This window comes from Lentzea sp. NPDC059081, from assembly GCF_042738015.1.
In the GTDB taxonomy this organism is placed as follows: domain Bacteria; phylum Actinomycetota; class Actinomycetes; order Mycobacteriales; family Pseudonocardiaceae; genus Lentzea.
Window position 1 is genome coordinate 1 of the sequence record NZ_JBHYGW010000041.1, and the last position, 55,882, is coordinate 55,882.

At 70.9% G+C, this 55,882-nt stretch carries 51 protein-coding genes and 1 rRNA gene; 41 read left to right on the forward strand and 11 right to left on the reverse strand.

Features of this window, described 5'->3' with window-relative positions:
* From rrf to ACFWV3_RS42325, 13 genes are all read left to right on the forward strand, one after another.
* Positions 1-93 (forward strand): 5S ribosomal RNA (gene rrf, locus ACFWV3_RS42265); the annotation flags it as partial.
* Positions 94-188: 95 nt separating this feature from the next.
* Positions 189-2,570 carry a hypothetical protein gene (locus tag ACFWV3_RS42270; RefSeq protein WP_382419594.1) on the forward strand — a complete coding sequence of 794 codons (2,382 nt, stop codon included), beginning with the start codon at positions 189-191 and terminating at the stop codon, positions 2,568-2,570.
* Positions 2,567-3,361 carry an HAD-IIA family hydrolase gene (locus ACFWV3_RS42275; RefSeq protein ID WP_382419595.1) on the forward strand — a complete coding sequence of 265 codons (795 nt, stop codon included), beginning with the start codon at positions 2,567-2,569 and terminating at the stop codon, positions 3,359-3,361. The genes ACFWV3_RS42270 and ACFWV3_RS42275 overlap by 4 nt, the downstream gene beginning before the upstream one ends.
* Before the next feature lie 4 nt (positions 3,362-3,365).
* On the forward strand, positions 3,366-3,533 hold the full coding sequence (locus ACFWV3_RS42280) for a hypothetical protein (protein WP_176946829.1): 168 nt from the start codon (positions 3,366-3,368) through the stop codon (positions 3,531-3,533).
* Positions 3,534-3,539: 6 nt separating this feature from the next.
* Complete coding sequence (locus tag ACFWV3_RS42285) at positions 3,540-4,337, forward strand: TlyA family RNA methyltransferase (RefSeq protein WP_382419596.1); 798 nt, start codon at positions 3,540-3,542, stop codon at positions 4,335-4,337.
* Entirely contained in the window at positions 4,334-5,227 is an 894-nt protein-coding gene (locus ACFWV3_RS42290) for an NAD kinase (RefSeq protein ID WP_382419597.1), read from the forward strand. Before ACFWV3_RS42285 ends, ACFWV3_RS42290 begins: the two co-directional genes overlap by 4 nt.
* A gap of 92 nt (positions 5,228-5,319) precedes the next feature.
* Positions 5,320-7,089, forward strand: a complete 1,770-nt coding sequence (gene recN / locus ACFWV3_RS42295; RefSeq protein WP_382419598.1) for a DNA repair protein RecN — start codon at positions 5,320-5,322, stop codon at positions 7,087-7,089.
* Positions 7,090-7,282: 193 nt separating this feature from the next.
* Positions 7,283-7,873 carry a hypothetical protein gene (locus tag ACFWV3_RS42300; RefSeq protein WP_382419599.1) on the forward strand — a complete coding sequence of 197 codons (591 nt, stop codon included), beginning with the start codon at positions 7,283-7,285 and terminating at the stop codon, positions 7,871-7,873.
* Positions 7,866-8,441, forward strand: coding sequence for a hypothetical protein (locus tag ACFWV3_RS42305; RefSeq protein ID WP_382419600.1), 576 nt, complete (start codon positions 7,866-7,868; stop codon positions 8,439-8,441). The genes ACFWV3_RS42300 and ACFWV3_RS42305 overlap by 8 nt, the downstream gene beginning before the upstream one ends.
* On the forward strand, positions 8,438-8,869 hold the full coding sequence (locus ACFWV3_RS42310; RefSeq protein ID WP_382419601.1) for a hypothetical protein: 432 nt from the start codon (positions 8,438-8,440) through the stop codon (positions 8,867-8,869). Before ACFWV3_RS42305 ends, ACFWV3_RS42310 begins: the two co-directional genes overlap by 4 nt.
* Positions 8,866-9,303: a hypothetical protein gene (locus ACFWV3_RS42315; RefSeq protein ID WP_382419602.1), complete on the forward strand. Its 438-nt coding sequence runs from the start codon at positions 8,866-8,868 to the stop codon at positions 9,301-9,303. The genes ACFWV3_RS42310 and ACFWV3_RS42315 overlap by 4 nt, the downstream gene beginning before the upstream one ends.
* Before the next feature lie 61 nt (positions 9,304-9,364).
* The gene (steA, locus tag ACFWV3_RS42320) at positions 9,365-10,549 is read left to right on the forward strand and encodes a putative cytokinetic ring protein SteA (RefSeq protein WP_382419603.1); all 1,185 of its coding nucleotides are present in this window, start codon (positions 9,365-9,367) and stop codon (positions 10,547-10,549) included.
* Positions 10,546-11,484, forward strand: a complete 939-nt coding sequence (locus ACFWV3_RS42325; protein WP_382419604.1) for a copper transporter — start codon at positions 10,546-10,548, stop codon at positions 11,482-11,484. The genes steA and ACFWV3_RS42325 overlap by 4 nt, the downstream gene beginning before the upstream one ends.
* Here the strand turns inward: ACFWV3_RS42325 and ACFWV3_RS42330 are convergent.
* Positions 11,481-12,164, reverse strand: coding sequence for a hypothetical protein (locus ACFWV3_RS42330; protein ID WP_382419605.1), 684 nt, complete (start codon positions 12,162-12,164; stop codon positions 11,481-11,483). The two genes, ACFWV3_RS42325 and ACFWV3_RS42330, sit on opposite strands and share 4 nt — an antisense overlap.
* 177 nt (positions 12,165-12,341) lie before the next feature.
* On the opposite strand from ACFWV3_RS42330, the gene ACFWV3_RS42335 reads away from it, so the two are divergent.
* Genes ACFWV3_RS42335 through ACFWV3_RS42345 form a run of 3 tightly spaced genes read left to right on the forward strand, consistent with a single transcriptional unit; the run spans position 12,342 to position 15,049 of the window.
* Entirely contained in the window at positions 12,342-14,027 is a 1,686-nt protein-coding gene (locus ACFWV3_RS42335; RefSeq protein WP_382419606.1) for a CTP synthase, read from the forward strand.
* Entirely contained in the window at positions 14,024-14,644 is a 621-nt protein-coding gene (locus ACFWV3_RS42340) for an NUDIX domain-containing protein (protein WP_382419607.1), read from the forward strand. The genes ACFWV3_RS42335 and ACFWV3_RS42340 overlap by 4 nt, the downstream gene beginning before the upstream one ends.
* A 9-nt stretch (positions 14,645-14,653) precedes the next feature.
* On the forward strand, positions 14,654-15,049 hold the full coding sequence (locus tag ACFWV3_RS42345; protein ID WP_382419608.1) for a DUF2752 domain-containing protein: 396 nt from the start codon (positions 14,654-14,656) through the stop codon (positions 15,047-15,049).
* Here the strand turns inward: ACFWV3_RS42345 and ACFWV3_RS42350 are convergent.
* Positions 15,046-15,654: an NINE protein gene (locus ACFWV3_RS42350; protein ID WP_382419610.1), complete on the reverse strand. Its 609-nt coding sequence runs from the start codon at positions 15,652-15,654 to the stop codon at positions 15,046-15,048. The genes ACFWV3_RS42345 and ACFWV3_RS42350 overlap by 4 nt on opposite strands.
* 53 nt (positions 15,655-15,707) lie before the next feature.
* On the opposite strand from ACFWV3_RS42350, the gene ald reads away from it, so the two are divergent.
* From ald to ACFWV3_RS42425, 15 genes are all read left to right on the forward strand, one after another.
* On the forward strand, positions 15,708-16,778 hold the full coding sequence (gene ald / locus ACFWV3_RS42355) for an alanine dehydrogenase (protein ID WP_382419612.1): 1,071 nt from the start codon (positions 15,708-15,710) through the stop codon (positions 16,776-16,778).
* An 8-nt stretch (positions 16,779-16,786) separates the two neighbouring features.
* Positions 16,787-17,662, forward strand: a complete 876-nt coding sequence (gene xerD, locus ACFWV3_RS42360; protein WP_382419651.1) for a site-specific tyrosine recombinase XerD — start codon at positions 16,787-16,789, stop codon at positions 17,660-17,662.
* A gap of 24 nt (positions 17,663-17,686) precedes the next feature.
* Entirely contained in the window at positions 17,687-18,016 is a 330-nt protein-coding gene (locus ACFWV3_RS42365) for an ArsR/SmtB family transcription factor (protein WP_382419614.1), read from the forward strand.
* A 101-nt stretch (positions 18,017-18,117) separates the two neighbouring features.
* Entirely contained in the window at positions 18,118-19,041 is a 924-nt protein-coding gene (locus ACFWV3_RS42370) for a ParA family protein (RefSeq protein WP_382419616.1), read from the forward strand.
* Positions 19,038-19,349 (forward strand): hypothetical protein, encoded by a 312-nt coding sequence (locus tag ACFWV3_RS42375; RefSeq protein ID WP_382419618.1) that lies wholly within the window; start codon positions 19,038-19,040, stop codon positions 19,347-19,349. The genes ACFWV3_RS42370 and ACFWV3_RS42375 overlap by 4 nt, the downstream gene beginning before the upstream one ends.
* Positions 19,346-20,188, forward strand: coding sequence for a segregation and condensation protein A (locus ACFWV3_RS42380; RefSeq protein WP_382419620.1), 843 nt, complete (start codon positions 19,346-19,348; stop codon positions 20,186-20,188). Before ACFWV3_RS42375 ends, ACFWV3_RS42380 begins: the two co-directional genes overlap by 4 nt.
* Positions 20,185-21,429 carry an SMC-Scp complex subunit ScpB gene (gene scpB, locus ACFWV3_RS42385; protein ID WP_382419622.1) on the forward strand — a complete coding sequence of 415 codons (1,245 nt, stop codon included), beginning with the start codon at positions 20,185-20,187 and terminating at the stop codon, positions 21,427-21,429. Before ACFWV3_RS42380 ends, scpB begins: the two co-directional genes overlap by 4 nt.
* On the forward strand, positions 21,422-22,156 hold the full coding sequence (locus tag ACFWV3_RS42390; RefSeq protein WP_382419624.1) for a pseudouridine synthase: 735 nt from the start codon (positions 21,422-21,424) through the stop codon (positions 22,154-22,156). Before scpB ends, ACFWV3_RS42390 begins: the two co-directional genes overlap by 8 nt.
* A gap of 168 nt (positions 22,157-22,324) precedes the next feature.
* Entirely contained in the window at positions 22,325-25,048 is a 2,724-nt protein-coding gene (locus tag ACFWV3_RS42395) for a hypothetical protein (protein ID WP_382419626.1), read from the forward strand.
* A gap of 169 nt (positions 25,049-25,217) precedes the next feature.
* Positions 25,218-27,929: an XRE family transcriptional regulator gene (locus ACFWV3_RS42400; RefSeq protein ID WP_382419628.1), complete on the forward strand. Its 2,712-nt coding sequence runs from the start codon at positions 25,218-25,220 to the stop codon at positions 27,927-27,929.
* A 152-nt stretch (positions 27,930-28,081) separates the two neighbouring features.
* Positions 28,082-30,817, forward strand: a complete 2,736-nt coding sequence (locus ACFWV3_RS42405) for a helix-turn-helix domain-containing protein (protein ID WP_382419629.1) — start codon at positions 28,082-28,084, stop codon at positions 30,815-30,817.
* A gap of 81 nt (positions 30,818-30,898) precedes the next feature.
* On the forward strand, positions 30,899-31,642 hold the full coding sequence (locus tag ACFWV3_RS42410; protein WP_382419630.1) for an ABC transporter permease: 744 nt from the start codon (positions 30,899-30,901) through the stop codon (positions 31,640-31,642).
* Positions 31,639-32,406, forward strand: coding sequence for an ABC transporter permease (locus ACFWV3_RS42415; protein ID WP_382419631.1), 768 nt, complete (start codon positions 31,639-31,641; stop codon positions 32,404-32,406). The genes ACFWV3_RS42410 and ACFWV3_RS42415 overlap by 4 nt, the downstream gene beginning before the upstream one ends.
* Positions 32,390-33,187 carry an ABC transporter ATP-binding protein gene (locus tag ACFWV3_RS42420; RefSeq protein WP_382419632.1) on the forward strand — a complete coding sequence of 266 codons (798 nt, stop codon included), beginning with the start codon at positions 32,390-32,392 and terminating at the stop codon, positions 33,185-33,187. The genes ACFWV3_RS42415 and ACFWV3_RS42420 overlap by 17 nt, the downstream gene beginning before the upstream one ends.
* Before the next feature lie 19 nt (positions 33,188-33,206).
* A complete protein-coding gene (locus ACFWV3_RS42425) occupies positions 33,207-33,617 on the forward strand; it encodes a DUF5956 family protein (protein WP_382419633.1) in 411 nt (136 codons plus the stop codon).
* A gap of 212 nt (positions 33,618-33,829) precedes the next feature.
* Here ACFWV3_RS42425 and ACFWV3_RS42430 read toward each other — a convergent pair whose 3' ends face one another.
* Together ACFWV3_RS42430 and ACFWV3_RS42435 are read right to left on the reverse strand one after the other, a co-directional pair.
* Positions 33,830-34,600, reverse strand: a complete 771-nt coding sequence (locus ACFWV3_RS42430; protein WP_382419634.1) for an IniB N-terminal domain-containing protein — start codon at positions 34,598-34,600, stop codon at positions 33,830-33,832.
* A 158-nt stretch (positions 34,601-34,758) separates the two neighbouring features.
* Entirely contained in the window at positions 34,759-35,916 is a 1,158-nt protein-coding gene (locus ACFWV3_RS42435; RefSeq protein WP_382419652.1) for a 4-hydroxybenzoate 3-monooxygenase, read from the reverse strand.
* Positions 35,917-36,109: 193 nt separating this feature from the next.
* Between ACFWV3_RS42435 and ACFWV3_RS42440 the strand changes: the two genes are divergently transcribed.
* The 5 genes from ACFWV3_RS42440 to ACFWV3_RS42460 all read left to right on the forward strand — a co-directional run bounded on the left by ACFWV3_RS42440 (position 36,110) and on the right by ACFWV3_RS42460 (position 42,022).
* Positions 36,110-37,135: an ABC transporter substrate-binding protein gene (locus ACFWV3_RS42440; RefSeq protein ID WP_382419635.1), complete on the forward strand. Its 1,026-nt coding sequence runs from the start codon at positions 36,110-36,112 to the stop codon at positions 37,133-37,135.
* A 221-nt stretch (positions 37,136-37,356) separates the two neighbouring features.
* Positions 37,357-40,152, forward strand: coding sequence for a nitrate- and nitrite sensing domain-containing protein (locus ACFWV3_RS42445; protein ID WP_382419636.1), 2,796 nt, complete (start codon positions 37,357-37,359; stop codon positions 40,150-40,152).
* Positions 40,149-40,571 (forward strand): roadblock/LC7 domain-containing protein, encoded by a 423-nt coding sequence (locus ACFWV3_RS42450; RefSeq protein ID WP_090051261.1) that lies wholly within the window; start codon positions 40,149-40,151, stop codon positions 40,569-40,571. The genes ACFWV3_RS42445 and ACFWV3_RS42450 overlap by 4 nt, the downstream gene beginning before the upstream one ends.
* Positions 40,572-40,597: 26 nt before the next feature.
* Complete coding sequence (locus ACFWV3_RS42455; RefSeq protein WP_382419637.1) at positions 40,598-41,188, forward strand: ATP/GTP-binding protein; 591 nt, start codon at positions 40,598-40,600, stop codon at positions 41,186-41,188.
* Positions 41,189-41,509: 321 nt separating this feature from the next.
* Positions 41,510-42,022, forward strand: coding sequence for a snapalysin family zinc-dependent metalloprotease (locus ACFWV3_RS42460; protein ID WP_382419638.1), 513 nt, complete (start codon positions 41,510-41,512; stop codon positions 42,020-42,022).
* Positions 42,023-42,065: 43 nt separating this feature from the next.
* Here the strand turns inward: ACFWV3_RS42460 and ACFWV3_RS42465 are convergent, their stop codons facing one another.
* The 5 genes from ACFWV3_RS42465 to ACFWV3_RS42485 form a co-directional block, all read right to left on the reverse strand.
* Positions 42,066-43,898, reverse strand: coding sequence for a diguanylate cyclase domain-containing protein (locus ACFWV3_RS42465; RefSeq protein WP_382419639.1), 1,833 nt, complete (start codon positions 43,896-43,898; stop codon positions 42,066-42,068).
* Positions 43,898-44,698 carry an SAM-dependent methyltransferase gene (locus tag ACFWV3_RS42470; protein WP_382419640.1) on the reverse strand — a complete coding sequence of 267 codons (801 nt, stop codon included), beginning with the start codon at positions 44,696-44,698 and terminating at the stop codon, positions 43,898-43,900. The genes ACFWV3_RS42465 and ACFWV3_RS42470 overlap by 1 nt, the downstream gene beginning before the upstream one ends.
* Before the next feature lie 101 nt (positions 44,699-44,799).
* The gene (locus ACFWV3_RS42475) at positions 44,800-45,243 is read right to left on the reverse strand and encodes a hypothetical protein (protein WP_382419641.1); all 444 of its coding nucleotides are present in this window, start codon (positions 45,241-45,243) and stop codon (positions 44,800-44,802) included.
* Entirely contained in the window at positions 45,221-45,838 is a 618-nt protein-coding gene (locus ACFWV3_RS42480) for an RNA polymerase sigma factor (protein ID WP_382419642.1), read from the reverse strand. The genes ACFWV3_RS42475 and ACFWV3_RS42480 overlap by 23 nt, the downstream gene beginning before the upstream one ends.
* 54 nt (positions 45,839-45,892) lie before the next feature.
* The gene (locus ACFWV3_RS42485; RefSeq protein ID WP_382419643.1) at positions 45,893-46,789 is read right to left on the reverse strand and encodes a S8 family serine peptidase; all 897 of its coding nucleotides are present in this window, start codon (positions 46,787-46,789) and stop codon (positions 45,893-45,895) included.
* On the opposite strand from ACFWV3_RS42485, the gene ACFWV3_RS42490 reads away from it, so the two are divergent.
* Both ACFWV3_RS42490 and ACFWV3_RS42495 read left to right on the forward strand, forming a co-directional pair.
* Positions 46,751-47,173 (forward strand): hypothetical protein, encoded by a 423-nt coding sequence (locus tag ACFWV3_RS42490; RefSeq protein ID WP_382419644.1) that lies wholly within the window; start codon positions 46,751-46,753, stop codon positions 47,171-47,173. The genes ACFWV3_RS42485 and ACFWV3_RS42490 overlap by 39 nt on opposite strands.
* Positions 47,170-49,758: a CHAT domain-containing protein gene (locus ACFWV3_RS42495; protein ID WP_382419645.1), complete on the forward strand. Its 2,589-nt coding sequence runs from the start codon at positions 47,170-47,172 to the stop codon at positions 49,756-49,758. Before ACFWV3_RS42490 ends, ACFWV3_RS42495 begins: the two co-directional genes overlap by 4 nt.
* 447 nt (positions 49,759-50,205) lie before the next feature.
* Here ACFWV3_RS42495 and ACFWV3_RS42500 read toward each other — a convergent pair whose 3' ends face one another.
* Positions 50,206-50,565 carry a hypothetical protein gene (locus ACFWV3_RS42500; protein WP_382419646.1) on the reverse strand — a complete coding sequence of 120 codons (360 nt, stop codon included), beginning with the start codon at positions 50,563-50,565 and terminating at the stop codon, positions 50,206-50,208.
* A 126-nt stretch (positions 50,566-50,691) separates the two neighbouring features.
* Between ACFWV3_RS42500 and ACFWV3_RS42505 the strand changes: the two genes are divergently transcribed.
* Positions 50,692-53,469: a BTAD domain-containing putative transcriptional regulator gene (locus ACFWV3_RS42505; RefSeq protein ID WP_382419647.1), complete on the forward strand. Its 2,778-nt coding sequence runs from the start codon at positions 50,692-50,694 to the stop codon at positions 53,467-53,469.
* 43 nt (positions 53,470-53,512) lie between these two features.
* Positions 53,513-55,066: an FAD-binding oxidoreductase gene (locus ACFWV3_RS42510; protein WP_382419648.1), complete on the forward strand. Its 1,554-nt coding sequence runs from the start codon at positions 53,513-53,515 to the stop codon at positions 55,064-55,066.
* On the opposite strand, the gene ACFWV3_RS42515 is transcribed toward ACFWV3_RS42510, so the two are convergent.
* Complete coding sequence (locus tag ACFWV3_RS42515) at positions 55,029-55,280, reverse strand: YggT family protein (protein WP_382419649.1); 252 nt, start codon at positions 55,278-55,280, stop codon at positions 55,029-55,031. The two genes, ACFWV3_RS42510 and ACFWV3_RS42515, sit on opposite strands and share 38 nt — an antisense overlap.
* Before the next feature lie 107 nt (positions 55,281-55,387).
* On the opposite strand from ACFWV3_RS42515, the gene ACFWV3_RS42520 reads away from it, so the two are divergent.
* On the forward strand, positions 55,388-55,717 hold the full coding sequence (locus ACFWV3_RS42520) for a TfoX/Sxy family protein (RefSeq protein ID WP_382419650.1): 330 nt from the start codon (positions 55,388-55,390) through the stop codon (positions 55,715-55,717).
* Positions 55,718-55,882 lie beyond the last annotated feature (165 nt).

A 55,882-nucleotide genomic window follows, 5' to 3' on the forward strand; every position in this document is an offset into this window, starting at 1 on the left:
ACACCCGGTCCCATTCCGAACCCGGTAGTTAAGCCCTTCTGCGCCGATGGTACTGCACTGGTTACGGTGTGGGAGAGTAGGTCGCCGCCGAACTTTACTTCCCTGAAGGGGCTTGTGATCGCGGGGCACAACTACAGTGCTTCGCTCACAGGCCCCTTTCAGCGTGTCCACAGTAGTAGGAGGAATTGGTGTCCAGGTTCGGGGATCGTCCCGGCGACCGTCAGCGTGGCCAGGGAGACCGACCGCGCCGTTCCGAGGGTGGCCGTCCCGCAGGCGATCGGAAGTTCAGCAGCAACTCTCAGCGTGGTGAAGGCTCCGGCGACCGCACCAACAGCGGTGACCGTCGAGACAACCGCGCCGGCTCCGGTGACCGTGGTGGCTACCGCGGTCAGGGTTCCAGCGACCGCGGTGGCTACCGCAAGGACGACTCCGGCGATCGCGGTGGTTACCGCGGCGACCGTTCGAGCGACCGCGGTGGCTACCGGAAGAGCGACTCGGACCGCGGTGGGTACCGCGGCCAGGGCTCTGGTGACCGTCCTGGTTACCGCAAGGACGACTCGAACGACCGCGGTGGCTACCGCAGGAACGAGTCGAGTGATCGTGGTGGATACCGCGGTGACCGTTCCGACGACCGCGGCGGATACCGCAAGAGCGACTCGGGCGACCGTGGCGGCTATCGCAAGGAGAGCTCCGGCGACCGTGGTGGCTACCGCGGCCAGGGCTCTGGCGACCGCGACCGCGGTGGTTACCGTCGGGACGACTCGAACGACCGCGGTGGACGTCCGGGCGGGTTCCGCCGGGACGACTCCGGTGACCGCGGTGGGTACCGCGGTGGCCGGTCGGACGACCGCGGCGGGTACCGCAAGAGCGACTCCGGAGATCGTGGCGGGTTCCGCGGCGAGCGTTCCGGTGACCGCGGCGGGTACCGCCGCGACGACTCCGGTGACCGCGGTGGCTACCGGGGTTCGAACGACCGTGGTTCCAGCAACGACAGGGGCGGCTTCCGCTCCGACCGCGGTGGCGACCGTGACCGCGGCGGGTTCCGCCGCGACGACTCGGGTGATCGCGGTGGGTACCGCGGTGGCCGTTCCGACGACCGCGGCGGCTACCGCCGGGACGACTCGAACGACCGCGGCGGACGTCCGGGCGGCTTCCGCCGGGACGACTCCGGTGATCGCGGCGGGTACCGCAAGAGCGACTCGGGCGACCGTGGCGGCTACCGCGGCCAGGGCTCGGGTGACCGCGACCGCGGTGGGTACCGCGGTGAGCGCTCCGGCGAGCGTTCCGGTGATCGCGGTGGGTACCGCCGTGAGGACTCGGGTGACCGCGGTGGGTACCGGGGGTCCAGCGACCGGAGCTCGCACGACAGGGGCTCGAACGACCGGGGTGGTTACCGGAAGACCGACTCTGACCGCGGTGGCTACCGTCGCGACTCGCGTCCCGGTGACCGCGACAACGCGCGCACCAACGACCGTCGGGACGAGCGCAGCCGCGAGCGGGCCGCGCGCTTCCAGGAGCGTAAGGCCGACCAGGACACCCCTGCGGAGGCGACCTCCCCGGTGACCCCGGAGGCCACCTCGGACGGCGAGCGCGCCGGCTACCGCCTCGGTGACGGGGCAGCGGCCAGCCGTGCCGCCGCCAGCCGCGAGCAGACCCCCGAGGACGCCACGGCAGACGTTCGGGAAGACGACGTCGTGAAGGCGTCCGATGACGTGGACACCGAGAACGAGGTCAGCGAGACCGACGCTGACGCCGGCGACTCCGCGGACGAGTCCGCCGACGACGAGCCCCAGGCCGACCAGCGCGACGACGCTCCCGCCCCGCGCGGCGGGCGTCCCGAGCTGCCGGAGGAGGCCGACCTCTCCCTGCTCGACCCGGAGATCAAGGCCGAGCTGCGCAGCCTGCCCAAGGGGCTCGCGGAGATCGTCGGACGGCACCTGGCCGCGGCCGGGCTGCTGATCGACGAGGAGCCGGAGCTCGCGCTCGAGCACGCCCGGTACGCGCGCAGCAAGGCGGCGCGGGTCGGTGTCGTGCGCGAGGCGGCGGGTCTCACCGCCTACTTCGCGGACGAGTGGGCCGAGGCCCTCAGCGAGCTGCGCGCCGCGCGCCGGATGATGCCCGGCCCGGGCCACCTGGCGATCATGGCCGACTGCGAGCGGGCGCTCGGGCGGCCCGAGCGGGCGATCGACCTCGCGAAGGACCCGTCGGCCAAGGAGCTCAGCCAGGAGGACGAGATCGAGCTGCGGATCGTCGCGGCCGGCGCTCGTCGCGACATGGGCCAGCTCGACGCGGCCGTCGTCGCGCTGCAGGGGCCGGACCTCGACCCCGGCCAGCGCACCCCCTACTCCGCGCGGCTCTTCTACGCTTACGCCGACAACCTGGCGGCGGCCGGTCGCACCGAGGAAGCGGTCAAGTGGTTCCTCAACGCCGCCGAGGCCGACGACGAGGGGGAGACGGACGCCGCCGAGCGCGCGTTCGAGCTGACCCACGAGGACAGCGCCCCGGAAGCGGCCACCCCGGAGAAGGCCAGCCAGGACAAGGCCGGCGCAGAGGAGACCGGAGAGCAGTGAGCGAGACGTTGGTCGACCGGTACGACGCCCTGCTGATCGATCTCGACGGCACCGTCTACCGCGGCAAAGAGGTCGTGCCGGGCGCGGTGGAAGCCGTCGCCAAGGCGAAAGAGCACGGCGTCGGGATCCGCTACGTCACCAACAACGCCTCTCGTTCACCGCAGGCGGTCGCCGACCACCTCCTCGAGCTCGGGTTCGACACGAGCGTCGAGGAGGTGAGCACCTCCTCGCAGGCGGGTGCGGCGATGCTCGCCGAGCGTCTGCCCGCTCGATCCACTGTGCTCGTGCTCGGCACCAAGGCCCTCGAGGCCGAGGTGCTGAAGCGCGGACTCGTCCCGACCGACACCGCCGAGGGCGCGGTGGCGGTCCTGCAGGGGCTGTCGATGGACCTCGGCTGGCGCGAGCTGGCCGAGGCCGCGGTGGCCATCCGCTCCGGTGCGCTGTGGGTGGCGTGCAACGTCGACGCCACCCTGCCCACCGAACGCGGGCTGCTGCCCGGCAACGGTTCCCTGGTCGCGGCGCTGAAGACCGCCACCGGCCAGGAGCCGCTCGTCGCCGGCAAGCCCGCCACCCCGCTGCTGCAGCAGGCGGCGAAGGACCTCGGCGCGCACCGGCCGCTGGTGATCGGCGACCGCCTGGACACGGACATCCTGGGCGCGGTGAACGCCGGGATGGACTCGCTGCTCGTCCTCACGGGTGTGTCGACGGAGGAAGAGGCGCAAGCGCTTCCGGATGAGCAGAAGCCCACGTATGTCGGCGCGGACCTGTCAGTACTCCATCGGCTACCGTAGGTCCGTGAACTACCCCTTGCCCGGACCGCCGCCCAACCCGGCCGACGCCATCGACGGCGCGCTGGAGAGGCTCGACGGGCTCGAGAACGTTCCCCTCGCCGAGCACGTGGCGCGGTTCGACGCCGTGCACGCGACGCTCACCGATGCGCTGTCGAGCATCGACAAGGTGTGATGCACAGTGCCTCGCAGGGTGCGGCTCGACGCCGAACTCGTGCGCAGGGGGCTCGCCAGGTCCCGTGAGCACGCCAGCCAGCTCGTCGCGGACGGTCGCGTGAAGGTCCGCGGCACCGTCGCGACGAAACCCGCGACCGCCGTGGAGACCTCCGACGCGGTCGTCGTCAAGGACATCGACAACGACCCGAACTGGGCCTCCAGGGGCGCGCACAAGCTCATCGGCGCGCTCGACGGCTTCCGGATCGACCCGACCGGCAGGCGCTGTCTCGACGCCGGCGCGTCCACCGGCGGTTTCACCGACGTGCTGCTGCGCAAGGGCGCCCGGCAGGTCGTAGCGGCCGACGTCGGCAGGGGTCTGCTCGACTGGAAGCTGCAGACCGACGACCGGGTCGTGGTCAAGGACAAGACCAACGTCCGCACCCTCACGCCCGAGGACATCGGCGGCACCGTTGAACTCGTGGTGGCCGATCTTTCGTTTATCTCGTTGAGGCTTGTGCTTCCCGCACTGGCCGCGTGCCTCGACGAGGAGGGCGATCTGCTGCCGATGGTCAAGCCGCAGTTCGAGGTGGGCAAGGAACGGCTCGGCTCGGGTGGCGTCGTGCGCGACCCCGAGCTGCGGGCCGCCGCCGTCCTCGAGGTGACCGGGGCGGCCGCCGAGCTCGGCCTGGCCGTGCACGGGGTCGTCGCGAGCCCGCTGCCAGGGCCGTCCGGCAACGTCGAGTACTTCCTCTGGCTCCGCAAGGGCGACCCGGTCGACCCCGCGGAGATGGTGCGCACCGCCGTCGAAGAAGGGCCCCAATGAGGGAAGTCCTGCTGGTCGTCCACACCGGCCACCAGAGCAACATCGATCTCGCCCGTCAGGTGGCCGGCCGTCTCGCGGTCGGGGGCGTCACGACGAGAGTGCTCGACGACGAGGCGCGTGACCTCGGCCCGTCGTGCTGCACCAAGGTCGTGCCCGCCGACGACCACGCCGCCGAGGGCACCGAGCTGGTGCTCGTCCTCGGCGGTGACGGCACGCTGCTGCGCGGCGCCGAGCTGGCGCGCCCGGCGCGGGTGCCGGTGCTGGGGGTGAACCTCGGGCGCGTCGGGTTCCTCGCGGAGGCCGACTCGGACGCGTTGCACGAGGCCGTCGGGCACGTGCTGGAACGCGACTACTTCGTGGAAGAGCGCATGACGCTCGACCTCATCGCGAAGGTCAACGGCGAGGTCGTCGTGAAGACCTGGGCGCTCAACGAGATCAGCGTCGAGAAGCTGATCCGCGAACGCATCCTCGAGGTCGTCGTCGAGGTCGACGGACGGCCCGTTTCGGCGTTCGGCTGCGACGGCGTGCTCTGTGCGACGCCGACGGGTTCGACCGCATACGCGTTCTCGGCCGGAGGGCCGGTCGTGTGGCCGGATGTGCAGGCGATCCTCGTGGTGCCGAGCAACGCGCACGCGCTGTTCGCACGGCCGTTGGTCGTGTCGCCGAAGTCGCACGTGGCGTTCGAGATCGAGGCGACGGGGCACCCCGCGGCGTTGTCCGCGGACGGCCGGCGCACGTTCGAGCTGCCCGCGGGCGCGCGGATCGAGATCGTGGAGGGCGAGGTGCCGCTCAAGGTCGTGCGGCTGCGCCAGGCTCCGTTCACGGACCGGCTGGTCGAGAAGTTCGATCTTCCGGTGAAGGGATGGCGGGGACCATCGGCAGCAGGCTGACCGCGCCGCTCGGTGCGTCGGCACTGTCTCGTTACGGTGCCCGCGAAGAAATGTCGGACTCGACAAGTAAGGTTCGCCCTGTGCTGGCCGAGATGCGCATCAATGGCCTTGGCGTGATCGACGAGGCCACCCTGGAACTAGATCCCGGATTCACCGTGGTCACCGGTGAGACGGGCGCGGGCAAGACCATGGTCGTGACCGGGTTGCACCTGCTCGGCGGTGGCCGGGCGGAGGCGTCCCGCGTGCGCACCGGAGCGGACAAGGCGGTGGTCGAGGGCCGCTTCCAGGCTCCGGCGGGCAGCCCTGCCGCGAAGGTGGCCGAGGAGGTCGGCGGCGAGGCGGACGAGGACGGGTCGCTGATCGCGATCCGCACCGTCGGCGCCGACGGCCGCTCCCGCGCGCACGTCGGCGGTCGCTCCGTGCCGGTCGGCGTGCTGTCCGAGCTGGCGGAGCAGCTGATCGCCGTGCACGGGCAGAACGACCAGCTGCGCCTCATGCGCCCGACCGAGCAGCGCGGCGTGCTGGACCGCTTCGCCGGCGACGACGTGGCGGAGCCGTTGCGCTCCTACCAGTCCGTGCGCGAGGAGTGGCTGCGCGTCTCGACGGAGCTGAAGGAGCGCACCGAGCGCTCCCGCGAGCTCGCCCGCGAGGCCGACCTGCTGCGGCACGGCCTGACCGAGATCGACGCGGTCGACCCCAAGCCGGGCGAGGAGGCCGAGCTGCACGACGAGGCCCGCCGCCTCGCCGACGCCGACCAGCTCCGCGAGGCCGCCCAGGGCGCGCAGTTCGCGGTGTCCGGCTCCCTCGAAGGCGACCCGGACAACCCCGGCGCGCTCGGCCTGATCTCCGAGGCCGCCCGCCGGCTGTCCGCGTCCGAGGACCCGAAGCTGCGCGAGATGGAACCGCGCCTGGTCGAGGCCGCCACGCTGCTGGCCGACGTCGGCGCCGAGATCTCGGGCTACCTGGACCACCTCGAAGCCGACCCCGGCCGCCTGGAGCAGGTGCTGCAGCGCCAGGCCGAGCTGAAGGCGCTGACCCGCAAGTACGCGGCGGACGTCGACGGCGTGATCGCGTGGGCGGCCGACGCCCGGTCGCGGCTGGACGGCCTCGACACGTCGGAGGAGGCCCTGACCGGCCTGGCCCAGCGCCGCGACGCGCTGGCCGTGGAGCTGGCGGGCCTGGCCGAACGGGTCACCGCCGCCCGCGTCGAGGCGGCGCTGGAACTGGGCAAGGCCGTCACCGAGGAGCTCGACGGCCTCGCGATGCCGCACGCCTCGGTCGAGCTGGCCGTGCGTCCCCGCCACGCCGAGTCGGGCGACCCGCAGGCGCTGCCCGTCGGCCGTTCGATCCTGCACGCGGGCGCGTCCGGTGTCGACGACGTGGAGCTGCGCCTGATCTCGCACCCCGGTGCCCCGGCCCTGCCGGTGCACAAGGGCGCGTCCGGCGGCGAGCTCTCGCGCGTGATGCTGGCCCTGGAGGTCGTGCTCTCGCACTCCGACCCGGTGCCGACCCTGGTCTTCGACGAGGTCGACGCCGGTGTCGGTGGCCGCGCGGCCGTCGAGGTCGGCCGCCGGCTCGCCCGGCTGGCCCGCTCGCACCAGGTGATCGTGGTGACGCACCTGCCGCAGGTCGCGGCGTTCGCGGACCGGCACCTGGTGGTCGACAAGTCGGCGGACGGCACCTTCACGCGGTCCGCGGTGCGCAAGCTCGACGAGACGCAGCGCGTGGTCGAGCTGGCCCGCATGCTCGCGGGCATGGACTCGACCGACACCGGCCGGGCGCACGCCGAGGAGCTGCTGGCGGCGGCGAAGGCGGACAAGTCGGCGGCGCCGGTGGTGCGGCGGCGCAAGAAGAAGGCCTGACGCGGCGACGGCTCGGGTGCTGCCCGAGCGGTCGCACGACGTGGTGGCGTGGCACCTTGTCCGGTGCCGCGCCACTCTCCGTTTCACAGTGCCCCTGACCCGCTCTTGGCCGTGTTGTTCGGCATGATGGGTTCGTGACCGATCACCGGTCAGCGGACGCACACGGTGGTGCGGTGGAAGGTGGACCGGATCTGTGACCACGCGCCGGGTGTTCGGGGCGGTGCTGGTGTTCGTCGCGGCCGGGCTCGCGGTGGCGGCCACGTTCCTGCCGGCCTATTCCGTCCAGGTGTCGCCCCGCAACCGCGTGTTCCGGTTCGAGGGCACGCTCTGGGCGGTCGAGCGGGACGACTTCGGCAACGCACTGGTGCTCGCGCCCCTGGAGCTCGGCACGGCGGTCGTCGTGGCCGCGCTGGCCATGGCGCTGTCGGCGGTGGTGGCGTTCCGGGTGCCCGCGGTGCGGGTGGGCTCGTTGCTCGGGGCCGGCCTGCTCGCGGGGGTGGCCTGGTCCGCGGTCAGCGGTGTGCAGACGATCGTGCGGAGACTGCAGAACATCGACGCGCCGGTGCCCTTCGAGGTCGAGCAGGGGCCTGGGATCACCCTGCTGGTCGTGGCCGCTGGGGTGGCGGTCGTGTCGGCGGTGCTGCACCAGGAGCTGCCGCGCGGCGGGTCCGAGCAGGAGACGGCGGCGGACGGTGTGGTGATCCACCAGATCGACGACGAGCCGGACGACACCGAGACGCCGCCGTACGGGTTCCCGGTGGTCGTGGAGCCCAAGAATGACTGACCGGCGGACGGTCGCGGCCGGGGTGCTGGTGCTCGCGGCGGTGACCGTGGTCGTCGGCAGCTTCCGGACCACCTACGAGATGATCTTCCACGGCTACGGGCCCGACCGGTCGGTGGCCACGACGTTGTGGGTCGTCCAGTCCGACACGCCGGTCACCGGTCAGGACGACGAGGTCGCCTACTACGCGGCCGGGACGCCGGTCGTGCTCAGCGCCGCGCTGCTCGTCCTCGCGGCCGTGCTCCTGTTCCGCGACAAGGGACGCGCACTGGCGCTGACCGGTGCCGGAGCGCTGGCCGGGATCGTGGTCTACTACGTCACCCAGGTCCTGCACGAGCGGACGATCAGGGAGTCGTGGCCGGGCGGCGGCGAGTCGTTCGAGTACACCTTCCGGGCCGGCACCTACCTGCTGGTCGCGGGAGCGGTCGCCGGGCTCGTGGGCGCCGTGCTCGCGCAACAGCGGAAGCCACGAGAACACCTCGAAGAAGAAGCAGCGGTCGTCGTGCACCAGCTCGACGCCGACGACGACACACCTCCCTTCGGCATCGAGCGACAGCAGGAGCCGCAGTGATCGGAAGACCTACGGCGGTCGCGCTCATCGCGGCCGGGGTGGTGCTGACCGCGACGGCCATGGTGCTGCCGTGGTACTCCACGGTGTACGCGGGCGGGGTCGAGGTCGTGGTCAGGGCATGGGGGACGGAGGTCCTCAACAAGCCCGGCGACTGGCCGGCCGGTGACCTGTCGCCCTGGTACGGCATGCCGATCGCGGTGACGGCGGCGCTGCTCGTCGCGGGCGTCTGGGTCAGCAGGGCCGCGCTGGCCGGTGCCGCCGCCCAGACCGGTGCCGTCGGCATCACCGCGGCGCTGCTGGTCTCCGAACGCGGCCACGCCGTCGAGCAGCAGGGCGACTTCGCGCTCGGCTTCGGGCTGGTGTTCCTGGTCGTCGGCACGCTGGTCGCGCTCGCCGGTGCCGTCGCCGTCCAGCGGGAGGCGGCGTGAGGATCCTCGGCATCGTGCTCCTCGCGGTGGCCGCCGCGGCTGCCGTGGCCGCGACGTTCCTGCCGTTCTCGGAGCTGCTCATCCGCCTGGCCCCCGGCCAGCCGCAGACCGCCTACGTCACCACCGGCTGGAGCACGCACTTCGGCGGGACGAAGGACGCGCACGGCCCGTTGTTCGCCGTCCCGGTCGTCGCCGCGGCCGTGACGATCCTGCTCGGCATCAGGTGGCGGAAGGTCGCCTATGCCGGGGCGGCGGCACTCGCGGGCGTCACGGGAATGCTCTTCGTCTACCTGCTGAACGCGATCAGCTTCCACCGGGAGGGCAACATCGCGATCGACCCGGCCCTGGAAGCGGGGTTCGGCACCGGGATCTGGGTCCTGCTCGCCGCGGTGGTCCTCGCGTTCGCCGCCGTGGTGGTTCACCCCGACGACTGACCCCGGAAAACGCCCGGCGTGCCTCACCTGCCGCGTGCGCACCGTGGGTCACTATCGGCCCATGAAGCTTTCCGGGCTGCTGAGCCGCACCAACCACGAACTCCCCGGTGTCACGGGCGTCGCGCGGGTTGATCGGCGCGCGAGCGACCTGGTGCGGCGGATCAGTCCCGGCGACGTCGCCGTGTTCGACCTCGTCGACCTCGACCGGCGCACCGCGGAGGCGCTCGTCGCGGCCGAGGTCGTCGGCGTCGTGAACGCGTCGCCGTCCATCTCGGGGCGCTTTCCCAACCTCGGCCCGGAACTGCTGGTCGAGGCGGGCATCCCGCTGATCGACAACGTCGGCGCGGTCGCGTTGCGGGAGATCAAGGAAGGCACCAAGGTCCGGCTGCTCGACGGTGCCGTCTACGCGGGCGAACGCGAGCTCGCGCGGGGTGTCGAGCAGAACGCCGAGAGCATCGCCGACGCGATGATCGAGGCGAAGGCCGGCATGTCGGCGCAGCTGGAAGCGTTCTCCGCCAACACCATCGAGTTCCTGCGCCGCGAACGCGCGCTCGTGCTCGACGGCGTCGGCGTGCCCGAGGTGTACGTGCCGATGCGCGACCGGCAGGTGCTCGTCGTCGCGGGCGGCCCGTCGCACGCCGAGGAGCTGCGCAAGCTCCGCAAGTACATCCGCGAGTACCGGCCGGTGCTGATCGGCGTCGACACCGGCGCGGACACGCTGATCGACGCCGGGCTCAAGCCGGACATCATCGTCGGCGACCCCGACGGCATCGGCACCGCGTCACTGCGCGCGGCCACCGAGGTGGTCGTGCCCGCGCAGACCGACGGCCACGCGCCCGGCCTGCAGCGGATCCAGGATCTCGGCATCGGCGCGGTGACGTTCCCCGCGTCCGGCAACGCGGAGGACCTCGCGTTGCTGCTCGCCGAAGCCCACGGCGCGTCCCTGGTCGTCACGGTGGGACTGCGCGCCACGCTGCGCGAGTTCCTCGACCGCGGGCACTCCGGTTCGAACCCCTCCACCTTCCTCACCCGGCTGAAGCTCGGCAGCAAGCTCGTCGACGGGGAGGCCGTCGCGACGTTGCACCGCAGCCGGGTCTCGCTGGGCGTGATCGTCCTGCTGGTGGCCGCCGCGATCGCCGCCATGGCCGCGGCGCTGGCGGTGTCCGGCGTCGGTCACGTCTACGTCGACATCGTGGTCGACGGCTGGCACTCCGTCGTCAACTGGTTCAAGGGGATCTTGTCGTGATCACGCTGCGGTACCACATAGTCTCGATCACCGCGGTCTTCCTCGCGCTCGCGGTGGGGGTCGTGCTGGGGTCGACCGCGATCAGCGGCCGGCTGCTGTCGGGCCTGAGCGACGAGAAGAACACGTTGGCACAGCAGGTGAACGACCTGCAGAACGACCGCAACGCGTTGAACGCCAAGCTGTCCGAGGCGGACAAGTTCGCCGCGTCCGTCGGCCCGCTCGCCGTGAAGGACCGGCTGACCGACCGCACGGTCGTGATCGTCACGACCGCCGACGCCCGCCCGTCCGACCGGGACGCGCTGAGCGGCCTGCTGAAGTCCGCGGGTGCCACCCTCACCGGTGAGATCCAGCTGACCGACGCGTTCGCCGACCCGTCCCGCGGCGACCAGCTGCGCGACCTCGTCGCACGGCTGCAGCCCGCCGGGTCGCAGCTGCCCACGGCCGTCGACCCCGGCACCCGCGCCGGTGGCCTGTTCGGGACGTTGCTGCTGCTCAACCCGTCGAACAACGAGCCGCAGGCCACGCCCGACGAGGCGGCGGCCGCGCTCGCCGGCCTGTCCAACGCCGGGTTCGTGAAGGCGACGTCCGGCATGAAGCCCGCGCAGCTCGCGATCGTGCTGACCGGCGGTGCCGCGACCGGTGACTCGGCGGCCGACCGCGCGTCGACCGTCTCCCGCTTCGCGACGCAGCTCGACCGGTCCGGCGCCGGGGTCGTGCTCGCCGGGGGGAACGGGTCCGCGAACGGCACGGGGGCGATCGGCGTCGTCCGCGCGGACACCAACGCGACGTCCATCCTGTCCACGGTGGACAACGCCGACTCCCCGGCAGGCCAGGTCGTCGTGGTGATGGCGTTGCGGGAGCAGCTGGAAGGCCGGTCCGGCCGGTACGGGGTCGCGGGCAACGCCGAGGCGTCCTCGCCGGGCACCGCGGGCTAGTACTCCGTCGTCCAGTCGCCGGGCACCTGCGCGAGCAGCTGCTCCAGCGCCTCCGGCGTGCGGGCGCGGGCCCACAGCCACTCGTCGGCGTCCTCGCGGACGATCAGGTCGTCGCCGACGAACCACCGGGTGCCGGGGCTGTGCAGCGTCAGGGTGGCGTACCGCTGCTCCAGCAGGGAGGTGTCCTCCTCGGACATCTCCCTGTCGGCCGTCTCGGACCCGTCGAGGAACAGCGCCTCGGACAGCACCATCTCGACGCACGCCTGCGAGAACCGGGGCAGCCAGGACTCCCAGTGCTCCTCGCGCTTGTCCACGAGGTCGAGCTTCATCAGGACCTCCGGGTCCTCGCCGTCCAGCGAGGTCCCCCAGGCGGCGACGGACTGGTTCTCGTCGCGGAAGACCAGCACGCCGTCGTCGACGCGCAGCTCCTCCGGCACGAGCAGGCGGTCCTGGTTGCTGGTGAGGTCCGGGCGCTTGCCGAACAACGACAGCGCCTCCTTCACCGCCTCCGGGATCCGGACGCCGAGCCGGTCCTCGGTCTCGGCGAGCTCGCGGCGCGTCCAGCCGTCCTGCGGCTCCAGCGGGTCGGCCCACGACGCCGCGAACCCCTCGATGAACCGCCACGCCGCGGAGCGGTCGTGCATGGCTCGTGCCGCGTCCCCTGCCACGTCGAAGGTCACCCGACAACGATTCCTGATCTCGCGCTGTGCCGGGGGAGGTTCGGAAAACCCCTCGCTGCGCCGATCGGGTGATGTGATGTGCCGGGTCGTGGTGCGCTGAGTGACCGGCGGCGTGTTAGCGTTATGGCCCGTGGATAGGGGGATCTCACCCCCACGATTTTCACGGGAGCCCCGTTGGTGCAGCAGGCACGTACGACCAAGCACGTCTTCGTCACGGGAGGCGTCGCCTCCTCCCTGGGCAAGGGGCTCACCGCCTCCAGCCTGGGCCAGTTGCTCACCTCGCGCGGCCTGCGGGTAACGATGCAGAAGCTCGACCCGTATCTGAACGTGGACCCCGGCACGATGAACCCGTTCCAGCACGGCGAGGTCTTCGTGACCGACGACGGCGCGGAGACGGACCTCGACATCGGCCACTACGAGCGGTTCCTCGCGCGGGACCTGAGCGGCGACGCGAACGTCACGACCGGCCAGGTGTACTCCGAGGTGATCGCCAAGGAGCGGCGCGGCGAGTACCTGGGCGACACGGTCCAGGTCATCCCGCACATCACCGACGAGATCAAGCGCCGCATCCGCGCGATGGCCGAGCCGGACGCCGACGGCGTGAAGCCGGACGTCGTCATCACCGAGGTCGGCGGCACGGTCGGCGACATCGAGTCGCTGCCGTTCCTGGAGGCCTGCCGGCAGGTCCGCCACGACGTCGGCCGCGACAACGTCTTCTTCCTGCACGTCAGCCTGGTGCCGTACCTGGCGCCGTCCGGCGAGCTGAAGACCAAGCCGACTCAGCACTCCGTGGCGGCGCTGCGCAACATCGGCATCCAGCCCGACGCCATCGTGTGCCGGGCCGACCGGGAGATCCCGGACTCGCTCAAGCGCAAGATCGGCCTGATGTGCGACGTCGACACCGACGCCGTCGTCGCGGCCGTGGACGCGCCGTCGATCTACGACATCCCGAAGGTGCTGCACGCCGAGGGCCTCGACGCCTACGTCGTGCGCCGCCTCGACCTGCCGTTCCGCGACGTCGACTGGACGGTGTGGGGCGACCTGCTCGAGCGCGTGCACAACCCGTCCGAGACGGTGAAGATCGCGCTCGTCGGCAAGTACGTCGACCTGCCGGACGCCTACCTGTCGGTGACGGAGGCGCTGCGGGCGGGCGGGTTCGCGCACCACGCCAAGGTCGAGATCAAGTGGGTGCCGTCCGACGAGTGCCAGACGCCCGAGGGCGCGGCGCGCGCGTTGTCCGGCATGGACGCGGTGCTGATCCCCGGCGGGTTCGGCGTGCGCGGCATCGAGGGCAAGATCGGCGCGCTGAAGTACACCCGCACGCGCGGGGTGCCGACGCTGGGCCTGTGCCTCGGCCTGCAGTGCATGGTCATCGAGGCGGCGCGCAACCTCGCGGGCATCGAGGACGCCGGCTCGAGCGAGTTCGAGGAGGGCGGCTCGCCGGTCATCTCGACGATGGCCGACCAGCAGGACGTCGTCGCCGGTCAGCGCGACATGGGCGGCACCATGCGGCTGGGCGCGTACATCGCGAAGCTCACGCCGGGTTCGGTCGTCGCGAACGCGTACGGCTCGACCGAGGTGTCCGAGCGCCACCGCCACCGCTACGAGGTCAACAACGCCTACCGCGCGAAGCTCACCGACGCCGGCCTGGTGTTCTCCGGTGTCTCGCCGGACGGCCGCCTGGTCGAGTTCGTCGAGCTGCCGGCCGACGTGCACCCGTTCTACGCGGCCACCCAGGCGCACCCCGAGCTCAAGTCGCGTCCCACGAAGCCGCACCCGCTGTTCGCGGCGTTCGTGAAGGCCGCGATCGACTACCGGGTGGCCGACCGCCTCCCTTTGGCGACGGCGGGAGCGTCGAAGTGACGGCGCGGCACGACTTCCGCACGGTCTCCAGCGAGGACGTGCACGTCGGCAAGATCCTGGCGTTGCGCGTCGACGAGGTCGAGATGCCGGGCGGCGGCACGGCCAAGCGCGAGATCGTCGAGCACACCGGCGCGGTCGCGGTCGTCGCGGTCGACGACGAGGGCCAGGTCACGCTGGTCCACCAGTACCGGCACGCGCTCGGCAGGCACCTGTGGGAGCTGCCCGCGGGCCTGCTCGACCACCAGGGCGAGGAGCCGGTCGTCGGTGCTCGTCGCGAGCTGGCCGAGGAGGTCGGGCTCGACGCCCGGCAGTGGCACGTGCTGGTCGACGTGGCCGCGTCGCCTGGGTTCACCGACGAGGTCGTGCGCGTGTTCCTGGCGCGCGAGCTGTCCGAGGTCGACCGCGAGGTGCAGGGCGAGGAGGAGGCGGACCTGGAGATCCACCGCTTCCCGCTCGCCGAGGCCGTGCGGATGGTGCTGGCGGGCGACATCGTCAACGCGTCGTCGGTCGCCGGACTGCTCGCGGCCCGCGAGGTGCTCGACGGACGGGCGGAGCCGCGCCCGGCCGACGCGCCTTTCCGCGACAAGCCGACCCGGTTCGTCGCGCGCACGAAGTAGGTTGGGCTCATGCAGACGGTGAAGGGCGCCTTCGGACGGGTGAAGGCGCCCTTCGGCGTTCTCGCGCTGGGCGGGGCGGGCGCGGTGCTGCTGCTGTTCGTCGACCCGAACCAGCCCGGCAACCTGCTGCCGAAGTGCCCGTTCAACTGGCTCACGGGCCTGAACTGCCCCGGCTGCGGTGCCACGCGGATGGTGCACGCGTTGCTGCACGGCGACGTCGTCAGCGCGTTCCACTACAACGCGGTGCTGCTCGCGTTGGGCGTTCCTCTGGCCGTGTGGCTGTTCGCACGGTGGACGCGCTCCAAGTGGACCGGGGAGCGGCGATCCGTGCCGAAGTCGGTCGGTGTCGCCGTTCTCGTCATCGCGGCCGTGTGGGGCGTCGGCAGGAACTTGGCGGGTATCTAGTCCCGCAGCTTGCGGCCCTGGGCGTCCGTGCCGCCGTTGACCAGGATGATGATCCCGTCGATCAACGACCAGATGCCGCAGCCGCCGCAGGTCAGCAGCTGGGCGACGGCCATGCCGGTGTGGCCGGTGTAGAACCGGCCGATGCCCAGGTTGCCCAGGAACAGCTGCAGCACGCCCGCGGCGATCTTCGACTTGTCCGACAGCGGCACGCCGGTGATCGGGTCGAAGCCGAACGGGGCGCCGGGGGTGCCGTAGCCGGGCGGCATCATGCCGGGCGGCGGTGGGACCGCGTACTGCTGCTGCGGCCCGGTCGGCGGCGGGTAGTAGGGCTGCGTGGGCTGCGGCGGGAAACCCGGCGGCGGCGGGGGCACGGCGGCGAACGGCACCGACGGCGGCGCGAGGAACGGCGGATGCGGCTGCGGCAGGTCGCGGAACAGCTCGGCGAGCTCGTGGTACGACTGCGCGCCCGACGCCCGGTTCACGCGCTCCTGGTACTCGCCGATGTCGAGCCGCGCCATCGCGAAGTGGTCGTTGAGAGCGGTGATCGCTTCTTCGCGCTGCTGGTTGCCGATGCGCTGCTGCTCCGGCCCGAATGCTTCTGACACGACTCAGCACGGTATCCGATGCAGCAGATCGACATCGGGAATACGCTGCGACGATGCTGGTCGGTGTCCCAAAGGAGATCAAGAACCACGAGTACCGCGTGGCCATGACGCCCGCCGGAGTGGTCGAGCTGGTGCGCCGCGGGCACCGGGTCGTGGTCGAACGGGACGCCGGCGCCGGCTCGTCGTTCCCCGACCACGAGTACACGGCGGCGGGTGCGCGCATCGCGTCGTCGGCCGACGAGGTGTGGGCTCTCGCGGACCTGGTGCTCAAGGTCAAGGAACCGATCGAGCCCGAGTACCACCGGATGCGCCGAGACCAGGTGCTGTTCACCTACCTGCACCTCGCGGCGAGCGCCGAGTGCACCAAGGCGATCGTGGCGTCCGGCATCACCGCCATCGCGTACGAGACCGTGCAACTGCAGGACGGGTCGTTGCCGTTGCTGGCGCCGATGAGCGAGATCGCCGGGCGGATGGCGGCTCAGGTGGGCGCGCATTGCCTGGAACGCGCGCAGGGCGGGCGAGGGGTGTTGCTCGGCGGTGCGCCGGGCGTGGCCGCGGGCAAGGTCGCGGTGATCGGCGCGGGCGTGGCGGGGATGAACGCCGCGACGATGGCGGTCGGCATGCAGGCCGAGGTGGTCGTGCTCGACACGAACGTCAACCGGTTGCGGCAGATCGACTTCACCTACCGCGGGCACCTGCAGACGATCGCGTCGAACGTCTACGAGGTCGAGAAGGCCTGCCGCTGGGCGGATCTCGTCGTCGGCGCGGTGCTGGTGCCGGGAGCCAGGGCGCCGAAGCTCGTGAGCAACGAGCTGGTGTCCCGGATGCGTTCCGGCAGCGTGCTCGTGGACATCGCGATCGATCAAGGCGGCTGCTTCGAGGACTCCCGGCCGACGACACACGACGCGCCGACCTACCGCGTGCACGATTCCGTGTTCTACTGCGTCGCGAACATGCCGGGCGCGGTGCCGAACACGTCGACGTACGCGCTGACGAACGTCACGTTGCCGTACGTCATCGCGTTGGCGGACAAGGGTTTCGACCTCGCCGTGGCATCGGATCCGGCGCTCGCCAAGGGCGTCAACGTGACCGGCGGTGAGATCGTGTTGGAAGGGCTGGCGTGATTGAAGACCTGGTGGCGACCTACCTCGACCACCTCGCCGTGGAACGCGGCACCGCACGCAACACGCTCGACTCCTACACCCGCGATCTGCGCCGCTACACCGAACACCTCGAAGCCGTCGGTGTGACGGATCTCGGCGCGGTGACCGAGATGCACGTGAGCGAGTTCCTGGCCGCGTTGCGGGAAAGCGGGCTTGCGGCGTCGTCGGCCGCACGGACGTTGGTTGCCGTGCGCGGGTTGCACCGCTTCGCGCACCGTGAAGGCGTTGTGCCACATGACGTCGCACGGGCCGTACACCCCCCTTCGCCACCGAAGAGGCTGCCCAAAGCCTTGCCCATCAACGATGTGCTGACCCTGCTCGACAATGCGGGAAACCTCAGGGACAAGGCGCTGCTGGAGCTGCTGTACTCGACGGGAGCGCGGATCTCCGAGGTGGTGGGGCTGGACGTCGACGATATCGACGCGACCGAGCGGACGGTGTTGCTGGACGGGAAGGGAGGAAAGCAACGACTGGTACCGGTGGGCAGACCGGCGTTGGCGGCGGTCGACGCGTACCTGGTTCGCGCGCGTCCGGCGTTGGCGGCGAAGGGTCGTGGCACGCCCGCGTTGTTCCTCAACGCGCGCGGCGGACGGCTCTCACGGCAGAGCGCGTGGACCGTTCTGAAGACCGCCGCGGAGGAGGCCGGCATCACCGCCGCGGTGTCCCCGCACACGTTGCGGCATTCGTTCGCCACCCATCTGTTGGAAGGGGGTGCTGACGTTCGGGTGGTCCAGGAACTTCTCGGGCACGCATCGGTTACGACCACTCAGGTGTACACGCTGGTGACCGTTACGACTTTGAGGGAGGTCTACGCAACTGCGCACCCTCGGGCCTCTGGAACATGAGGTTTCCACGGGTACGGTGGGCGGGTGCCGAACTTGGACGAGCCGTCCCCACAGGCAATTGATCTAGCCGCGGTGCTGCACGCGCTGAGCGACCCGACGAGGCTCGCGGTCGTGCGCCAGATCCAGACGAGCGGCGAACGCCTCTGCGGGGCCTTCGAGGTGGAAGTGGCGAAGTCGACCCTCTCGCAGCACCTGCGCGTGTTGCGCGAAGCCGGCCTCACCCGGACACGGTGCAGGGGGAACCAGCGCTGGGTGTCGCTGCGTCGCGATGACCTGGATCTTCTCTTCCCCGGCCTGCTCGACGTGGTTCTCTCGGCGGTGGACAGGCGCACACGAACGGATGTCGCTGTCTGACCAAGTCTTGACAAACACCGGCGAGGCGCGTTGCCGCTCGCACGGGTGCGGCCTACGCTGCGCCCGGAGAGACGACCACGACCAGTGAGGGAACGCCAGCCATGTCGACACCGGAGCACGCTTTCGCGCCCCGTGCCGACCTGAACCTGGCCCCGCACGCCGCGCCGGTGGACGACGTCGCCCACGAGCCGGTCGACGGCATCGGACCGACGGGTCGCGCGCGCAAGCTCATCCCCGATCCGCCGCAGTTGCTGCACCACGGCCCGGCGAAGATCCTCGCGGTGTGCAACCAGAAGGGCGGCGTCGGCAAGACGACGACGACCATCAACCTGGGCGCGGCGCTGGCCGAGTACGGCAGACGGGTGCTGCTCGTCGACTTCGACCCGCAGGGCGCGCTGTCCGTGGGCCTCGGCGTGCACCCGCACCAGCTGGAAACCACGATCTACAACGTCATCATGGAGGGCGACACCGCCGTCCCGGACGTCATCCGCAAGACCATGGTCGACGACATGGACCTGCTGCCGAGCAACATCGACCTGTCGGCGGCCGAGATCCAGCTCGTCTCCGAGGTGGGCCGCGAGCACACGCTCGTGCGCACCCTCCGTCCCGTCATCGACCACTACGACTACGTGCTGGTCGACTGCCAGCCCTCGCTCGGCCTGCTCACGGTGAACGCCCTCGCGGCCGCGGACGGTGTGCTGATCCCGCTGGAGTGCGAGTTCTTCTCGCTGCGCGGGGTGGCGCTGCTCATCGACACCATCGAGAAGGTCAAGGAACGCTTGAACCCCAAGCTCAACATCACCGGCATCCTCGCCACGATGTACGACCCGCGCACGCTGCACTCGCGCGAGGTCATGGCGCGCGTCGTGGAGGCGTTCGGCGACATCGTGTTCGACTCGGTCATCAACCGCACGGTGCGCTTCCCGGAGACCACCGTGGCCGGTGAGCCGATCACCCGCTGGGCCCCCCGATCCTCGGGCGCCAACGCGTACCGCGCGCTGGCCCGCGAGGTGATCGCCCGGTGACCCGTCGCCCCACGTTGCCGGGCGCGGCTGAGTTGTTCCGCTCGACTGCTGCTCCTGTTGCCGAGCCCGTCGACGCGCCCGTGCAGCGGCGTGGTTCCGGCCGGACCAAGCACACCACGAAGATCACGGTGTACGTGTCCGACGAGGAACTGCTGGCGCTGGAGCAGGCGCGCCTGACGTTGCGCGCGTCGTACTCGCTGGGCGTCGACCGCGGGCGCGTGGTGCGCGAGGCGATCGCGATCGTGCTCGACGACCTGGAGGCGCTCGGCGAGGAGTCGTTGCTGGTACGCAGGTTGCGCGAGCAGTGACCGAGGACGCTCCCGCCGAGGTCGCTGATCCTGCTGCAGCTCCGGACGGCAAGTTCAAGGTCAAGCTCACGAACTTCGAGGGCCCGTTCGACCTGCTGCTGCAGCTGATCTCGCAGCACACGCTCGACGTGACCGAGGTGGCGCTGCACCAGGTCACCGACGACTTCATCGCGCACATCCGCGGCATGGGCGACTCGTGGGACCTCGACGAGACCACCGAGTTCCTGGTGATCGCGGCGACCCTGCTGGACCTGAAGGCCGCACGGCTGCTGCCGACCGGTGACGTCGAGGACGAGGACGACCTGGCCCTGCTGGAGGCGCGCGACCTCTTGTTCGCGCGGCTGTTGCAGTACCGGGCGTACAAGCAGGTCGCGGCCCTGTTCGCGGAGCTGGAACAGGGCGCGTTCCGGCGCTACCCGCGGTCGGTGTCGCTGGAACCGCGCTTCGAGGGCCTGCTGCCCGAGGTGATGCTCGGCGTGACGCCGGGCAAGTTCGCCCTGATCGCGGCCGCGGCGTTCCGGCCGAAGCAGAAGCGGACCCTGTCGGTCGCGCACATCCACCAGCACCGCGTGTCGATCCGCGAGACGGCCGACGTGCTGCGCGCGTTGCTGGTCGAACGCGGCACGGCGTCGTTCGCGGAGCTCGTCGCCGACTGCACCGAGACGATGGAGATCGTGGCGCGGTTCCTGGCGCTGCTGGAGCTGTACCGGGAGAAGTCGCTGGCCTTCGAGCAGGAGGACCCGCTCGGGCCGCTGCAGGTGACGTGGGTCGGCGGGACGTTGGAACAGGCGCAGGCGCAGGTGCACGCCGGTGACGAGGATGAGGACTACGGCGGATGAGCGAGCCACTGGTGGGGCCGGACGCGGCGGAGGTCGAGAAGCCGGGGCCGGCGTTCGACGGGGGCGGCGCTGGGGCCGAGGGTGATGCGGCTGGGGGTGGTGCCGCCGCGGAGCCGGATGCCGCGCTGGAAGACGCCGCTTTTGCCGCAGTTGAGCTGGAGCAGCCTGCGGGCGAGGCGGCCGGGGCGGTCGGAGATCCGGTGGAGACCGGGGACGACGCCGCGCTCGCGGACGCTGCTCCCGCCGCTGTCGTGCTCGACGAGTCGGAGGCTGCCGCCGGTGCCGGTGCGACTGACTCTGCCGCCGCCGGTGCGGCTGGCGGCGCGGTCCCGCCCCCGGTGTCCAGTCTATCGGGCGGGACCGACGAAAACGGCACGTCAGACGCCGAGCCTGTGGACAACTCCGCCGCAGGGGCCGAGACCGCAGGGGCCGAGACCAGCTCGCCGGCCGTGCCGAAGCGCACGGCCAAGCGGAAGCCCAAGCCCGCTGCCGCGCCCGCCGAACCCGACGCCGCCGAACCCGCCGCCGAACCCGCCGCCGACGCCGCACCTGCCGTCGAGTCCGAGCCCGCCCCCGAAACCGACCCGGCCGACCTCGCCGACACCCAGGTCGCGGACACCCAGGACGCCGCCACCCTCGAAGCTCAGCTGCTCGCCGCCGCCCCCGAGGAGGCCATCGAGGACAGCGGGCTGCCCGACCTCACCGACGACGCGACGTTCGAGGCCGCGCTCGAGTCGGTGCTGCTCGTCGTCGACAGCCCGATCGCCGAGGACCAGCTCAGCAGTGCCCTTGAGCAGCCGGTTAAGAGAATCAAGGCGGGACTCCGTACACTTTCCACCCGGTACACCGAGTCCGGCAGTGGCATCGACCTGCGCAGGGCGGGGGACGGCTGGCGGTTCTACACGCGGGACCGGTTCGCCCCGTTCGTGGAGAAGCTGCTGCTCGACGGCCAGCGCGCGAAACTCACCCGTGCTGCCCTGGAGACGCTCGCGGTGATCGCCTACCGGCAGCCCGTCACGAGGGCGCGGATCGCGGCGGTGCGCGGCGTCAACGTGGACGGGGTGATCCGGACCCTGGTCGCTCGGGGGCTCATCGAGGAGACGGGCACCGACAGCGACACGGGTGGGATCCTGTACCGCACGACCGAACTGTTCCTGGAGCGGTTGGGGCTGTCGTCGTTGGGCGACCTGCCGCCGATCGCCCCGCTCCTGCCCGAAGTGGATGCGATCGACGATGTCTGAGAACGAGGGCGTGCGCCTGCAGAAGGTGCTCGCGCAGGCGGGGATCGCCTCGCGCCGTGCTTCGGAGGAGCTTATCGACCAGGGGCGGGTGCAGGTCGACGGCGAGGTGGTGCGCGAGCAGGGGCGGCGGATCGACCCCGAGACCGCGGTCGTGCACGTCGACGGCGTGCGGGTGCAGATCCGCGAGGACGTCGTCACGATCGCGCTCAACAAGCCCTACGGGATGCTCTCCACGATGGAGGACGACCTGGGTCGCCCGTGCGTCGGCGACCTGGTGCGCAACCGCGCCGAGCGGCTGTTCCACGTCGGGCGGCTCGACGCCGAGACCGAGGGACTGCTGCTGCTCACCAACGACGGCGAGCTCGCGCACCGGCTGATGCACCCGAGCTACAACGTCAAGAAGACCTACCTCGCCGAGGTGCCCGGCCCCGTCGAGAAGGGCCTCGGCAAGAAGCTCAAGGCGGGCATCGAGCTCGACGACGGCCCGGTCAAGGTCGACTCCTTCAAGCTCATCAGCGCGGTGCCCGGCAAGGCGCTCGTCGAGGTCGTGCTGCACGAGGGCCGCAAGCACATCGTGCGCCGCCTGCTCGAGCACGTCGGCTACCCGGTGCAGTCGCTGGTGCGCGTCGCGGTCGGTGACGTGTCGCTCGGCAACCAGCGGCCCGGCTCGATGCGCGTCCTGAACCGCCAGGAGGTCGGCGGCCTGTACAAGCTCGTCGGTCTCTGACGACACTCGAACCCGCGCGTCCCTCCGGCCCCCAGAGCCGGAGGGACGCCCTGCGGTGAAGCCCCCTTCACCTTGCGACGGCAACGCTATGGCGACGACGTTGTAAGGGGTCGAGACATGCACGTCGAACAACAAGGTGAAGACAACCGGTCCCGGGGTGAGACCGTCATGCCACGCACCGAACGCCCGCTGGACAGCACGGACACCGAACTGGGCGCTTTCGCCACCGGGCTCCGCGAGCTGCGTGACCGAGCGGGCACACCGTCCTACCGCGTGCTGGCTTCACGCGCGCATTACTCCGCCGCGACGCTCTCGGACGCCGCGGGCGGCAAGAAGCTCCCGAGTCTCGCGGTCACGCTCGCCTACGTCACGGCGTGCGGCGGCGATCCGGACGAGTGGGAGCAGCGCTGGCGCGACATCGCGGCGCCGCCCCATCCGGCGGGCGAGGCCCCGTACGTGGGGCTGGAGGCGTTCCGGGAGGAGGACGCGGACCGGTTCTTCGGCCGCGAGCGGCTCACCGCGAGACTGCGCGAGCTCGTCGGCGAACGGGCGTTCGTCGGCGTGTTCGGTGCGAGCGGCTCCGGCAAGTCGTCGTTGCTGCGCGCCGGGCTGCTGCCGCACCTCGACCGGGCGCTGGTCCTCACGCCGGGCGTGCGCCCGCAGGACGAGTGCGCGGTCCGGCTCGCCCAGGCCACCGGCGACTCGCCGGTCGTGCTGCACTCCGAGCTCACCGACCCGGCCGCGCTGGGTCTGTTCGCGCGCAGGCACGAGCTGGCCCTCGTCGTCGACCAGTTCGAGGAGGTCTTCACGCTCTGCGGCGCGGAGCAACGCGACTGGTTCGTGCGGGCTCTCGTCCAGGCGCCACGCGTGGTGATCGGCGTCCGGGCGGACTTCTACGGTCACGTCGGCCGCCACCCCGAGCTCGTCGAGGCCCTCGACGGCGCCCAGCTCCTCGTCGGTCCCCTGACCACCGACGAGCTGCGCCGCGCCATCGTCGAACCGGCCAGGCGCGTCGGCGCGACGGTCGAGTCGGCGCTGGTCACCCGCCTGGTGGCCGACGTCGCGGGGCAGGCGGCCGCGCTCCCGCTCGTTCAGCACGTGCTCGTCGAGACGTGGCACCGCCGCCGCGGCATGACGTTGTCCCTGACCGGCTACGAGGAGGCGGGCGGGGTCGAGCACGCCATCGCCCACACGGCCGAAACCGTCCACGACCAGCTCACGGACGAGCAACGGCAGACGGCCCGGCGCATCTTCCTGCGCCTGATCGCCCTCGGCGAGGGCACCGAGGACACCAAGCGCCGCGCCCTCCGCGACGACCTCGACGCCGAGGTCCTGGACCGCCTCGCGAACGCCCGCCTGGTCACGCTCACCGAACAGCACGCGGAGCTCACCCACGAGGCGCTGATCCGTTCCTGGCCGCGCCTGCGCGACTGGATCGCCGAGGACCGCGAGGCCCTGCGCGCCCACCACCGCCTCACCGAGGCCGCGGCGCAGTGGGACGGCGACCGCGACCTCCTCTACCAGGGCGCCCGCCTCGCCCAGGCCGCCGAGCTGGACCCGGCCTCGCTCACCGGCCCCGAACGGGAGTTCCTCGCCGCGAGCCAGGCCGCCGGGCGCCGCCGCGTCCGCCAGGTCCGATCGGTGGTGGCCGTGCTGTCGGTGCTGGTGGTGCTGCTCGCCGGCACGGTCGTCTTCGCCGCGGTCAAGGCCGGGGAAGCCGCGCGGGGCAGGGACGCCGCGATCGCCGGTGCCGCCGCCGCTCAAGCACGGATCCTGATGCACCAGCAGTCGGCGATGGCGAAGCCGGTCGCCCTCGCCGCCTACCGAGTCGCGCCCGGCGACGCCACCCGCGACCTCCTGCTGAGCACCGACGCGGGCGCCAGGAGAACGGTGCTGTGGTTCCGGCCGGACGCGGCGGTCGGCTTCACCGAGGTCAACGGCCGCACCGCCCTGCACGGTGGCAGCTCCTCGGCTCCGGGGTTCCGGCTCTTCGACGTGGAGACGGAGTCGCCAGGGCCCATCGGGATGCTGCCCGCCAAGCCGTCCGCGCTGAGCGCGGACGGCCGCCGTGCCGTTGTTTCGGCCGGCGACGGGGTCGAGCTGGTCGACCTCTCCGACCTCGCCCGGCCACGCCTGCTCGCGAAGGCACCCCTGGCGCTGAGGAACAGCATCTTCACCAGCGGCACGGGAGACGTCCTGGCGGGGGTCCGCGACGACGGAGCGGGGGAGGGCAGGCCGGTGGTGCTGCGGTACGACGGCACCGAGCGGCTGAGCGAGGTTCCGCGGCGGGACGTCGGCCCGGCGGCACAGCTGCGGCTGTCGAGGGACGGCTCGACGCTGGCGGTGCTCCGCACGGGCACCAGCACCCTGGAGATCGCGAGCACCACCGACGGCGAACTGCGGCACGTGAGCGAGTTCAACCTGCACAACAGCTTCACCACGCCGCTCGGGTTCAGCCCGGACGGACGGCTCCTCGTGCTCGCCGACTCCCTCAACGCCCAGGTCGAGGTGTGGGACGTCGTCGACAGGGCGCACCCGGCGCGGCGGTTCGTGCTGCGTGCGCCGGCGGCGGAGATCAGCCAGGTCCAGTTCACGCCGGACAGCCGCCGGCTCGCGGTCGGCGCGGAGAGGTCGGTGCGCGTCTGGGACCTGGCGGGCGAGGACGCCGGCCACCCGATCGCGACCTTCGAGAACTTCTCCTTCCGCATCTCGGCGCTCGGTCACCAGGGGCGTGCGGACGACTTCCTCGGGTTGGACGGGAGCACGGTGTTCCGGATGCGCACGGACGTCGGGAAGGTGATCGCCGAGATCTGCGCCGGGCCGGACGCCGTGCTGTCCGATCAGGACTGGGCGAAGTACTTCCCCGGTCTGGACCGCGTCCCGGTGTGCTGAGGCGGAGGAGGGCCGTGGGCGGCGAACGCGCCACCCACGGCCGTCACCGGCGCCGGTTCGGGGCGTGAGCACCGGGTCTTCCCCGTTGAGATGGGTCCCACGTTAGGGCGAACGGGTTGTTCACGGTGAGTGGTTGGCCGCTGAACAAAGTTCTCTGAACAATGACGGGGTGCCGAGACGGGAACGCCCTCTCGACGAGGGCGAGAGCGGTCTCCTGCGGTTCGCGGCGGACCTGCGCCGGCTGCGGGAGCGCGCCGGCAGCCCCACCTACCGGGAGCTCAGCCGGCGGGCGCACTACTCGGCCGCCGCGCTCTCGGAGGCGGCCGGTGGGCGGAAGCTGCCCAGCCTCGCGGTGACCAGGGCCTACGCGAAGGCGTGTGACGGTGACCCGGAGGAGTGGACTCGGCGGTGGCGGGCGGTCGCGGGGAGTGAACCCCACTCGGCGAACGGCAGTCCGTACGTCGGGCTCGCGATGTTCCAGCCCGCCGACGCGCCGAAGTTCTTCGGGCGGGAACGGCTGACGGCTGAGCTGCTGGCCACGAAGAACCGCTTCACCGGCGTGTTCGGGCCGTCGGGCGTGGGGAAGTCGTCGCTGCTCAGGGCCGGGCTGATCGCGCGCACGAAGGAACCGGTCCTGCTGTTCACGCCCGGCGCCGACCCGCTGGAGGAGTGCGCGGTCGCCCTCGCCCGCCTCACCGGTGGCGACGCCGTCGAGCTGGCCGCGGAGCTCGCTGACCCACGCCGGCTCGGCCGGCACCACGCGCACCTCGTGGTCGTGGACCAGTTCGAGGAGCTGTTCACGCTGTGCCGCGACGAAGAGCTGCGCACGTGGCTCATCACGGCGCTGACCGGGTGCACCAAGGTCGTCATCGGCGTGCGCGCCGACTACTACGGCCACTGCGCGCGGTACCCGGACCTCGTCGAGGCACTCGAAGGCGCGCAGCTCCTCGTCGGTCCGATGACGCCGGACGAGCTGCGCCTCGCCATCACCGAACCCGCGCTCGCCGTCGGGGCCGAGGTCGAGACCGCGCTGCTGGCCAGGCTGATGGCCGACGCGGTGGGGCAGGCCGCGGTGCTGCCGCTGCTGTCGCACGCGCTCGCCGAGACCTGGCAGCACCGCCGCGGCACGACGCTGACCGTCGCGGGCTACGAGGAGGTGGGCGGGCTCGACCACGCCGTCGCCCGCACCGCGCAGGAGGTCTACGACGGGCTGTCCACGGCTCAGCAGGAGCAGGCCAAGCGGATCCTGCTCCGGCTCGTGACGGCGGAGGGCACGAAGCGGCGGGCGCGCACGCACGAGCTCGAGGCCGACCAGGAGGTGCTGTCCGCGCTGGCCGCCGCCCGGCTCGTCGTCATCGGCCGCGACGGCGTCGAGCTCGCGCACGAGGCGCTGATCCGCGGCTGGCCGACGTTGCAGGGCTGGGTCGAGGAGGAAGGCGCGAACATCAGGGCCCAGCGCGAGCTCACGCACGCCGTGCGGACCTGGGAGTCGCTCGACCGGGACGCGGACGCGCTGTACCGGGGCCGCCGGCTCGCCACCGTTCCCGGGGGGCTCGCGCTGAACTCGAGCGAACGGGCGTTCCTCGCCGCCAGCCGGGCAGCCGAGGAGGAGCTCTCGGCCGGCGCCCGAAGACGCACCCGCCGCCAGCGCCAGCTGCTCGCCGTCCTGGCCGCACTCGTGGTCGTCGCCGCCAGCACCACCGTCTTCGCGCTGCGGGCCGGCCGGACCGCCGATGAACAACGCACCAACGCCGCCGTGCTGAGAGCCGTGGGGGAGGCCGCCGCCCTGCGCTCCACGAACCCCGCCCTCGCCCAGCAGGTCGCGCTCGCCGCCTACCGGCTCGTGCCGTTGCCGCAGGCGCGCAACGGCCTGCGCCAGGAAGACGTGCCGTCGCAGGTGCTGCGCGAAGCCCAGTCCGAGGTCACGGCGCTGGTCGTCGGCCCGACGCAGCAGCAGGTCGTCACCGGCCACCGCGACGGCACGGTCGTGGTCACCGCCCTCGACGACCTGCCGTCCCCGCGCACCTTCCACGAGGCCACCCGGCACACCGGTCCCGTCACGGCCCTCGCGATGGACTCGACCGGCACGCTGGTCGCTTCCACCGGTGACGACGGCGCCGTCCACGTCGTCGACGTGTCCCTCGGCAAGCCGCGCGAACTGGCCGTGCCCCCGGTCCGCGCCACCGCGATCGCCTGGCAGGGCGGCACCCTCGTGACGACCGACGACGACGGCGCGCTGAGCTTCTGGACCGACCTGCGCCGCGACCGGCCGCGCCTCGTCACGACGACTCAGCTGGGCCTCGGCCCCCTGGCAGGCCTCGCCTTCCGCCCCGACGGCCACGTGCTCGCCGCCGTCACGACCGGCCACGCGGTCCACCTCGTCGACGTGACCGACCCCGGCGACGCCGCGCTGCTGTCCCTGACGACGGAGTTCGCGGGCAGCGCCCAGTTCGCCGGCGGTGCCCTGCTCATGACCACGGCGGGCACCGCGGTCCACCTCTGGGACACCACCGACCCGCGCGCCCCCGTGCCGCGCGCCGAGATCCCGTCCGGGGGTGCCGAGATCACCTCGGCCCTGCTCGGCGCGGACCGCGTCGCCGTGGCCACCGACGACGGCCTCGTGCGGCTCTGGCGGCTGGGGCAGGGCGAGCCGGCCGAACAGGCCCTGCTGCGCGGGCACGCCGGACCGGTCGCGGCGGTCGGGCTCACGCCGAAGGGCGACGAGGTCGTGACGGGCGGCGTGGACCGGGCGGTGCGGCTGTGGGACGTCGACCCGCGCGACCCGGCGGTGCGGATCTGCGAGCAGGCCGTCCCCCGGATCACCCGCGCCGAGTGGGAGCGGTACTTCGGTGACCTCGCCTTCACCCCGCCCTGTTCTTGAGGAGGAGCACAGTTCCTGAGGAACCCCGTCCTGGGCACGGCCGTGACGGAGCGAGGTTGGCCGGTCACGAAGCACATACCGGGTTGGTGACCGGTTAGCGGGCCGTTAGACGGCGGGCGAACCTCTGGTGGACAATCCGGCCGGGAGGCGGCATGCCACGAGGGGAACGACCGCTGGGTCCTGAGGACACCGCGTTGCTGCGGTTCGCCGGTGACCTGCGTCGACTGCGTGACCAGGCGGGCAAACCGAGCTACCGCGAGCTGGCCAGGCGCGCGAACTACTCGCCGACCGCGTTGTCCGACGCGGCCGGCGGCCGGAAGCTGCCGTCGCTGGCGCTGACGCTCGCGTTCGTCAAGGCGTGCGAGGCCGACCCCGCGCCGTGGACCAAGCGCTGGCGCGAGCTCGCGGCCGAGCACCTGCAGCCGTCGCACGCGGACGCCCCGTACCCCGGCACCGCGCCGTTCACCGGGGACGACGCGAAGCACTACTTCGGCCGCGAGCACCTCGTCGACCAGGTCGTCGAGTCGGCCAGGACGAAGCCCCTGACTCTCGTCCTCGGTGCCTCCGGGTCGGGCAGGACGTCGCTCCTGCTGGCCGGCGTGCGGCCCGCGCTCGACGACGCCGTGGTGATCACCGTCGAGCACGACGACGACCCGCTCGCCGACCTGGCCGCGGCACTCGCCGGCGTGCTCGGGGACACGACGGCCGACCGGCTCGCGAGCGAGATCCGGCAGGACCCCGACCACCTCCGGCTGCGCATCCGCCAGCACCGCCCCGGCCTCGTCCTGCTCGTCGACGACGCCGAGAAAGCCCTCGGGTCGGACGCCTTCCTCACCGCCGTCACCCGCTGCCCGCACGTCGTCCTCGCGGTCAGGGCGGACCGGCGGCAGCGCTGCCTCGACCTGGGCCTGGGCGGCGCCGAGATCACCGTCGACCCGATGAGCGCCGACCAGCTGCGCCGGGCGATCTCCGAACCCGCCGCCAAGATCGGCGCCACCGTCGAGACCGCGGTGATCGCCCAGCTGGTCGCCGACGCCGCGAACCAGCACGCGCTGCCGCTGGTGCAGCAGGCGCTCGTCGAGACGTGGCGCCGCAAGCGCGGCATGACCCTGTCGCTGGCCGGGTTCGAGGAGACCGGCGGCATCGGGCACGTCGCCGTGCGCGCCGCGGAGGCGTTCTTCGACGCGCTCGGCGAGGCCGACCGCCGTGCCGCCAAGAGCGTCCTGCTCCGGCTCGTCTCCGTGCAGCGCACCGGACTCGCGCGACGCAGGACCCGCAGGCTCGACGTCGAGCCCGCCGTGCTCGGCCTGCTCGCCAAGGCCAGGCTCGTGACGCTCACCGAGGACGGTGTGGGACTCGTCCACGACGCGTTGCTGCGCTGGCCGCGGCTCGCCGGGTGGATCGACGAGGAGCGCGAGAACCTCAGGACCCACGAGCAGCTCGTCACCGCGATGGAGCTGTGGGAGGCGAGCGACCGCGACCCGCTCGCCCTCTACCGCGGCACGCGCCTGCGCAAGGCGAGGGAGCTCGGCGACTTCCTGACGGTGCAGGAGCGCCGGTTCGTCGACATCAGCGTCCGGCGCGAGACCCGCCGCTCGACGGCGTTGATCGCGGTGATGGCCGTGCTGATCGCGCTGGTGCCCGGCACCCTGGTCTACGCGCTGTCCAACGAGCGCAAGCTCACCGAGGCCCACGACCGGGAGCTGGGCGGGAAAGCGATTTCCGAGTCCGAGGCGCTGATGGAGCAGCGGCGCCCGTACGCCGACCGCTACGCGCTGGTCGGCTACAAGGTCAGCCCGTCGCCCGAGGCGGAGAAGGTGCTGCGGCTGGCCAACGCCGTCACCCGCGGCATCCCGTTCACCGGCACGCCGAAGGACGACGCGGACGTGCTCGTCGCGCCGCGCGGCGAGATGGCGGCGGTGACCGACGAGGACGGCACCGACCGGATGTGGAGCCTCGACGAGGACCGCGCGACGCCGGGCAAGAAGTTCGCCGACCGGCATCGGGTCGTGAAGCTCGCCGAACGCCGTGCCATCACGAGGGACGACACGGGCCGCGAACACCTGTGGGCCGTCAACGACGCCAACGACATCACCTACCTCACGGCGTTGCCGGACCGGTTCCGGACGCTCGACCTGAGCGCGGACGGCTCGCGCGTCGTCGGCAAGGTCGGGGACGCCGTCGAGGTCGGGCTGCCGACGCCGGACGAGACCGAGCACGCGGAACTGTTCGACCTCGGCGACCCGCGCTCGCCCCGCAAGCTGCCGATGCCGGTGCGCAACCCCGAGACCCTCGCGCTGAGCAAGGACGGCCGCGAGCTCGCGACCGCCGTCCGGGACGCGGCCACCGGCACCACGACGATCGAGTTCTGGCGGACCGGCGGCACGGTGGAAAGCGCCGGGCCCCCGTTGACGCAGCACGTCTACGTCCGCGGCATCACCTACAGCGGCGACGACCGGTGGCTCGCGGTGGAGCACTCGCCGGAGTCGGTCATCGAGGTGTGGCAACGCGTGCCCAGCGGCACGCCCGTGCTGCGCGCACGGCTCGACAGCGCGTTGCGTTACGGAGCACGTGTTTCGTTCTCCGACGACGACCGAATCGCCGTCGTGCGCGACAACATCTTCGAGGTGCAGCGGCTCTACACGTCGGACCGCGCGCCGGACCGGCTCGTCTACGTCGTCGGGCACGGCAACTCGACGCGCGCGATGTACCGGCCGCAGTACGGCGACTTCCTCGTCCGCAGCGGCGGTCAGGACCCGGAGCTGCTGCCGTACGACCTGGACAGCGGGCACATCATCAAGAAGATGTGTGAAAAAGACGGCGCGCGGCTCACGGACTCCGAATGGGTGAAGAGCTTCGGCGAAGTGGAGCGCGTGGAGGTCTGCTGAACCGCCGTGCTGTGCCGAGAACTACCTGAAGTTGAGCATTCACGCATTGTGAACCCGAGGCCCACTCTCTAGGGTGACCGAGTGCGTGCGTTCACAAGGGGAATACTCGGCATTGCCGGGTTTCTCGTGCTGTGGGAGCTCCTAGGACGCTCCCCCCTCCTTCCTGCAGACGCGCTCCCCCCACCGTCCGTCGTGTTCGGTGAGCTCGTGAGGCAGCTGTCCTCTCCTACGTTCTACAGCCACATCGTGGCGACGGTCCTGGCGTTGCTGATCGCCATCGGCATCGCGATCGCCATCGCGGTACCCGCCGGGCTGGTGCTCGGCAGCGTCCCCGCGGTGCGTCACGCGACGCGCGCGGTGGTCGAGTTCCTGCGCCCGATCCCTTCCGTGGCACTGATTCCGCTCGCGCTGGTGATGCTCGGCCTCGGGCCGGAGACGAAGATCACCCTCGCGGTGTACGCGGCGCTGTGGCCGATCCTCTTCAACACCATCTACGCGCTCGACGAGCTCGACTCGCTGCAGCTCGAGACGGCGAGGGTCTTCGGCGTCCGGCGAACCGGCCTGCTGGTCCGCGTGGCGCTGCCCAGCGCGTTGCCGTTCATCTTCACCGGCATCCGGCTCTCGGCCACCACCGCGCTGATCGTGATGGTGAGCGTGGAGATCCTGGCCAGCAGCCAGATCGGGATCGGGTACTTCATCATGGAGGCCCGCAGTGGCCCCGGCCGGATGGACCAGGTGCTCGTGGGCACCGTGGTCGCGGGCGCGATCGGCCTGCTGCTCAACAACGGTCTCGAGCGGATCCAGCGACGTTGGGTGGCCTGGTGACCAAGTTCTTCCAGCGGTGGGCCGTGTTCGTCGGTCTCGTCGCCGTGTGGCAGCTGGCGGCCTGGCTGGCCGACGACCCGTACTTCCCCCCGCCCTCCGGCATCGTGGAGGCGGCGTGGAACTGGTGGGTGGTCGAGCCGGAGAACTTCACCGACAACATCGTCCCCTCGATCACGAGGATGCTGACGGGCTGGGCGATCGCCTCGGTGATCGGTGTCGCGCTCGGGCTGCTGCTCGGGCGCTCGGAACGGGCGATGGAGTACGCGAACCCGCTCCTGGTGTTCCTGCGCTCCATCCCGCCGCCCGCGCTGGCACCGGTGTTCCTGCTGCTGTTCAAGGTCGGCACGACGATGCAGCTCGCCACGATCATCTTCGGGGTGATCTGGCCGGTGCTGCTCAACAGCGTGGACGGCGCCCGATCCGTCGACGTGACCAAAGTGGACACCTCGGCCGTCTTCAAGATCCCGCGCTGGCAGTGGGTTCTCGGCGTGGTGCTGCCCGCCGCGTCGCCCAAGATCTTCGCCGGCCTGCGGGTCTCGCTCTCGCTCTCCCTGGTGCTGATGGTCATCTCCGAGCTCGTGGGCACGGACAACGGCATCGGGTTGCAGCTCATCCAGGCACAGCGCGAGTTCGACAACGAGCGCATGTGGGCCGGGATCGTCCTCCTGGGCGTTCTCGGATACGTACTGAACACCGCGTTCCTCGCCGTGGAACGCCGGGCATTGGCGTGGCAACCGAGGAGTCGGGATGAGCAATATGCTTGAGGTGGCCGACCTCGGCCACACCTATGGTGACTACGAGGCCATCGGCGGCCTCACGTTCGACGTCCGCGCGGGCGAGCTGGTCTGCGTGGTGGGACCGTCCGGGTGCGGCAAGTCGACCTTGCTGCGGACGATCTCCGGGCTGATCAAGCCGTCGCGCGGCAACGTGAAGCTCAACGGCTCGCACCTCGCGGTGGTGTTCCAGGACTACCAGCGTTCGCTCTTCCCGTGGCTCACGGTGCAGGGCAACGTGGAGTTCCCGCTGCGGTCCCTGAAGCGCGCTGAGCGGCGCAAGCGCGCCGCCGAGGCGCTGGAGTGGGTGGGACTGTCCGGGGCGGCTCGCAAGCGCCCGTGGCAGCTTTCCGGTGGCATGCAGCAGCGTGTGGCGATCGCGCGCGCTCTGGCCTACCGGCCGGCGTTGTTGTTGATGGACGAGCCGTTCGCCTCGGTGGACGCGCAGACCCGATTCGAGCTGGAGGACCTGTTGCTTCGCGTACGGCGTGAACACGACACGACCGTCCTCGTCGTCACCCACGACATCGACGAGTCGGTGTACCTGGGCGACAGGATCCTCGTGCTCAGCAGCTCTCCCGCACGGCTGGTGGCGAACCTGGAGGTTCCCCTGCCCGCCGAGCGCGACCAGGTGACCACGCGGACCGCGGACGGCTTCATCGCGTTGCGCTCCAAGGTGGCGCGCCTGCTCAACGTCGGCAAGCCGTCGATGGACGTCGACAAGTGGGCGGCCGCGGAGCGCGAGTCGCTGAGCGAGACCGTCCACTCCTGATCTCCCGGTCGATCTTCCGGTGACGGACTGGAACCTGTTCCTGGTCGTCGACGCGGAGCCCGTGGAGGTGTCCGGCGGGCGGGACAGGATCGTGCTGCTCGGCGGCCGGCGCCTGCTCTCGTTGCCGGACAACGGGTACCAGCTCCTCCTGGCGTGGGCAGCCGGTCCGCGCCACGTGGTGCGCACGCCCGTGCCGATCCACCCGGACCAGGTGATCGTGGACGCGTTCGTGAACTCCTACCTCGTGGAGGCCGGTGTGCCGCCACGGCCGCGGGGGTTCGCCTGGTACCTCGACCTCCCGGACGGTGTGGAGCCCTCGGACGTGTGGCGTGCAGCCGACGGGGGCGGGGCGCACGGTGCGTCTGTGGACCTCCACCGCGTTCGTGAGGCGATGGAACGGGGCATGGCGGCGTTGTACGGCGAGGACTGACGTAACAACCGCGAAAACGTTGTGTGACAACCGAAGAAGACGAGCCCCGGACCCGCCGCGGTCCGGGGCTCGTCTCGTGTGCGCACATAGGAGGGTGTGTGCACTGTGCGGTGGGATCGGCGGTGTGCGCTCGGGGGCAGAACGCGGCGCCGTCAGATCCCTTGAACTGCCAGGTGGATCTGTGTGGCCGGGTGGATCAGAGGTGGCCAGGATCAGAGGTGGAAGGCCACGTCGTTGCCGTTGCCCACACCGTGGTCGAGGACGTCCAGGTCGAGGTCGCCGATGTTGCCGACGTTCCCGACGATGTTGCCCACGTTGAGGTCGCCGACGACGTGGTGCACGTCGCCGATCTGACCGACGTTCTGCACGACGTCCGTCACGTCCGCGATGTCGTGCAGGTCGGCCACGTCGGTGACGCCGGAGACCGTCTTGACGAGCGTGTCGGCGTCCACGACGTCCTTCACCAGGACGTCGGTGTCCAGGTCGCCCACGAGGCCGTCGGTGACGTTGTGGACGTCCACGACGTCGGTCACGGCGGAGGTGACCGGGGCGACGGTGGAGACCGTCGAGACGACGTCGGTGGCCTTGAGGACGGTGGCGTCGAGGGTGGACGACACGTCGCCCAGGCCCGCCACGTCGCCCACGCCCACGCCCGCCACGTCGGAGACCAGCGCGGTGACCGCGGTGGGGGAGGCGAGGCCGACGACGTCCGTGACGCCACCGACGTTGCCGGCGATCAGCTTGAGGCTGTCCACGGCGTCCAGGTCGCCGGCCGCGACCAGGACCTTGTCCAGGACGTCCACGTTCGCGACGGACGCCGTGTCCAGCACCAACGGCAGGATCTCGTGGATGTCGACGGGCGAGATGTCACCCAGACCGGCGGCCTCGAGGGCGCCCTCGGGGTCGGCCTGGAACGCCTGGCGGGCGTCGAGGTCGCCGAGCAGGTTGAGGGTGAAGTCGTGCAGCGTCTGCTGGGTGCCCATGAAGACTCAAGCTCCTGAGATACGTGGATCGGGGGGTGTCGGTGTGAACCGTATGGATGAACGACACCCCCCGGCATCGGGAGTTGGCCCCAGATTGTGACGTGTAGATAACCTTAGGGGATCGATGTCACTCCATTAGGGGAACGGGGATTTCACCCTTATGGACCGACGTAGTTCTCGGCGAACGTCGCCTGGTAGGCGGGGGACTCCGCCAGGTGCTCCAGTCTGGCCTGGGCCAAACGTCCGAAGAAGGGCGAGCTGACATCGGTGTGGATCATGTTGACCATCCACTGCGAGAACTCCTGGGCCCGCCAGACGCGGCGCAGGCAGTCCTCCGAGTAGGTCTTGAGCCCGGTCTCGGATCCGGTGCCGTAGAAGTCGATAAGTGCACGTCCGAACGTTGCGGCGTCGTTCATGGCGAGGTTCATGCCCTTGGCGCCGACCGGGGTGATGATGTGGGCTGCGTCACCCAGCAGGTACAGCCGGCCGTAGGACATCGGCTCGACCACATGGCTGCGCATGTCGAGCACGCGCTTTTCGATGATCTTTCCCTCGGTCAGCGACCAAGGCGAGTCGTGCAATGCGAACCTTTTGTGGAGCGCTTCCCAGATCCGTTCGTCGGACCAATCGTCGGCCGATGTCCCGACCGGTACCTGCAAATAGAAGCGGGAAATGGTGGGCGAGCGGAGCATGTGTCCGGCGAAACCGTCGGCGTGGAGCGCGTAAATGATCGCTTTAGTCGACGGAGGGGCCTCCGCGAGAATGGAGAGCCACTCGATCCCGTGCTGATGCGTGAATTCGGTCAGCACGCCTTCCGGAATGGACCTGCGGGTCACGCCGTGGAATCCGTCGCACCCGGCCACGAAGTCCGCGGTGAGGGTTTCCCGGACCCCGTCTGCGCTGGTCCAGACCACGGAGGGCTGCGATGAGGTGAGATTCCGCAGCTCCACGTCACTGACCGAGAACTGGATGTCACCCCCGGCGGCCAAGAATGACCCGATGAGGTCCTTGACGACTTCCTGCTGGGGGTAGACGTAGTGCTGGCGCCCGCCGTACAGGTCGCTGTACGCCACCTGGAAGGCCTGGCCGTTGACGCGGAATTCGCACGTACCGTGACGATCGGCCTCCAACAGCAAACGATCCGCCAGACCGAGTGACTCCAGCATCGTCACAGAGCGGTGTTCCAAGACGCCTGCGCGTGCACGTGTTTCCACATGACTGCGACTAGCTCTTTCGAGCACAACGCAGTCGATACCTGACTGCTGGATCAAGTTTGCCAAGGTCAGACCGGCCGGCCCTGCGCCGATCACGGCCACTGAGCGCTTCAATTGGGGTTCTCCTAGCCCTAGACCTGTTGTGCTTAGATGCTCACCGCAGGTAGTGGACTGGAACCTGCTCGTGTCGGTCAACTGGGGTCTTTTGGAGCAACATCCTTACTCTGAGTGGTTGACCGTCGCGACATTTCTCCCCCCGCAACGACGACACCGCTCCGACAGGAGAGTGCTCCCGATGACTCGAAGAGTCCGCCGCACGGCCATCCGTGGCATCGCACTGGTCGCCCTGCTCGCCACAGTGGCGAGCTGTAGTGCGCTCGGCGGCAAAGAGCAGGCGCCCGCGACCAACTCGAACTCGAACTCGAGCAGTGGTCCGGTCGAGAAGTCCAAGATCACGCTGGGTGTGATCCCGGTCGTCGACACGGCGTCGGTCTACATCGCGCAGAAGAAGGGCTACTTCAAGGAACAGGGCCTTGAGGTGGAGCTGAAGACGATCCAGGGCGGTGCCGCCGGCATCCAGCTCGTGGTCGGTGGCGAGCTGGACTTCACGTTCGGCAACTGGGTCTCGTTCATCGCCGCGCAGGCGAAGGACAACGCCAAGAACGTCGACGGCCTGAAGCTCATCGCCGACGGCTACCAGGCGAAACCCGACATGTTCCTGATCTTGGCGGACGGTGGCTCCGCCATCAAGTCGGCGAAGGACCTCGCGGGCAAGACCATCGCGATCAACACGTTCAACAACATCGCGGAGCTCACCGCGAAGGCGACCCTCGAGGCCGCGAACGTGGACGTCAGCACGGTCAAGTTCAAGGAGATGGCGTTCCCGGACATGCAGGCCGCGGTCCAGAACAAGACCGTTGACGCCGCCTTCATGGTCGAGCCGTTCATCACCCGCGCGCAGCGCGCCGCCGGTCAGATCAAGGTGCTGGACGCCGCGTCCGGCCCGACCGACAACATCCCGATCGCGGGTTACGGAACCAGCGGCAAGTTCGCCAAGGAGAACCCCAAGACCGTCGCCGCGTTCCAGCGCGCGATGGCCAAGGGCCAGGCCGACGCCGCCGACCGCCCCACGGTCGAGCCGCTGATCGTCGAGTACGCCAAGGTCGACAAGGAAACCGCTGGTCTCGTCCACTTCGGCGCCTTCCCGACCACGCTGGACGCGACCCGCCTCCAGCGCGTGGTGGAGCTGATGAAGACGTACAAGATGCTGCCCAAGGACATCGACGTGAAGTCGATGATCATCCAGCCCTCCGGCAGTTGACGAAACGCACGGGTGACTGTGATCGGGCCGTGATCGCGGTCACCCGTGCACCTCGTTTCCGCCGTATGAATTATCGCTTCAGGGCCGTTTAGCCGCCCACTTCAAAGTTGTTGATTCTCGAACCAGCTGTTTTGTCGTCCGAACGGCGGTATGAGAACGGTGCTTTTTACTCCAAGATCCACCAGGTTTGCAGCTATTAAACGGGGCGGGGAGTGTTGACGGTGCGCGGTCGTGAGGACCAGCGAGGCATCGACCGGTTCCGCCTACGCAACTGGCGGTTGCGGAGCAAGCTCGCGGTTGTGTTGCTAGTTCCGGCTCTGAGCACCGCGACTCTCGCGGGCCTGCGCCTGAACACCCAGCTCGACGACGTCGAACTCTTCGACACCGTCCAGCGCGAGCTCGCGGTCAGCCACCAGGCGGCGAAGGTGGAGAACGCGCTTCAGGTCGAGCGCGACTACGCCGTGCAGTGTGTGGCAGCAGGCAGGCAGAACGCGTGCCCCGAGCACGCGGCCCGCACTGGGCTCACTGACACGGAGCTGGGCAAGTATCGAGACTCGGGCGCGACGGCCACGGCCTTGAGCGCGCCCCTTCAGGAGTCGTTCACCAAGTCGCTCGAGTCCCTCGACGGACTGGCGAGCTTGCGTGTCACGCTGCTGAGCACGAAGTACCCCGACATCGCCGTTGTCGGTGCGTACAACCAGATCATCGCGCAGCTCAGCCAGGTGCACCGCGCCGCGGTGTCCAGCCTGAGCGAGCCGGAGATCGTTCCACTGGTCTCCGCGGCGCAGGCGCTCTACAACGCGCAGGAACAGCTCGGCGAGCAGAACTCCATCCTGGTGTCCACCGCACTGCGCCGGGGCTTCGCGCCTGGTGCCGCGGACGAGCTGCGTGCCGCGCAGTCCCGTCTGGACGCCGCGCTCACCGAGTTCAACGACGCGGCGTCGGTGGAGAACCAGCAGAAGTTCCAGGACATCGTGTCCGGTTCGGCCGTCGACGGCCGGAACCGGCTCGTGAAGCTCGCGCTCGCGCAGGACGCGGAGCGCGAAGCGGTCACCATCACCGACGCCGAGGTCCTCAAGATCGGTCAGGACGCCGCGAACCTGCTTCGCGAGGTCTCGGCCGAGCTCGAGAACCAGGCCAACTCGACGACCACGCGCCTGGCCGACCAGGCTCGGTCGGACGCCTGGCGCGACGCCGGCCTGGTCGCGATCACGCTGCTGGTCGCGTTCGGCCTGATGGCGATGGTCGCGCAGTCGATGCTGAGGCCGCTGCGCGTGCTGCGCCGCAGCGCCCTCGACGTCGCCCGCAACCAGCTGCCGGAAGCCATTCGGCGCATTCGTTCGCACCGCGAGCCGGAACGGGCCGCGGAAGAGGCGATCGTCCCCGTGCCGATCAACACGACCGAAGAGGTCGGCCAGGTGGCACGGGCGTTCGACCTCGTGCAGCGCGAGGCTGTCCGCCTCGCCGTCGAGCAGGTGGCACTGCGCGCGAACGTCAACGACATGTTCATCAACCTGTCGCGGCGCTCGCAGGCGTTGGTGGAGCGGCAGATCAGCGTGATCGACCGGCTCGAGCAGGACGAGCAGGACCCCGACCACCTGGCGTCGCTGTTCGAGCTCGACCACCTCGCGACGCAGATGCGGCGCAACAGCGAGAACCTCCTGGTCCTCTCCGGCACGACGGTCAACCGCCGCGTCACCCGGCCGGTCGCGATCGCCGAGGTCCTCGGCGCCGCGGTCTCCGAGGTCGAGAAGTACGCGCGCGTGCAGATCGCCCCGACGCCGGACCTGATGGTGCAGGGACGCGTGGTCAACGACCTCGCGCACCTCGTCGCCGAGCTGCTCGACAACGCGACGGCGTTCTCCAAGCCCACCACCAAGGTCACCGTGCGCACGATCGAGACCCGCAAGGGCGAGGTCGCGATCCGCATCCACGACCGCGGTGTCGGCATTCAGGAGGACGAGGTCGCCGAGTTCAACCAGAAGCTCGCCGAACCGCCGGAGGTCGACGTCTCCGTCGCCCGCGAGATGGGCCTGTACGTGGTCGGCCAGCTCGCGAAGCGCCACGAGATCCGCGTGACGCTGGCGAACAACGACGACATCGAGGGCGGTGTCACCGCCCAGGTGATCCTGCCGATCTCGTTGCTGCACAAGGGCTCCGCGCCCGCACTGCCGCTGCCGGCCGCGACCCCGGCCCCCGCGCCGGGCGTCGAGACCACCGGCGAGGGCCTGTCCGGTGTGCCGAAGTGGACGCCGGAGCACCCCGTGTCGCTGCCGTCGCCCGCCGCGGTCGCCGAGGACAACTCCGGCCGTCACCGCATCGAGCAGACGTCCACGGACGGCCTGTTCACGGCGCGGATCGAGGCGGACGAGAAGGCCTCGGAGGACGGCTACTCCTACGAGCCGCCCGTCGAGCGCCCCGCGGAGCAGAACGATCCCGTCACCGAGATCTTCCCGGCCGTCGTCGACGACGACGAGCCGCTGATCTCCCCCGACGCGCTGTCGCGGTGGTTCCAGACCCCCGCGGCTGATGAACCGACCGTCATCGCACAACCCGTCAGGGACGTTCCGGCACCGGAGCCGGCACGTGCCGAGGAAGAGCCAGAACCGGCCACGGTGAACGGTCTGCCCAAGCGGCAGCGGTCCGCCGAGCCCGCGAAGGCCGAGGCACCCACGGCGGTGCCCCGCGCGGTCGCCGACTTCGCCGACTCCGACTGGGGTGCGGCGGACGACGGATGGCGCGCCGCCGGCGCGCTCGGATCCGGCGAGTCCGCGCAGACGACGGAGAACGGCCTGCCCAAGCGCGTTCCCAAGGCACGCCTCGTGCCCGGATCGCTTCCCAAGCCGTCGTCACCGGCGCCCCAGCTGGCGACCGCCGCGGCAGTGCCCGCACGGTCCGCCGACCGGTTGCGTCAGCGGTTCGCCACGTACCAGAAGGGTGTCCAGATGGGCCGAGACTCGCTCTTCGACTCGGCCGTCGGGGGCATCCCCGTGATCGCAGAAAGGGAACGCCAGTGACCACCGCGACTGAGGAACTGGACAACTTCAGCTGGCTGGTCGAGGACTTCGTCAGCAGGGTCGCCGGTGTCGCGCACGCGATCGTCGTCTCGGCCGACGGACTCCTGCTCGCTTCGTCGGACCGCCTCCCGCACGACCGCGCGGAGCAGCTCGCCGCCGTATCTTCCGGCTTGGTTTCGCTGAACCAGGGCGCGGCGCGCTGTTTCGAAGCGGGCGAGGTGAAGCAGACTGTCGTCGAGATGGAGCGGGGCTACCTCTTCCTGATGTCCATCAGCGACGGGTCGTGCCTCGCCGTGCTCGCCGCACCGAACTGCGACATCGGGCTCATCGGTTACGCGATGACCCGGCTCGTGGAGCGGGTCGGTCTCCAGCTCACGCCGGAGATCCGCGCCCAGCTGCACGTCTCCATGCGGGCCTGAGAGTTGAAGAGCAGAAGGAAGTTCCCATGAGCAACGGCGGTCCGGGTCGTCCGGGGTCACCCAACCTGACCACGACGTCGGCGAAGATCGTCGTCGCCGGCGGGTTCGGCGTCGGCAAGACGACGTTCGTCGGCTCGGTCTCCGAGATCACCCCGCTCACCACCGAGGCCGTCATGACCCAGGCCTCGGTGGGGGTCGACGACCTGTCCATGGTCCCCGACAAGGTCACCACGACGGTGGCCATGGACTTCGGCAGGGTGTCGCTGGACAAGGACCTGATCCTGTACCTGTTCGGCACGCCGGGCCAGCACCGCTTCTGGTTCATGTGGGACGACCTGGTGCGCGGTGCGATCGGGGCGGTCGTCATGGTCGACACGAGGAGGATCGACGAGGCGTTCGCGCCCATCGACTTCTTCGAGGACCGCGAGCTGCCCTACGTGATCGCGGTGAACTGCTTCGACGGCCTCCTGCACCACCGGGCCGAGGAGATCCGCGACGCGCTGACGATCTCGTCGGCGGTGCCGATCATCCCGTGCGACGCGCGGAACCGGCAGTCGACGAAGCAGATCCTCATCGCGCTGGTGGAGCACGCGCTGCGCCAGCCGTCTTTCGCCTGACCTCCGCTCCCGCGGAAACGACGGGGCCGGTGCCTTCGCGGCACCGGCCCCGTCCGCGTTCCCGGGCACCCCCGTCCGGTTCATCAGTCCCAGTGGGCGTCAACAGTTATGCCCCCGCGGGACCTCGGCACGGGAGAGCGCGGACATCGTTGGTAGGGCGCGTTTCCGCTCGCCACGGGCGGTGGCCCGCGACCGGTGCGCCGAGGGCCCCTACGAACGGACTGGACCGTGCCAGTGCGCTTCACACTTGACTCTTCTTGTGCGCCAAGGCATCGGCGATACAGTCGGGGAGCAAACACCCTGCATTGCGAGGAGATCCCTGTGTTCCTGCGCAAAACAATCGCTGTGCTGTCCAGCGCTGCCGCCCTGTCACTCGGCATCGTCGGCACCGCTCAGGCGGCCACCACCCTCACCTACAACTCGACGGGTGCCGCGGCGTACGCGGCCGAGATCGACGCCGGGGCGCAGGTGTGGAACACCAACGTGCAGAACGTGCGCCTGGTGAAGACCACGGGCCGCGCGAACATCACCATCGTGTCCGACCCCGGCTGGCCGCGGGCCCAGCCGACGACGCTCGGCAACGGCAAGATCTGGATCGGCAAGCAGGCCGTGGACGAGGGCTACAACAAGGTCCGGATCGCGGCCCACGAGATCGGCCACATCCTGGGCCTGCCGGACGTGAAGCCCGGACCGTGCTCCAGCCTGATGTCGGGTTCGACCGGCGGTGTCTCGTGCACCAACGTCAACCCGAACGCGTCGGAGAAGTCGCGGGTCGAGCGGAACTTCGCCGGCACCGCCAAGGCCGACCTGTCCACCGCGGTGGACGCGGCCTAGTCCGTTCGCAGTGGTCGCGGCCGACCCTGACGGCCGCGACCGCTCACGGCGCCACCACCAGGTCCACCCCGAGCGCCTGGAGCTCGTCCGGGTCGCCGGGCCCGCCGATCACGTGCACGCCCGCCGACCGCAGCAGCGGCACCATGAGCGCCAGCCCCTGGCGTGCCAGCCTCTCCGACGGCGGCCTGGCCAGCCGGACTCCCCACACCGGACTGCGGTCCACGGTGGACAGTCCGGCGAAGCCACCGCCGAACTCGTGCAGCAGCACGCGCACGCCCATGTCGTGCAGCACCTCGAGGTTCTCCTCGCCGTCGGGCATGGCCCGCACGTCGAGCGCGAGGAAGAGCGACGAGGCCGGCAGCGCGCACGACCGCAGGACCGACCGCACGTGCGCCGCCAGGTCCTGGTCCCTGGACAGGTCCACTGACAACCGCACGAGCACCGGCTCGCCGCGGGAGCACGCTTCCTCCAGCAGCATCCGCCCGAGGCGGGACGCGAGACCGAGGGCGTCGGCGTGGGCGACGACCTCCTCGTGGCCGGCCGCGCCCCAGCGCAGCGACGCCTCGACGAAGGCGAGCGAGCCGGGCACCCACGACACCGGCCGGAACTCCACGGAGATCTCGCCGTTCTCGAAGGCTCCCGGCATCGCCGCGATCCGCGCGAACCGGGCCCGGTCGGTGACGTCCGCCTCGTGGTCGTAGACCGCCCACTGCCGCTTGCCGCCGGTCTCGGCCCGCCGCAACGTGGAGTGGGCCCTGCGCAGCACCGCCGCCGGGTTCGCGCCGGGACCCGTCACGTGCACGAAGCCGATCGACGTCGACACCGCGACGCCCGCGCCCTCCAGGTACACCGGCTCGGACAGCTCCTCGTCGATCATCGCCGCCAGTGCCGCGACGTCGGGGGAGCCCTGGATCAGCACGACGAACTCGTCACCGCCGACCCTCGCGACCACGGCGTCGGGCAGCACGACCCGCAGCCGTCTGGCGACCTCGACGAGCACCGCGTCGCCCGCCACGTACCCGAGCCCGTCGTTGACGATCGTGAGGCTGTCGACGTCGAGGTACGCCAGCGTGTGCGGCGCGCCGGTCGCGAGCGCCGACTCCAGCTTGTCCGTGAACGAGGCGCGGTTCGGCAGCCCGGTCAGCAGGTCCGTCAACGACTGGTGCCGCAGCCACTCCTGCAGCATGCGCTGCTCCGTCACGTCCTCGATGAGGGCGACGTGGAACTTGGGCAGCCCGTCCGACCCGCGCAGCACGGACAGCACCACGTTGGCCCACACCGTGTCGCCGTTGTCGCGGGTGAGCTCCCGCTCGCGCCGGTCGGTGTCCACAGTGGACTCGATCATCCGCTCGCAGGCCGCGGCCAGCGTGCGGGCGTCCTCCTCGGTGAACAGCTCCTTCGGCATCTCCTCGTGCCCGAGGATCACGGCCAGTGCCTCGTTCGCCTCGACGACGGTGCCGGTCAGGTCGAAGATGGCGATGCCGACCGCGGTCGACGCGAACACCTGGGCGAACCGGGCCTCGCTGTCGTGCAGGTCGCGCTGGGCGTCCTCGACGGCCTTCAGCAGCGAGTTCTTGACCTTCTCCTGCTGGGCGAACAGCTCGTCGCGCGTCGCGCGCACGTAGCCGGCGGCGAGCCCGCCGAGCACGTCGGGGGAGACCTCGCCGGACAGCACCTCGACCGTCCGCCACAGCGACTCGGGCCCGGTGAAGCGCTTGCGCACCAGCCATTCCCCGACCTCGGGCGCGTCCTGCCCAGCACGCAACCGGGCGGCGTGCTCGTCGAGGTGCTGCGTCAGCTTCCGCCGCGACATCGGCGAGTACGCGCTCTCGATCAGAACCGCCGCCCAGCGCTGTGCGAGGGACGAGGCAGGCATCAGGGCTTGATGCCCACCGCGGCGTAGAGGTTGGCCTTCGACGGGTCGGTGCCGACGTCCTCGGGGGTCTCCGGCCGCCACTCGGGCGTGAACACGATGCCGGGCTCGACGACCTCCGTGCCCGCCAGCATGTCCGCCACCTGCGCCCTGGTCCGCGGCGTGATCGGCTCGGCGGTCTTGGCGAAGATCTCCTTACCGGCGGCCATCGCCGCGGGCATGCTGTCCGCCGTGAAGTGCGACAGCGCCAGGTAGGAACCGGGCGCGAGCGCGTCGACGTAGCGCCTCAGCACCCCCCACGGGTCGTCGGAGTCCGGGATGAACTGGAGCACGCCGACGACCAGGAGCCCGACGGGCTGGGAGAGGTCGAGCAACGACGACGCCTGCTGCACCACCTTCTCCGGCTCGCGCAGGTCGGCCAGCAACGCCGTCACGTCCGGCTCGTCGGCCAGCATCAGCTCGGCGTGCGTGATCGCGACCGGTTCGAAGTCGACGTAGACGATCTTCGAGTCGGGGGCGACCTCGTGCGCCACCTCGTGCACGTTGCCGACCGTCGGAATACCGGAACCGAGGTCGAGGAACTGGCGAATGCCGAGTCCCGCCAGTTCCAGAACGACGCGGCGCAGGTAAGCGCGGTTTCGCCGTGCCATGTCCCGCACCGGCAGAACCCTGATCAGTGCTTCGGCCGTCGCGCGGTCGGCCTCGAAGTTGTGCCCGCCGCCGAGCAGGTAGTCGTAGATCCGCGCCGAGCTCGGCACGTCGACGTTGACACCTTCCGGTACCCAGCTGACCCGATCGACCACAACAGCACACACCTCTCGCGATGCGAATATCCGAGCGTGCTGACCCTACTGGCCGATGCTGTAGGCCGAACGAGCGAATTCCACCGTCACACGAATGCGCGTCAGAGGATAAACCAATCAGTACAGCCGTTCGCGAACCGGAACTTCACCGGTCCGCGCGGCGCCGCCCCCATCACGAACGTCCCCAATTCGTCGACCGGCGTCGTTTCGCGGTCGCCGTCCGGCGTCACCAGCGTGACGGACCCGGAGGCCGGCATCAGCTGACCGGTGATCCCCGCCGCCGACACCTCGACCTGCAGGCTCACGCCGTCCGCGTCGAACACGAGCTGCCGCGCCGTCGCCGTCGACCGCGCACGGGCGAACAGCGTGTCGTCCAGCACCGAGTCGTACGACGTGACGAGCAGCAGCTCGTCGTCGATGTTCCGCCAGGTGAAGGCGGCCTTGGCGGCCTCGACGAACTCCGGCGGGACCTCCTCGGGGGGTGTGCTCACCGCGTCGCGCAGATCGTCGAGCAGTGCCTCGTCACTGTCCCAGTCGTGCCGCACCCAGCACACCTCCTCTCCTCGCGGGCGATCCCAGGAAGGCCGAGACCGCCGTGGTCTTGCGCAGTTTCTCCAGGCACCGGATCCGCGTGGGCCCGATGCTGCCGACCGGCATCGCGAGCTCGTCGCTCACGGCCTGGTAGCTCGGCGGCGGGTCGGTCATGAGCTTCGTCAGCAACCGCTTGCACTGGTCCGTGAGCTCGGCGAACCCGTCCCGCAACGCCTGCCGCCGCTCCAGCGCCAGCAGGTCCGCCTCGACGTCGCCGTCCACCTGTTCCGGCTCCAGCGCGTCGGACTCGGACAGCGGGTCGTAGAGGTGCGTGCGCTGCTGGACCCGCAGCACGCGCAGGCACTCGTTGCGGGTCGTCGTCATGATCCAGCCGGGCAGTGCCTCCGGCTCGCGCAGCCGTCCGATCTGCTCCACGAGCCGAAGCCACAGCGTCTGGTTCACGTCGGCCGCATCCGCGGGGCGCAGCCGGTGCTTGTAGATCACCGACACCACCAGCGGCGTGTAACGATCGACGATCTCGTTCCACGCCGACTGGTCGCCCTCGGCCGCCGCGCGCACGAGCGCGGCGATCGGGGATGCTGAGGTCACGTCGACTCCTAGCGGTCACAACTGGCGGAGGACGAGGTTGCTCCCCAGATACAACTATTTGACAAAAACTCCGTAGCCGGGGTGGAACTCCGGCCCGGTGACCAGTTTGTCACGTGCCTGAGCTGCGGTGATGCCGTCCGCGACCATCGTGGCGGCGATCCGTCCGGTGACCAGCGGCGCCGCGAACGACGTGCCGTACCAGTAGGCCCACAGCGCGAACGGGGTGGCGCCGGCCTCGCCGGGCAGCTGCCACTCGCCCTTGAGGTAGGTCGAGGCGCGGTTGCCGACGGCGCAGGCGTCGACCCAGTGGCCCCAGTTCGAGTAGAACGCCGGGGCGAGCGAGCCGTCGCGTTCCTGCTGGGCGGCGGCGACGGCGGTGACCCCGCACAGCGCGGCGGGCCAGCTCGGCCGTTGCGTGCCCTGGTTGCCGGCGGAGGCGACCACGACGATGTCGTCCGGGAGCGCCTCGATGGTGCGGCGCAGCGGCTCGGACGCCACGTCGTCCTCGGTGAAGCAGCCGAGGGACAGGTTCAGGACGTTGATCTTCTTGCGGCCCAGCTCGGTGATCTTGCGGCAGATCCGCTCCTCGTCACCGAACCCGTTGGGGTCGAGGCCGACCTCCGGGTCGAACGTGACGCCGGGCGCCGCGTTCTGGATGACGCCCGCGACGAACGTGCCGTGCCCGCCCTGCAACGCGAAGTTGTCGCCGCTGGCGTAGGCGGCGTCGACGTCGTCCGCCTCCTCGGCGTACCGGCCGCCGAACCAGTCGGAGTGCTCGCTGGAGGCGCCGGAGGAGATGCCGGTGTCGATGACGCCGACGCGGACCTCCCGGAGCCGGTCGTCGGACTTGGGCGCGGACATCGGCTCGGCGGGGTAGGGCCGGTCGCCGGGGTTGCCCATGATGAGGCCGCCGTGACCGACGACGACGTGGTGCGGCTGGACCAGCGGCACCCGCTCGTTCGGCCAGTTCCGCTGGTCGCGCAGGAGGCGGACAATCCGCGGAATGTCCTCCGCGTTGTTCGGCAACGTCAATCGGGCCAATCCGGCGAATCCCTCGCCGGGCCGGGCGATGATGTTGTTTTCCCGAAGCTTTTCGACGACGCGTTGTTGGTCTTCGACCTCGACGAGCAGCTGGCCGGGTCGATAAAGGAATTCACGCCCGCGTTCGGCGTGGAAGCTGATGTTCTTGTCCTCGGCGATGAGCTGCAGAAAAGCTCTTTGGTAAAGCTCCGCGCTTTCTGGCGTTTTCGACACCACGGCCTCACTAAAGCAGCGTTGACGGGCACCCCGACCGAGCTTGATCAAGCTACCACAGGCGATAAAGTGTCGCCGTGACCGATTTTTCCGCGGAGGACGCGCTGGAGGCCAGGCAGCGCAACCCGCGCGCGGCCGTGGAGATGGCCCGCGCGGTGCTCCGCGCGACGGAGGATCGGGCGGAATGGTCGATCGCCGAACGCGCGATCGGTCTCGCGTTGCGCGAGATGCACGACTTCCCCGGCGCCGCCCGGCACCTGCGCCGGTCGATCAAGATCGCGTCTGCCGCCGGCCTGCCCCGGTTGTCCGCTCTGGCGCAGATGAGTCTCGCGTGGGTGCTCGTCTACACGGGCAAGCAGCGGGCCGCGCTGAAGGCCCTGGACGACGCGATGCCGGAGCTGACCGGTGCCGACGCGGTCGCCGCACTGATGCAACGCGGTGTCGTCTTCCACTACCTGACCCGCCACGGCGACGCGCAGCGCGACTACACCGCGGCCATCGCCGGTGCCCGCCGTGTCGGCGACCGGCTGGTGGAGGCCCGCGCCCTCAACAACCGCGGCCTGGTGCGCGCCTACGTCGGCGACATGCGCGAGGCGTCGGCGGACTTCGCGCTGGCGGCGACGCTGCTGGGGGAACTGGGGCAGGAGCTCGGCGTCGCGGACGTGCACTGGAACGCGGGCATCATGGCGACCCGCGGCGGTGACGTGCCGGCCGCGCTGACGTTGTTCGACAAGGCGGAGGAGGTGCACCGCCGCCTCGACGTGATGCGCCCCGTGCTGCTGGTGAACCGCCTGGAGCTGCTCGTCTCCGTGCCGCTGCTGGACGAGGCGCGTGCCGCGGCCGACCGCGCGATCGTGGAGCTGAAGGCGTTGAAGAACCCGCTGGGCGTGTCGGAGGCGCTGTACTTCCGCGCCAGGATCGCCCTGCTGGACGACGATCCGGACGCGGCGCACGGGTTCGCGGCCGAGGCGCGGCGCCGGTTCCGCCGCGAGCAACGCCTGCTGTGGGCCGCGGGTGCGCGGTACCTGGAGCTGCACGCGGCGGTGCTGCGCGGTGACCGCTCACGGCCGTTGCGGCTGGCGTTGTCGCGCGTGGCGTCCGAGCTCGACGCCATGGACTGGCGGCTGCCCGCCCTGGAGGCCCGGATCGACGCCGGGCTGGTCGCCGCCGACCTCGGGCACCACGCGCGGGCCGTGACCGAGCTGTCGCTGGCGGCCGCCGCCCGCCGTCGTGGCCCGGCCGGGCTGCGGGTGCGCGGCTGGTACGCGGAAGCGTTGCGGCGCAAGCTCACCGGGGACGTCCGGGGCACCTCGTCGGCGTTGCGGCGGGGGATCGGCCTGCTCGACGAGTACCGGGTGTCGCTGGGCGCGGCCGAGCTGCGGGCGTCGGCCGGTGTGCAGGGCCAGGCGCTGGCGCTGGAAGGGCTGCGGCTCGCGGTGGCCTCGGGCAACGCGGCGCGCGTGCTGTCGTGGACCGAGAGCTGGCGTGCGGGAGCGTTGCGGATGAAGTCCGTGTCGCCACCGGACGATCCGCGTCTTGAGGACGCGCTCGCGTCGCTGCGCGCCGTCTCGGCCGACGTCGAGTCCGCGGTCCTGGCCGGGAAGCCCGCCGGCGCGTTGCGGATGCGGCTGGTGCGCGCCGAGCAGCGCGTCCGCGACGTCACCCGGCAGCTGTCCGGCGAGGTGTCCGTCTTCAAGCCGCCCTCGGTCGCCGCCCTGGCCTCCGCGCTGGGGTCGGCGGCTTTGGTCGAGTTCGTCGAGTACGAGGGCTCGCTGATGGCGGTGGTGCTGGCGGACGGCCGCGCGTCGCTGCACCCGCTGGGCGCGATGGAGGGGGTGGTCCGCGAGATCCGGTTGCTGCGCTTCGCGTTGCACCGCCTGGTGACCCTGCCGCCCCAGCTGCCGAACCTCGCCGTGGCCAGGTCGTCCGCCTCGCACGCGGCCGCGCTGCTGGCCCGCCGCCTGCTCGACCCGCTGGCGTCGCGGATCGACGGCCGCCCGCTGGTCGTCGTGCCGACCGGCCCGCTGAACGGCCTGCCGTGGGCCGTGCTGAACCGCCAGGTGACGGTCGCGCCGTCGGCCTCGGTGTGGCTGCGCGCGTGGTCCGTGGCGGACGCGGCAGGCGAGTCCGTGCTGGCCGCAGGCCCGCGGATGGCCGCGGCCCCCGCCGAGATCAAGGCCATCAGCACCCACGTGCCCGGCCGCGTGCTCGTCGACGCGGAGGCGACGGTCAGCGCCGTGGCGTCCGCGATGGACGGTGCCGCACTGGCCCACATCGCCGCGCACGGCTCGTTCCGCGTCGACAACCCGCTGTTCTCGGCCCTGGAGCTGGCCGACGGCCCGTTGACCGTCTACGACATCGAGCGCCTGCGCACCCCGCCCACCAGGGTCGTGCTGTCGGCCTGCGACACCGGCCAGTCGGCGGTCCGGCCGGGCGACGAGCTGATGGGCTTCACGGCGGCCCTGCTGGGCCTGGGCACCCGGACGTTGATCGCGCCCGTGGTGCCGGTGCCGACCGACGGCACCGCGCCGGTGATGGTGGAGCTGCACCGGAAGCTCGCGGCGGGAATCGCTCCGGCCGAGGCGCTGGCTTCGGTGCAACGGGCGGCGGTCGACGACGCCGCTTATGCCGCCGCCGTCGGTTTCGTGTGCTTCGGCGCGGGTTAGGGCCTGTCCTGCGGATCGTTCTTGGGTGGGTTCCGGCGTGGTCGCCGTGCGATGGGCCGTGCCTGTTCCAGCGTGGTCGTGCACCTCGGACGGAGCGCGTGTGTTCATCGCCGCTGGCGCGTCGATAGCGATCGGGGCTTGACTTCGGGGCCCTTGCGAGGCGCCGTTGACGGCCGGAAAGGGCCGGTGGCTTCGCGGCCGGCCGTGCTCTTGAGGGGTAGCACCTCGCACCCAGAGTCAAGCCCCAATCGCAAAGAACGGGTGGGTGCACCGCTACCCGGCGGCGTGAGGGAGGACGGCTCGCCTTCGGCATCGCTTGAGAGGGTGGGCGCCTGAGGCGAAGATCCGCAGGACACGCCCTGGCCGGATCGGCTTCGGGCGTGGCCGGGCATCGCGCCGGGGCGGCCGGCGCAGTGCGCGCCAACCGCCCGGCGAGCCCCCTTCGCGTTACGGCGTGACGATGCCGGAGCACGGGTCCGCGCTGACGGGCTGGTCCTCGCAGACCTTGAACCGGTAGACCTTGCCGAAGGTGGCGTTGCCGCACCCACCGCCGCTGCTGTCGTAGATGCGCTGGGTCCCGGTGTCGGTGTCGAACACCCCGTACACCCTGTTGCCGTCCTGCTCCATGTCGCAGACCTCGACCCACGTGCCGTTCGACGACGCGTAGTTCGGGGTCCCGGGCACCTGGATCGAGGCCATGGCGTGGACGTCGGCCGCCGCTTGGCCGCCGGACAACAGGGCGGCGAACAGCGTGAGCGCCGCCAGCAGGCCGAACGACCCCGTGACCCGGCGCTTGTTCTCGAGCATTGAAGTCCCCCTTGCTTCGGATGAGCAGCACGGGTGCCGTGCCGAGACCACCGTGTGCCGCCGTCTCCGTGAACTTCCCTCGTTCTTCAACAATCCGCTGCTCAGTGCTGGTATCACCGTGAGGCGATGGAGTTCGTTCTTCTGGGTGGACCAGCGGCGCTCGTCGGTGACCGCATGCTCGACCTCGGGCCGGCGCGGCAGCGGTGCGTGCTGGCCGCGCTGGCGGTGGACGCGGGCCGGGTGGTGTCGGTGGACCGGCTGATCGACCGGGTCTGGGGCGGGAACCCGCCGTTGCGGGCCAGGGCGACGTTGCTGAACTACCTGTCGCGGCTGCGGCTGCTGCTCGCCGATGCGGGCGGCGAGGTCGTGGTCCGGCGGCCGGGTGGGTACTCGCTCCAGGTCGAGCGGTCCGCGGTCGACGTGGTGCACTTCCACGACCTGTGCGATCGAGCCCGGGCCGTCGACGACGAGCAGGCGGCGGTCCTGCTGCGACAGGCGTTGGAGCTGTGGCGGGGAGAAGCGCTGACCGGCGTGGACGGTGAGTGGGCCGAGGCCGAACGCGACAGGCTGTACCGGCGGCGGCTGGAAGCCGAGTGCGACCTCACCGACGTCCTGCTCCGCCTCGGGCACGGGGAGGACCTGGTGGCCGCTCTCGCGGCCCGTGCCGCCGACTGGCCGTGGGACGAACGCGTCGCGGGCCAGCTCGTCCTCGCCCTGCACCGCGCGGGCCGCACCGCTGATGCCCTGGCGCACCACCGGCGACTGCGCGACCGGATGGTCGAGCAGCTGGGAACCGAGCCCGGCGCCGCACTGCGGGACCTGCACCAGCGCGTGCTCGAAGCAGACCCCGCCCTCCTCCCGTCCCCGGCGGTGATCAGGGCAGCGGCCGAGGCCCCGGTGCCGAGGCAGCTGCCAGCGTCGCCGCGGTGGTTCACCGGTCGCGGCGCCGAACTGGCGCGCCTGGACGAGGCGCTGGCGGCGGAGCCGGGTGGAGCTCCGGCCGCGGTGGTGATCTCGGCGATCGGCGGGGCCGGCGGGATCGGCAAGACCTGGCTGGCCCTGGCGTGGGCGCACCGGCACGCCGAGCAGTTCCCCGACGGGCAGCTGTTCGTGGACCTGCGCGGCTTCGGCCCCGCCGACGAGCCGATGGCCCCCGGCACGGCGGTGCGCGGGTTCCTCAGCGCCCTGCAAGTCGACCCCGGCCGCCTGCCGTCCGACCCGGATGCGCAAGCCGCGCTGTACCGCAGCCTGCTCAGCGGGAGGCGGATGCTGATCGTGCTCGACAACGCCGCCACCCCTGACCAGGTCGTGCCCCTGTTGCCGGGCTCGTCCTCCTGCACCGTTCTGATCACCGGCCGCACGAGGCTCGCCTCGCTGATCGACCGGCACGGCGTGCGTCAGCTGAACCTGGACGTCCTCTCCCGCACCGAGTCCCGCGCGCTGCTCGCCACCCGCCTCGGCGCCGGCCGCGTGGCCGCCGAACCCGGCGCCGTCGACGAGCTGGTCGACCTGTGCGGCGGCTACCCGCTCGCGCTGTCGATCACCGCCCGCCACGCTGGTCCCGGCGTCCCGCTGGCCGAGGTCGCCGCCGAGTTGCGCGAGTTCGGGCTGGAGCTGCTGGACCACGACACCGACCCCACCGCCAGCCTGCTCGCCGTCCTCTCCTGGTCGCTGCGCCGGCTCACCGACGAACACCGCACCGTGTTCGGGTTGCTGGGCATCGCCCCCGGTCCCGATGCCACGACGCCCGCGGTGGCCGCTCTCACCGGCCTGTCACCCGCTCGCGCGCGCAGAGCGTTGTCCGCTCTGGAGGACGCGGCCCTCGTGGAACGGCGAGCGGGTGGTCGTTGGGCGATGCACGACCTGGTCCGCGCCTACGCCGCCACCACCGCCCGCGATCTGCTCGACGGCGTGCGGGAGGCAGCTCTGCGGCGGGTGCTGGACTTCCACCTCCACACCGCGCACGCCGCCGACCGCCTCCTGGACCTCCGCCGCCAGCTCCTGGAACCCGGCCCGCCTGCACCCGGTGTGTCTCCACATCCGTTGCCCGACGCCGTCACCGCGCTGGCCTGGCTGGAGGCCGAGCACGCCACCCTCCTGGCCACCCAGCGCGCCGCGCTCGCCCTGGGCCACCACGACGTCGCCTGGCACCTCGCCTGGGTGCTCGACACCTTCCACCACCGGCAGGGGTACAAGCGCGACGCCCACACGACGTGGCAGGTGGCACTGGAGGCCGCCGCTCACCTGCCAGACCCCGGCACCCGCATCCGCACGCATCGGCACCTCGGCTTCGCCTGTTCCCGGCTGGGCAGGTACGAGACGGCCGTCGAGCACCTGGACCAGGCTCTTGTTCTCGCAGTGCACCAGCACGACCTCACCCAGCAGGCGCACACCCAGCTGGCGCTCGCGCTCGCCTGGGGCGCACGGGAGCACGACAGCCGGGCCCAGGACCACGCTCAGCGAGCCCACGACCTCTACCACGCCCTCGGCCAACCGGCGTGGGACGCCGAGGCGCTCAACACGGCGGGCTGGTACGCCGCGCGTGCGGGCGACTTCGACGCCGCCCGAGAGCACTGCCACGCCGCTCTCGTGCTGCACCGGCAGAACGACAACTCCGCCGGCGAGGCGCAGACCCTGGACAGCCTCGGGCTCATCGCCCACCGCACCGGAAACCACCGCGACTCGGTCGAGCTCTACCGCCGTGCTCTCGCCGTGTACCGAGAGCACGGCTACGCCTACCAGGTCGCCACCACCCTCGACCACTCCGGCCATCCCCATGCGGCCCTCGGACAGCACGACCAAGCCCGTGAAGTCTGGAGAGAAGCGCTGCGGCTGCACCGCGAACAGGGCCGAGACGAGGACGCCGCGCGGGTGCGACGGCAACTCGACGACCTCGATCCGTGAAGACCAATCCAGAACTTGAGCGTTTCGCTTATCGTTGCTCGCCATGACAACGAGGTCGTGGTGGGGCTGGGGCACCGTCGAGGACGCCGTCACCCCGGAGGAACGCCGTGCGCTGGCCGACCGCGTCCGCGCCGTGCTGCCGGACGCGGACCTGACGTTCCACGAGCCGCCGGACCCGTCGGCGCTCGACCTGCCCGTCTCGCGCGTCGAGCCTCCGTCCGGCCTCTACTCCACCGATCCCGTCGACCGGCTCGCGCACGCCCGCGGCCAGGCCTACCGCGACGTCACCCGCAACCTCGCCGGCGACGTCGGCCCGCTGCCCGACGCGGTCGCCCGCCCGCGCACCGAGCAGGACGTGGTCGACGTCCTCGACTGGTGCTCGTCCCACGACGTCGCCGTGATCCCGTTCGGTGGCGGCACCTCCGTCGTCGGCGGGGTCGAGCCGCGCGACCTGGACCGCGTCGTGACGCTGGACCTCTCGGCGCTGGACCAGGTCCTGGAGGTCGACCCGACGAGCCGTGCGGCGCGCATCCAGGCCGGCGTGCTCGGGCCGTCGCTGGAAGCACAGCTGAAGCCGCATTCCCTGACCCTGCGGCACTTCCCGCAGTCGTTCGAGTTCTCGACGCTCGGCGGCTGGCTGGCCACCCGCGCCGGCGGCCACTACGCCACGCTGTACACGCACATCGACGACCTGACCGAGTCGATGCGCGTTGTCACGCCGGCCGGCGTCTCCGAGTCGCGCCGTCTGCCCGGCTCGGGCGCGGGCCCGTCGCCCGACCGCCTCTTCCTGGGCTCAGAAGGAACTCTGGGCGTGATCACCGAAGCGTGGATGCGCCTGCAGTCACCCCCGGCCCACCGCGCGGGCGCGTCCGTGCGGTTCGCGTCGTGGGACCGCGCCGTCGAGGCGACGAGGCTGATCGCGCAGTCGGGCCTGCACCCGGCGAACTGCCGGCTGCTGGACCCGGCGGAGGCGTTCCTCAACGCGGGTTCGGCCCAGTCGGTCCTGGTGCTGGCGTTCGAGTCGGCGGACCACCCGGTGGACGCGCTGCTGGCCCGTGCCCTGGAACTCTGCGCCGACGGCGAGATCGTCGAAGGCGCCTCGGCCCGCTGGCGCCAGTCGTTCCTGCGCATGCCCTACCAGCGCGACGCGATGGCCCAGCACGCGATGATCACCGAGACCTTCGAGACGGCCTGCACCTGGGACCGCTTCCCGGCACTGCACGCGTCCGTGGTGGAAGCCGCCACGGCAGCACTGCGCGAGGTGTGCGGCATCGGCGTCGTCACGTGCCGCTTCACCCACGTCTACCCGGACGGCCCCGCGCCGTACTACGGCATCTACGCGCCCGGCAGGTGGGGCAGCCTCACGTCCCAATGGGACGACATCAAGGCAGCCGTCTCCGAAGCCCTGTCGAACGCCGGCGGCACCATCACCCACCACCACGCCGTGGGCCGCGATCACATGCCCTGGTACACCCGCCAACGCCCGGACGTCTTCCACGCGGCCCTGGCAGGAGCCAAGGCCGCACTGGACCCGTCGAACATCCTCAACCCCGGCGTCCTCACCACACGATCGACCGCAGGACCAACGCCGCGATGAACACCACGGTGAACGCGAGGTCCAACCCGAACCCGCCGAACCGCACCGGCGGCAACACCTTCCGCACCGGCGCCAGCACGGGCTCGGTGACCCCGTGCGTCACCCGCCGCACCTTCCACACCCAGTCACCACGAGCCTGGAAGGTCACCGCCCAGTCCACGATCATCCGCCCGATCATCACGAGGATGAACAGCGTCAAGATCCACCCGATCACCCAACCGACCACGCCGAACAAGGTGCGCCTCCTAGATGTCCCTTATGTCCATGAAGCCACACGAATCTGAGAGGCGCCTGGCAACTCGCTGAGACATCATTCAGCCCGTGGCGTACGACGAGGGCCTGGCACACCGCCTGGGCGACGCGCTGACCCCGCTGCCGGGCGTCAGCACGAAGAAGATGTTCGGCAGCCTGGTCTTCCTGTGGAACGGAAACATGCTGGTAGGCGTCCTGGGACCCGACCTGCTGGCGAGGGTGGGCCCGGAGGCCCAGCCCGACGCCCTGGCCCAGCCGGGCACGCGGGTCTTCGACTTCACGGGACGCCCGATGAGGGGCTGGGTGGTGGTGGACGGGGAGGCGGTGTCGGAGGACGAGGCGCTGGAGGACTGGATAGCCCGGTGCCGCGAGTTCGTGGAAGCGCTGCCGCCGAAGTAGCGCGAAGCCGAAGGCGAGCCGGGGCGACGGCGAAGCCGAGCTGCTTTTGCTCTTGGCTTTTCCCATGCGCTCGGGTGGGGTGGTCCCGTCACGAGCAGTGCTGACGCGTTTGGCCGCGCCCGAGGAGGGGTGTCAACCCGGCACGCTTTTCGCCGGGTTGACACC

What these genes read in the sequence shown, in the direction of transcription:
- ACFWV3_RS42440 (WP_382419635.1), top strand. Translation starts at nt 36,110, where the DNA reads ATGACTCGAAGAGTCCGCCGCACGGCCATCCGTGGCATCGCACTGGTC.
- steA (WP_382419603.1), top strand. Translation starts at nt 9,365, where the DNA reads ATGAAGCTTTCCGGGCTGCTGAGCCGCACCAACCACGAACTCCCCGGT.
- ald (WP_382419612.1), top strand. Translation starts at nt 15,708, where the DNA reads ATGCTGGTCGGTGTCCCAAAGGAGATCAAGAACCACGAGTACCGCGTG.
- ACFWV3_RS42305 (WP_382419600.1), top strand. Translation starts at nt 7,866, where the DNA reads ATGACTGACCGGCGGACGGTCGCGGCCGGGGTGCTGGTGCTCGCGGCG.
- ACFWV3_RS42500 (WP_382419646.1), bottom strand. Translation starts at nt 50,565, where the DNA reads ATGCTCGAGAACAAGCGCCGGGTCACGGGGTCGTTCGGCCTGCTGGCG.
- ACFWV3_RS42510 (WP_382419648.1), top strand. Translation starts at nt 53,513, where the DNA reads ATGACAACGAGGTCGTGGTGGGGCTGGGGCACCGTCGAGGACGCCGTC.
- ACFWV3_RS42505 (WP_382419647.1), top strand. Translation starts at nt 50,692, where the DNA reads ATGGAGTTCGTTCTTCTGGGTGGACCAGCGGCGCTCGTCGGTGACCGC.
- ACFWV3_RS42345 (WP_382419608.1), top strand. Translation starts at nt 14,654, where the DNA reads ATGCAGACGGTGAAGGGCGCCTTCGGACGGGTGAAGGCGCCCTTCGGC.
- ACFWV3_RS42455 (WP_382419637.1), top strand. Translation starts at nt 40,598, where the DNA reads ATGAGCAACGGCGGTCCGGGTCGTCCGGGGTCACCCAACCTGACCACG.
- ACFWV3_RS42420 (WP_382419632.1), top strand. Translation starts at nt 32,390, where the DNA reads ATGAGCAATATGCTTGAGGTGGCCGACCTCGGCCACACCTATGGTGAC.
- ACFWV3_RS42390 (WP_382419624.1), top strand. Translation starts at nt 21,422, where the DNA reads ATGTCTGAGAACGAGGGCGTGCGCCTGCAGAAGGTGCTCGCGCAGGCG.
- ACFWV3_RS42465 (WP_382419639.1), bottom strand. Translation starts at nt 43,898, where the DNA reads ATGCCTGCCTCGTCCCTCGCACAGCGCTGGGCGGCGGTTCTGATCGAG.
- ACFWV3_RS42370 (WP_382419616.1), top strand. Translation starts at nt 18,118, where the DNA reads ATGTCGACACCGGAGCACGCTTTCGCGCCCCGTGCCGACCTGAACCTG.
- ACFWV3_RS42395 (WP_382419626.1), top strand. Translation starts at nt 22,325, where the DNA reads ATGCCACGCACCGAACGCCCGCTGGACAGCACGGACACCGAACTGGGC.
- ACFWV3_RS42290 (WP_382419597.1), top strand. Translation starts at nt 4,334, where the DNA reads ATGAGGGAAGTCCTGCTGGTCGTCCACACCGGCCACCAGAGCAACATC.
- ACFWV3_RS42430 (WP_382419634.1), bottom strand. Translation starts at nt 34,600, where the DNA reads ATGGGCACCCAGCAGACGCTGCACGACTTCACCCTCAACCTGCTCGGC.
- ACFWV3_RS42405 (WP_382419629.1), top strand. Translation starts at nt 28,082, where the DNA reads ATGCCACGAGGGGAACGACCGCTGGGTCCTGAGGACACCGCGTTGCTG.
- recN (WP_382419598.1), top strand. Translation starts at nt 5,320, where the DNA reads ATGCGCATCAATGGCCTTGGCGTGATCGACGAGGCCACCCTGGAACTA.
- scpB (WP_382419622.1), top strand. Translation starts at nt 20,185, where the DNA reads ATGAGCGAGCCACTGGTGGGGCCGGACGCGGCGGAGGTCGAGAAGCCG.